This is a genomic window from Propionispora sp. 2/2-37 (genome assembly GCF_001298735.1).
Classification (GTDB): domain Bacteria; phylum Bacillota; class Negativicutes; order Propionisporales; family Propionisporaceae; genus Propionispora.
Genome location: NZ_CYSP01000015.1, coordinates 1 through 57,671 on the forward strand (window position 1 = coordinate 1; position 57,671 = coordinate 57,671).

At 46.2% G+C, this 57,671-nt stretch carries 53 protein-coding genes (1 of these 53 running past the window's edge); 49 read left to right on the forward strand and 4 right to left on the reverse strand.

Going from position 1 to position 57,671, the window contains the following annotated elements:
• Positions 1-77 precede the first annotated feature (77 nt).
• From P22_RS15425 to P22_RS15535, 24 genes are all read left to right on the forward strand, one after another.
• Positions 78-683, forward strand: coding sequence for a sigma-70 family RNA polymerase sigma factor (locus P22_RS15425; RefSeq protein ID WP_054261127.1), 606 nt, complete (start codon positions 78-80; stop codon positions 681-683).
• A gap of 172 nt (positions 684-855) precedes the next feature.
• A complete protein-coding gene (locus P22_RS20685; protein WP_156319004.1) occupies positions 856-993 on the forward strand; it encodes a hypothetical protein in 138 nt (45 codons plus the stop codon).
• A 29-nt stretch (positions 994-1,022) separates the two neighbouring features.
• Positions 1,023-1,841 carry an ATP-dependent sacrificial sulfur transferase LarE gene (larE, locus tag P22_RS15430; protein WP_054261128.1) on the forward strand — a complete coding sequence of 273 codons (819 nt, stop codon included), beginning with the start codon at positions 1,023-1,025 and terminating at the stop codon, positions 1,839-1,841.
• A gap of 219 nt (positions 1,842-2,060) precedes the next feature.
• A complete protein-coding gene (locus P22_RS15435; protein ID WP_054261129.1) occupies positions 2,061-2,510 on the forward strand; it encodes a PTS sugar transporter subunit IIA in 450 nt (149 codons plus the stop codon).
• Positions 2,511-2,537: 27 nt separating this feature from the next.
• A complete protein-coding gene (locus P22_RS15440; protein WP_054261130.1) occupies positions 2,538-2,837 on the forward strand; it encodes a PTS sugar transporter subunit IIB in 300 nt (99 codons plus the stop codon).
• A 30-nt stretch (positions 2,838-2,867) separates the two neighbouring features.
• Positions 2,868-4,289 carry a PTS galactitol transporter subunit IIC gene (locus P22_RS15445; RefSeq protein ID WP_054261131.1) on the forward strand — a complete coding sequence of 474 codons (1,422 nt, stop codon included), beginning with the start codon at positions 2,868-2,870 and terminating at the stop codon, positions 4,287-4,289.
• 20 nt (positions 4,290-4,309) lie between these two features.
• The gene (locus tag P22_RS15450; protein WP_054261132.1) at positions 4,310-5,437 is read left to right on the forward strand and encodes a RuBisCO large subunit C-terminal-like domain-containing protein; all 1,128 of its coding nucleotides are present in this window, start codon (positions 4,310-4,312) and stop codon (positions 5,435-5,437) included.
• A gap of 63 nt (positions 5,438-5,500) precedes the next feature.
• Complete coding sequence (locus P22_RS15455; protein WP_054261133.1) at positions 5,501-5,938, forward strand: cupin domain-containing protein; 438 nt, start codon at positions 5,501-5,503, stop codon at positions 5,936-5,938.
• 4 nt (positions 5,939-5,942) lie between these two features.
• Entirely contained in the window at positions 5,943-7,235 is a 1,293-nt protein-coding gene (locus tag P22_RS15460) for an O-acetylhomoserine aminocarboxypropyltransferase/cysteine synthase family protein (RefSeq protein ID WP_054261134.1), read from the forward strand.
• Positions 7,202-7,741, forward strand: a complete 540-nt coding sequence (locus tag P22_RS15465; RefSeq protein WP_235814682.1) for a CoA-binding protein — start codon at positions 7,202-7,204, stop codon at positions 7,739-7,741. The genes P22_RS15460 and P22_RS15465 overlap by 34 nt, the downstream gene beginning before the upstream one ends.
• Before the next feature lie 145 nt (positions 7,742-7,886).
• Positions 7,887-9,434: a nitrogenase component 1 gene (locus P22_RS15470; RefSeq protein ID WP_054261135.1), complete on the forward strand. Its 1,548-nt coding sequence runs from the start codon at positions 7,887-7,889 to the stop codon at positions 9,432-9,434.
• A complete protein-coding gene (locus P22_RS15475; protein WP_054261136.1) occupies positions 9,427-10,776 on the forward strand; it encodes a nitrogenase component 1 in 1,350 nt (449 codons plus the stop codon). Before P22_RS15470 ends, P22_RS15475 begins: the two co-directional genes overlap by 8 nt.
• Positions 10,777-11,017: 241 nt before the next feature.
• Positions 11,018-12,193: a trans-sulfuration enzyme family protein gene (locus P22_RS15480; protein ID WP_054261137.1), complete on the forward strand. Its 1,176-nt coding sequence runs from the start codon at positions 11,018-11,020 to the stop codon at positions 12,191-12,193.
• 234 nt (positions 12,194-12,427) lie between these two features.
• On the forward strand, positions 12,428-13,237 hold the full coding sequence (locus tag P22_RS15485; RefSeq protein WP_054261138.1) for an alpha/beta hydrolase: 810 nt from the start codon (positions 12,428-12,430) through the stop codon (positions 13,235-13,237).
• Between the two features lie 137 nt (positions 13,238-13,374).
• The gene (locus tag P22_RS15490) at positions 13,375-13,782 is read left to right on the forward strand and encodes a NifB/NifX family molybdenum-iron cluster-binding protein (protein WP_054261139.1); all 408 of its coding nucleotides are present in this window, start codon (positions 13,375-13,377) and stop codon (positions 13,780-13,782) included.
• 342 nt (positions 13,783-14,124) lie between these two features.
• Positions 14,125-14,334 carry a sulfur carrier protein ThiS gene (gene thiS / locus P22_RS15495; RefSeq protein ID WP_054261140.1) on the forward strand — a complete coding sequence of 70 codons (210 nt, stop codon included), beginning with the start codon at positions 14,125-14,127 and terminating at the stop codon, positions 14,332-14,334.
• A complete protein-coding gene (locus tag P22_RS15500) occupies positions 14,331-15,146 on the forward strand; it encodes a HesA/MoeB/ThiF family protein (protein ID WP_054261141.1) in 816 nt (271 codons plus the stop codon). Before thiS ends, P22_RS15500 begins: the two co-directional genes overlap by 4 nt.
• 29 nt (positions 15,147-15,175) lie before the next feature.
• The gene (locus P22_RS15505) at positions 15,176-15,598 is read left to right on the forward strand and encodes a M67 family metallopeptidase (RefSeq protein WP_054261142.1); all 423 of its coding nucleotides are present in this window, start codon (positions 15,176-15,178) and stop codon (positions 15,596-15,598) included.
• A gap of 2 nt (positions 15,599-15,600) precedes the next feature.
• The gene (locus P22_RS15510; protein ID WP_054261143.1) at positions 15,601-16,464 is read left to right on the forward strand and encodes a 4Fe-4S binding protein; all 864 of its coding nucleotides are present in this window, start codon (positions 15,601-15,603) and stop codon (positions 16,462-16,464) included.
• Positions 16,464-16,709, forward strand: coding sequence for a sulfurtransferase TusA family protein (locus P22_RS15515; RefSeq protein WP_235814683.1), 246 nt, complete (start codon positions 16,464-16,466; stop codon positions 16,707-16,709). Before P22_RS15510 ends, P22_RS15515 begins: the two co-directional genes overlap by 1 nt.
• Positions 16,710-17,186: 477 nt before the next feature.
• On the forward strand, positions 17,187-17,846 hold the full coding sequence (locus tag P22_RS15520) for an amino acid ABC transporter permease (RefSeq protein ID WP_235814685.1): 660 nt from the start codon (positions 17,187-17,189) through the stop codon (positions 17,844-17,846).
• On the forward strand, positions 17,827-18,504 hold the full coding sequence (locus P22_RS15525; RefSeq protein ID WP_054261145.1) for an amino acid ABC transporter permease: 678 nt from the start codon (positions 17,827-17,829) through the stop codon (positions 18,502-18,504). Before P22_RS15520 ends, P22_RS15525 begins: the two co-directional genes overlap by 20 nt.
• A gap of 36 nt (positions 18,505-18,540) precedes the next feature.
• Positions 18,541-19,272 (forward strand): amino acid ABC transporter ATP-binding protein, encoded by a 732-nt coding sequence (locus P22_RS15530; RefSeq protein WP_172675860.1) that lies wholly within the window; start codon positions 18,541-18,543, stop codon positions 19,270-19,272.
• Positions 19,273-19,290: 18 nt separating this feature from the next.
• Positions 19,291-20,157, forward strand: coding sequence for a cysteine ABC transporter substrate-binding protein (locus P22_RS15535; protein ID WP_304437577.1), 867 nt, complete (start codon positions 19,291-19,293; stop codon positions 20,155-20,157).
• A gap of 149 nt (positions 20,158-20,306) precedes the next feature.
• Here the strand turns inward: P22_RS15535 and P22_RS15540 are convergent, their stop codons facing one another.
• From P22_RS15540 to P22_RS15550, 3 genes are all read right to left on the reverse strand, one after another.
• A complete protein-coding gene (locus tag P22_RS15540; RefSeq protein ID WP_054261146.1) occupies positions 20,307-22,064 on the reverse strand; it encodes a B12-binding domain-containing radical SAM protein in 1,758 nt (585 codons plus the stop codon).
• Positions 22,065-22,080: 16 nt separating this feature from the next.
• Positions 22,081-23,202: an N-acyl amino acid synthase FeeM domain-containing protein gene (locus tag P22_RS15545; protein ID WP_054261147.1), complete on the reverse strand. Its 1,122-nt coding sequence runs from the start codon at positions 23,200-23,202 to the stop codon at positions 22,081-22,083.
• A gap of 191 nt (positions 23,203-23,393) precedes the next feature.
• Positions 23,394-25,052 carry an ATP-binding protein gene (locus P22_RS15550; protein ID WP_054261148.1) on the reverse strand — a complete coding sequence of 553 codons (1,659 nt, stop codon included), beginning with the start codon at positions 25,050-25,052 and terminating at the stop codon, positions 23,394-23,396.
• Between the two features lie 462 nt (positions 25,053-25,514).
• Here P22_RS15550 and P22_RS15555 point away from each other — a divergent pair, with 462 nt between their 5' ends.
• From P22_RS15555 to P22_RS15600, 10 genes are all read left to right on the forward strand, one after another.
• Positions 25,515-25,850 (forward strand): hypothetical protein, encoded by a 336-nt coding sequence (locus P22_RS15555; protein WP_054261149.1) that lies wholly within the window; start codon positions 25,515-25,517, stop codon positions 25,848-25,850.
• Between the two features lie 157 nt (positions 25,851-26,007).
• Entirely contained in the window at positions 26,008-26,955 is a 948-nt protein-coding gene (locus P22_RS15560) for an ABC transporter permease (RefSeq protein WP_054261150.1), read from the forward strand.
• A complete protein-coding gene (locus tag P22_RS15565) occupies positions 26,949-27,728 on the forward strand; it encodes an ABC transporter ATP-binding protein (protein WP_054261151.1) in 780 nt (259 codons plus the stop codon). Before P22_RS15560 ends, P22_RS15565 begins: the two co-directional genes overlap by 7 nt.
• A 12-nt stretch (positions 27,729-27,740) precedes the next feature.
• Complete coding sequence (locus tag P22_RS15570) at positions 27,741-28,751, forward strand: ABC transporter substrate-binding protein (protein WP_054261152.1); 1,011 nt, start codon at positions 27,741-27,743, stop codon at positions 28,749-28,751.
• A gap of 165 nt (positions 28,752-28,916) precedes the next feature.
• A complete protein-coding gene (locus P22_RS15575) occupies positions 28,917-29,591 on the forward strand; it encodes an AAA family ATPase (protein WP_054261208.1) in 675 nt (224 codons plus the stop codon).
• 151 nt (positions 29,592-29,742) lie between these two features.
• Positions 29,743-30,912, forward strand: a complete 1,170-nt coding sequence (locus P22_RS15580) for an iron-containing alcohol dehydrogenase (protein WP_054261153.1) — start codon at positions 29,743-29,745, stop codon at positions 30,910-30,912.
• 284 nt (positions 30,913-31,196) lie between these two features.
• Complete coding sequence (locus P22_RS15585; RefSeq protein WP_054261154.1) at positions 31,197-33,617, forward strand: beta-glucosidase; 2,421 nt, start codon at positions 31,197-31,199, stop codon at positions 33,615-33,617.
• Positions 33,618-34,025: 408 nt separating this feature from the next.
• Positions 34,026-35,147: an efflux RND transporter periplasmic adaptor subunit gene (locus P22_RS15590; protein WP_054261155.1), complete on the forward strand. Its 1,122-nt coding sequence runs from the start codon at positions 34,026-34,028 to the stop codon at positions 35,145-35,147.
• Positions 35,148-35,159: 12 nt separating this feature from the next.
• The gene (locus P22_RS15595) at positions 35,160-38,225 is read left to right on the forward strand and encodes an efflux RND transporter permease subunit (protein WP_054261156.1); all 3,066 of its coding nucleotides are present in this window, start codon (positions 35,160-35,162) and stop codon (positions 38,223-38,225) included.
• 66 nt (positions 38,226-38,291) lie between these two features.
• Positions 38,292-38,579 (forward strand): hypothetical protein, encoded by a 288-nt coding sequence (locus tag P22_RS15600; RefSeq protein WP_054261157.1) that lies wholly within the window; start codon positions 38,292-38,294, stop codon positions 38,577-38,579.
• A gap of 160 nt (positions 38,580-38,739) precedes the next feature.
• Here P22_RS15600 and P22_RS15605 read toward each other — a convergent pair whose 3' ends face one another.
• Positions 38,740-39,162: a hypothetical protein gene (locus tag P22_RS15605; RefSeq protein WP_054261158.1), complete on the reverse strand. Its 423-nt coding sequence runs from the start codon at positions 39,160-39,162 to the stop codon at positions 38,740-38,742.
• A 573-nt stretch (positions 39,163-39,735) separates the two neighbouring features.
• Between P22_RS15605 and P22_RS20690 the strand changes: the two genes are divergently transcribed.
• The 15 genes from P22_RS20690 to P22_RS15675 form a co-directional block, all read left to right on the forward strand.
• Positions 39,736-39,945, forward strand: coding sequence for a glycoside hydrolase family 78 protein (locus P22_RS20690; protein WP_156319006.1), 210 nt, complete (start codon positions 39,736-39,738; stop codon positions 39,943-39,945).
• Between the two features lie 212 nt (positions 39,946-40,157).
• A complete protein-coding gene (locus P22_RS15615) occupies positions 40,158-40,889 on the forward strand; it encodes a GDSL-type esterase/lipase family protein (RefSeq protein WP_054261160.1) in 732 nt (243 codons plus the stop codon).
• A gap of 260 nt (positions 40,890-41,149) precedes the next feature.
• Positions 41,150-42,556: a family 43 glycosylhydrolase gene (locus tag P22_RS15620; RefSeq protein WP_054261209.1), complete on the forward strand. Its 1,407-nt coding sequence runs from the start codon at positions 41,150-41,152 to the stop codon at positions 42,554-42,556.
• 68 nt (positions 42,557-42,624) lie between these two features.
• Complete coding sequence (locus P22_RS15625; RefSeq protein WP_054261161.1) at positions 42,625-44,811, forward strand: glycoside hydrolase family 3 protein; 2,187 nt, start codon at positions 42,625-42,627, stop codon at positions 44,809-44,811.
• A gap of 533 nt (positions 44,812-45,344) precedes the next feature.
• Positions 45,345-45,698 carry a hypothetical protein gene (locus P22_RS15630; RefSeq protein WP_054261162.1) on the forward strand — a complete coding sequence of 118 codons (354 nt, stop codon included), beginning with the start codon at positions 45,345-45,347 and terminating at the stop codon, positions 45,696-45,698.
• 279 nt (positions 45,699-45,977) lie between these two features.
• Entirely contained in the window at positions 45,978-46,175 is a 198-nt protein-coding gene (locus P22_RS15635) for a glycoside hydrolase family 78 protein (RefSeq protein ID WP_054261163.1), read from the forward strand.
• Positions 46,172-46,498, forward strand: coding sequence for an alpha-L-rhamnosidase N-terminal domain-containing protein (locus P22_RS15640; RefSeq protein WP_072169814.1), 327 nt, complete (start codon positions 46,172-46,174; stop codon positions 46,496-46,498). The genes P22_RS15635 and P22_RS15640 overlap by 4 nt, the downstream gene beginning before the upstream one ends.
• Positions 46,495-47,007, forward strand: a complete 513-nt coding sequence (locus P22_RS15645) for an alpha-L-rhamnosidase-related protein (RefSeq protein ID WP_216598092.1) — start codon at positions 46,495-46,497, stop codon at positions 47,005-47,007. The genes P22_RS15640 and P22_RS15645 overlap by 4 nt, the downstream gene beginning before the upstream one ends.
• Before the next feature lie 19 nt (positions 47,008-47,026).
• Complete coding sequence (locus tag P22_RS15650) at positions 47,027-48,001, forward strand: alpha/beta hydrolase (protein WP_069972843.1); 975 nt, start codon at positions 47,027-47,029, stop codon at positions 47,999-48,001.
• A gap of 195 nt (positions 48,002-48,196) precedes the next feature.
• Entirely contained in the window at positions 48,197-50,929 is a 2,733-nt protein-coding gene (locus P22_RS15655; RefSeq protein WP_054261166.1) for an alpha-L-rhamnosidase, read from the forward strand.
• A gap of 209 nt (positions 50,930-51,138) precedes the next feature.
• The gene (locus P22_RS15660; protein ID WP_054261167.1) at positions 51,139-52,626 is read left to right on the forward strand and encodes an NAD-dependent epimerase/dehydratase family protein; all 1,488 of its coding nucleotides are present in this window, start codon (positions 51,139-51,141) and stop codon (positions 52,624-52,626) included.
• 273 nt (positions 52,627-52,899) lie between these two features.
• Positions 52,900-55,164, forward strand: coding sequence for a glycoside hydrolase family 3 C-terminal domain-containing protein (locus P22_RS15665; RefSeq protein WP_054261168.1), 2,265 nt, complete (start codon positions 52,900-52,902; stop codon positions 55,162-55,164).
• A gap of 152 nt (positions 55,165-55,316) precedes the next feature.
• Positions 55,317-55,445, forward strand: coding sequence for a hypothetical protein (locus tag P22_RS21400; protein WP_255351805.1), 129 nt, complete (start codon positions 55,317-55,319; stop codon positions 55,443-55,445).
• A 301-nt stretch (positions 55,446-55,746) separates the two neighbouring features.
• Positions 55,747-57,192 carry an MFS transporter gene (locus P22_RS15670; protein ID WP_054261169.1) on the forward strand — a complete coding sequence of 482 codons (1,446 nt, stop codon included), beginning with the start codon at positions 55,747-55,749 and terminating at the stop codon, positions 57,190-57,192.
• A 46-nt stretch (positions 57,193-57,238) separates the two neighbouring features.
• Positions 57,239-57,671 carry the start of a methyl-accepting chemotaxis protein gene (locus P22_RS15675; RefSeq protein ID WP_054261170.1) on the forward strand. Its footprint extends 1,043 nt past the window's final position, so only the first 433 of its 1,476 coding nucleotides appear in the window; it begins with the start codon at positions 57,239-57,241; the stop codon falls past the right edge of the window.

Consider the following 57,671-nt stretch of genomic DNA (forward strand, 5'->3'; position numbering starts at 1 on the left):
ATATGGCTGATCGCGCCTATTTTAAGGTTCAGGATGTTTGTCGGATGGGATTCTATTAAAAAATGTAGAGGGACATTATGCTGAGTAGTTGCTTTGATAGTTCAGGAAAACTAATTGATGAAGAATTTAATCGCCTTGTAAAACGGTTCAGTCATTGTATTTATGCCTATGCTAACAAATATTATTTACCGGGGGGGGATGCGGATGATTTATACCAATGGGGACTGCTCGGTTTATATAAAGCGGTAAGGCGTTATGATGAAAACGGAAAATACAGTTTTGATATTATTGCCATCATTAATATTAAAAATATGATGAAATCGGCTATAAAGATGGCTAACCGTGAGAAGCATAAGATTGCTAATCGTGCGTATTCTCTACAGTATATTAGCGAGTATCAGGAGAAAAATGGGAATAAAAAGGAACTGATGGACAAACTGATTGTAGAGAGAACCGAGGACGACCCGCTCGCCAAACTGGCTGATAAAGAGACGGTCGAACGGATGATGAAAATTATTGATATGCGTCTGTCTCATAACGAACGGCAAATTATGAAGCTGTACATAATCGGGTATAAACAGCGGCATATTTCGGAGAAGTTAAATGTTGACCATAAAATGGTGGACAATGCCATACAGCGGGCGAAAAAGAAACTGGCCATATATTTCCCCAGAATGAGATAAAGATAAGTGACCGCTATAGAGGTTTTGATTGACATATAACGGTATACACGCTATGATAATATCAAGATATTGTAAAAAAACATTGTGATACGACCGACTGGAAAACCGGAGGCCGGAACCATTGATGTCCGTCAATGATTCCGGCCTCTGTTTATCCTTCAGCAGGTAGGAGGTGAATGTTAACCACACTACCGCTCAAAATATTAAACAAACAGCCAAAGCGCAAAAGGTGCCCATGGTTTTTGCCAAACGTTCCTGGGCTTCGGTGGGGCAGAAATTAATGGTCGCCGGTTTGGGACTGCACGAATAGACTAATATGAAATAAGGTAAGGTGATAAGATGAATGTGCAGGAAAAGGTCAACAAATTAATTGCTATGATTCAGGATATGGGCAGTGTGGTCGTGGCTTTTTCCGGAGGCGTGGACAGTACGTTTTTAGCAGCGGCTGCCAAGCAGGCCCTGTATGATGACAGGGCCATTGCCCTGACCGCCTGTTCGGAGACGCTTCCGGAAAGCGAACGCCGTGAAACGGAAAGGATTGCGGCAAAATTGGCAATCCGCCATGTTTTGGTAGATATCAGTGAACTGGACAATGCTGATTTTGTTCAAAATGACAAAAGACGCTGTTACTATTGCAAAAAAGAACGGTTTACGGCCATTGCCAAGTGGGCTAAAGAACGAGGGTTTCACTGGGTCCTGGAAGGCTCCAATGCGGATGATGTGGCTGACTATCGTCCGGGAATGCAGGCAGTAGCGGAAATGGCAACGGTACGCAGTCCTTTACTGGAGTGTGGTCTGACTAAAGAGGAGATCCGGCTCATTTCCCAAGAATGGGGTCTGCCTACCTGGCGAAAACCCAGTGCGGCCTGTCTGTCTTCCCGGATTGTCTATGGTTTGCCGGTTACGGCCGAACGCCTGAGACAAGTGGAGTTGGCCGAAGAATATGTAAAAACAATCTGCTCCGGACAGGTCCGGGTCAGACATCATGGCGATCTGGCCCGGATTGAGGTAGCGCCGGAGGACATTCCGCTGCTGGTTCGTCCGGACAAAGCGGCAGCAATCAGCCAGGAACTGAAAAAACTGGGCTTTACGTTCGTGACGGTTGATTTGGAGGGCTATCGTACCGGCAGTATGAATGCAGTGCTGGAGACAAAATAATTTTAAATAGGCCGGTATTGACGTCGAAGCAGTTCCTATGATACTATTAACCATAACATAATTTTCAGCTGACTAGAGAACCTAGAGGCTTTAGAAAAGATACGCACTTCTTTTCTAAAGCCTTTTTTGTTGTCTGCCGGGCAGATGGCTGGGGGTTATGTCTGCCGAGAAGGGCAAAGATACATTTTACTTAGTTTAGATATAAAGGAGGTGAAGGGAGTGAGCCTTATCGATGAAGAGTTGGTTCAATTAGGATTAGCAGCCGGTACTGCAGAAGAAGTACTGCGAAAATTAGCGAACCGGTTGTTTGCAAAAGGAAAAGTGAAAGCCTCCTATGAGGAAGCGGTTGTGCAAAGAGAGCGCAGCTGTCCTACCGGCCTTCCCGGTGCAGGGTTATGCATTGCTGTTCCGCATACCGACAGCAGTCATGTATCTGAGCCCGCCATTGCGGTAGGTATACTGGATAAACCGGTACCCTTTCACATGATGGGGACACTGGACACGGTACTGTCGGTGGAAGTTGTTATTATGCTGGCCGTAGATAAAGCGGAAAACCATCTTGCCGTATTGGCGCAATTAATGAATACCTTGCAGGATCAGGAATTGCTCAGACAATTAAAGGATGCAGCCTCCTCAAAAGAGGTTTGCCGGCTGCTGGCTGCCTTATAGAAAACATATAGTAAGGAGATGAATGGAATGAGACCAATAAAAATTTTAAGTGTTTGTGGTTCAGGTACGGTCAGTTCAGCCATGGTGTCGGGAAAACTGAAAGAAAGATTAGGTGAAGCCGGATATGAAATTGTGACCGTAGAGGTTAATCCGGGCGGAGTGGAAAGTGCGTTATTATCAGGTACATATGATTTTATCGCCCATACCAGCCCGATTTCCGGAGAATTTGATATCCCGGTGATCAATGCTGTCGGTTTCTTGACCGGCTTTGGCGAGGAAGAATTTTTGGAAGAGGCACTCAAAGTCATTAAAGCGATAGAAGCTTAATGTTAACTGGAAATAGGGGAGTGATAATCGATGTTTTTTGAAGTGCTGAAGCAGGTGTTCGATACCTTCGGGGCGGCTGTTTTCGTACCCATCGTACTGTATTTTGTGGCATTGTTTTTAAAAGTAAAACCCAAGCAGGCTTTTAATGCGGCCTTGCTGGCCGGAATCGGATTAACCGGGTTTAACATGTTGATTGGAGCTTATATTCCGGTTGTGGCCCCTGTGGTTAAGCGGATGGTGGAGATTACGGGAGTCAACTTGCCGGTTATGGACCTAGGCTGGCAGACGACGGCCATAGTCGGTTATTCCACCAAAGTCGGTATGGTTTTTATTGGTTTGGCCTTATTAATCCAAATTGCGCTGTTTTTCTTAAAATGGACCAATATTTTTATGCCGGGGGACCTTTGGAATAATTATTCTTTTATGGTTTGGGGTTCTTTAATTTATCTGTTGACGGACAATATGATTTTGGCCGTATTTTGCATGGTGGTTATGAACCTGTATATTTTGCTGTTTTCCGAAATTCTGGCCAAACGCTGGTCAACCTATTATGGTTATCCCAATTGCGCCATGACGGCGCCGCATCATCTGGAAGCGGTTCCTTACGCGGTTGCTATGAACTGGGTTTTAAATCAGTTTGGACTACATAAAATTAACGTCAATCCACAAGGGATTCAAAAGAAACTGGGCTTTTTAGGCGAACCGATGTTTCTAGGATTTTTACTGGGGATCTTCCTGGGGGTCATGGGTAATTTAACCCGGCTGGCAACCCTAGAGGCCTGGGGTGAAATCACGGCCCTGGCGATCGGTACGGCTGCCGTAATGAATATTTTCCCCAAAGTGGCCGGGGTGTTTGCTTCCGCTTTTATGCCTTTAACGGAAGCCAGCAAAAAGACGGCCAAAAGCGGCATAAAAAGCCGGGAATGGTATTTGGCGGTTAACGATGCTGCCGGTTATGGCGAACCGGCGACCTTGATTACTGGTATTATCCTGATTCCGGTTATGGTTATTCTGGCACTGGTTTTGCCGGGAAATACCACGCTGCCGATGGTTGACCTGATTGCCCTGCCGTTTATGATTGAGGTGGTCATCGCCGTATCCAACGGCAACATCGTCAAGGGCATTATTTCCGGCGCCATCTGGTTTGCCTTAGGGTTGTACATGTGCTCCTATACGGCGCCGCTCTTTACGGAGGTGGCCACCCAGGTAGGCGTGAAAATCCCGGCTGCCGGAGTCATGGTTACCAGCTTCGGTATTTTGGCTCATCCGTTCATGGGGCTGCTGTTCCTTGCCTTTTTAAGCCAAAACCTGGTGATCATTGGCGGGGTGTTGGTCCTGTATTTTATCCTTTATTTCTGGTTTAAGAAAAATAAAGAACAAATTCATACTTATCTGGAAAACGCGAATAACGATAAGGAAAAAGAAACGGTGGCTACCAGTGTAAATGTGTAAAGCACTAAGGAGGAGATTCCATGATTTCAGGAGAACGGTTTATAGTAACTTACTTTCTTACCGGCAGTGAGAAGGAAGCCTATGCCAAAGCCCGGGATATTTGTGTGGAACAAACGGTGGAATATCCGGCGGAACTCTTAGGACCCGGATTGATCAGGGACGAGATTCTGGGACGGATCGAATCCTTTGAAAAAACGGCTGACGGCTACCGGGTCGCTATCAGTTACGCTATTGAAATCACAGCTTATGAATTGACTCAGTTTTTAAACGTTGTTTTCGGCAATATCAGCATTAAGCCGGGTATACGGGTAGAAAAGCTGGATTTGCCTCCGGCGCTGCTGGCGCCGTTTAAAGGACCGCGCTACGGCCGTGAAGGACTTAGAAAACTGCTGCAGGTTGATAAACGCCCATTGCTGTTTGTTGCGTTGAAGCCGATGGGGCTGACTGCTGAACAACTGGGAGAACTGGCTTATCAATGCGCTTTGGGAGGCATTGATATCATTAAAGACGACCATGGCCTTTCCGATCAAGTATTTGCACCCTTTGAAGAACGCGTTTTGCGCTGTACGGCCGCAGTCGAAAAAGCCAACAAGGAAACCGGACGGCGTAGCATTTACGTTCCCAATGTCACCGCCGCTTTTCAGGAAATTAGCGGACGTTCCCGTTTTGCCAAGGAAGCCGGAGCCGGCGGCCTGTTGGTTTCCCCGGCGTTAACCGGTTTGGATACCATGCGTTATCTGGCCGAGGATGACACTCTGGCGCTGCCTGTTTTCAGTCATCCTGCCTTTCAGGGAAGTTATGTCACGGCAGTGAATCAGGGAATGGGGATAGCGCACTATGCGCTGTATGGACAGATCAGCCGGTTGGCCGGTGCTGATGCGGTCATTTATCCCAACTTTGGCGGACGGTTTTCTTTCAGCCGGGAAGAGTGCCGGAGTATTGCCGCCGGAACACAGGTTCCTATGGGGCATATCAAAACGATATTTCCCAGCCCCGGCGGCGGTATGACGATGGAAAAAGTACCGGAGATGCTGGAGGTATATGGCAAGGAGGTTGTCTTCTTGATGGGCGGCGGCCTGTTTAAGCAAGGGACGGACTTGGTGGCCAATTGCCGTCATTTTCGCCAATTAGTTGACAACCTGGAATGACAACATGGTAAAAGAAGAGGATAAAATAAAGTTTACAATGCTGAGGAAAAGGGGAAATGACGTATGATAACCCGGCATACGGGAGATTTTAAGTGGGAAGACGTATCGGTACTGGCCTATCAGGAAACGGGGACGAATTTTAAAAGCATCACCCGCCAGATTTTGTTTAACGGCCTGGGCGATTTGCCCTGTCAATTGCGTTATTTTGAAGTGCAGCCGGACGGCTATTCTTCATTGGAATACCATGAACATGTGCATTTGGTACTGATTTTACGCGGTAAGGGGGAAGTGTTCCTGGGCGATTCCATTCACGCCATTAATCAAAATGATGTGATTACCGTACCGCCGAATACCTGGCATCAGTTTAAAGCCAGCCGGGGAGATCATTTGGGATTCCTGTGTCTGGTCAATGTGGAACGGGATAAATCAAAACTGCCGACAGATGAGGATTTGCAGGAATTGCGGAAGAATCCTGAAGTGGCTGCATTCATAAGGAGCTGATACTATGTCATCGGAACGCAGGTTTGGCTTTGATACCCGCATGATTCATGCCGGGCATGTTCCGGATACGCAAACCGGAGCTCGTGCCGTTCCTATCTATCAGACTTCTTCTTTTGTTTTTTATGATGCCGACCATGCCGCCGAATTATTTGATCTAAAGCAGTACGGACATATTTATTCGCGCATCAGCAACCCTACCGTCTCGGTTTTTGAAGAACGGATGGCTTCGCTGGAAGGGGCAACCGGTGCGGTAGCTACCTCCAGCGGCATGGCTGCTCAACTGGCTGCGCTGATGACTTTGCTGGAGCCCGGCGATGAACTGGTTGCGTCATCGCATTTATATGGCGGAACGGTGACACAGTTGACCCATACCTTAAAAAAGATGGGCAACACCGTTCATTACGTCGATCCAACCGACCTGAATGCCTGGGAACGGGCCATTACGCCGAGAACAAAAGCGTTGTACAGCGAAATGATCGGCAATCCGCGCGGCAGTGTGCTGGACATTGAAACAGTGGCGGCACTGGCCGATAGCCATGGCATACCGCTGATCATTGATAATACGATGGCAACCCCGTATCTGTGCCGGCCAATGGAATTTGGCGCGACCATTACGGTGTATTCGGCCACAAAATTTATCGGCGGCCACGGCAGTTCCCTGGGGGGAGTGGTGCTGGAATCGGGTAAATTTGATTATTCTGACTTCCCGGCCATAGCCGAACCGTCTCCTAAGTATCATAACCTGAAATTTTACGATACCTTCGGACACTATGGCTATCTGATGAAAGTGCGAACCGAAACGGTGCGGGACACCGGCTGCTGCCTGTCGCCGATGAACGCTTTTTTGCTTATCCAGGGGATTGAGACATTATCCATTCGCATGGACAGGCATGTGGAGAATGCGCTGAAAGTGGCGCAGTTCTTAGAGGATCATGACAAGGTGGAATGGGTCTCCTATGCGGGGCTGCCCAGTCATCCCCAGTACGGTATTGCAAAAAAATATTTGCCTAAGGGGGCAGGAGCGGTGCTTTCCTTTGGCTTGAAGAAACAGCCGGGGGAAAACGTGCGGGAGACCGGCAAGAAATTTATTGCCCGGCTTAAATTGTTTAGTCACCTGGCCAATATCGGCGATGTGCGCAGTCTGGTCATTCATCCGGCATCGACCACTCACCAGCAGCTTACGGATGAGGAACTGGAAAGCTCCGGCGTAGGACCGGAACTCATCCGACTGTCGGTGGGAATAGAAACAGTGGAGGATTTGCTATGGGATCTGGAACAAGCATTTCACAGCCTGTAAATATGAATTCGGCTTTGACCCAAGAGCAGCAGGCCCTTTATCAAAATCCGGATGTAATTCAAAAAATCCTGGATCATACCCGGACCATTGCGATAGTCGGTTTATCGGCCGAGCGCCAGAAGGCCAGCCATTTCGTTGCCACCTACCTGCGTTCCGCCGGGTATAAGATTATCCCGGTGAACCCCAGAGCGAAGGAAATTCTCGGTGAAAAGTGCTATCCTTCTTTAACGAGCATTGACCAGCCGGTGGATTTGGTGGATATTTTCCGTCCGGCGGAAGCCTGTCTGCCGATTGTGGAAGAGGCCATTGCCTGCCAACTGCCTGCCGTGTGGATGCAGCTGAAAATTATTAATCTGGAGGCGGCGGAGAAGGCGCGTAACGCCGGTTTGGCAACCGTTATGGATCTTTGTGTCAAGATGGAGCACGGCAGATACAGCGGCGGGCTGCATGAAGCAGGCATGAACACCGAGTTGATTTCGGCTCAGCGCCGGCACCGCTTTATTTAAATACCGGACGGCCGGATATCGGTGACCATAACGGAATAAGTATCGTTTGTTTATGCTGATTAGTTATTAAGCTAAAGGCTGAAGAGATATTTCGACAAGAAGTATCTTTTCAGCCTTTTTATTTTATATAAGGGGGATAAGAACAATGAAAATCAATCTGGACACACCGGTGGTGGAAAGCCGCGAACAGCGTCTGGGGACAATCATTGCCTGGGACGGCAAAGCTTCCGAGTTGTCCCGGGAGTCTGCCTATGCCCGCGGTGAAAGCTGTGCAAAACAATGCGCCGGCAGGGATAAGGCGCGTACTCTTTGCGAATTGCAGGGACCGTTCACGCAAGGCTCGGTTTGCAGTGAGCAGATGGTGGAATGCCAGGCAGGCAACGTGCGGGACGCCGTACTGGTGCAGCATTCGCCGATCGGCTGCGGTGCGGGACAGGTCATTTATAACTCCATCTACCGCAACGGTCTGGCGCTGCGCAATCTGCCGGTGGAAAATTTACGCATGATTTGCACCAACCTGGAAGAAAAAGATATGGTGTTCGGCGGTATAGACAAACTGCGTCAGTCCATTCGGGATGCCTGGGAACGCAATCATCCCAAGGCCATCTTCATCTCCACTTCCTGTTCGACCGGCATTATCGGTGATGATGTGGACAGTGTGGCCAGCCAAATGGAGGAGGAACTGGCGATTCCGGTTATTCCCCTGCATTGCGAGGGGTTTAAGTCCAAACACTGGAGTACGGGCTTTGACGCGACGCAGCATGGGATCGTACGCCAGATTGTCCGCAAGAATCCCAGGAAACAAGAGGACTTGGTTAATGTCATCAATTTATGGGGCTCCGATGTGTTTACGCCGATGCTGGCTGAACTGGGCCTGCGGGTCAACTATGTGGTTGACCTGGCTACGGTGGGAGATCTCGAACAATTGTCCGAAGCGGCGGCGACGGTAGGATTTTGCTACACCTTGTCTTCGTATATGGCCGCCGCTCTGGAACAGCAGTTTGGCGTGCCGGAGGTGAAGGCGCCGCAGCCGTACGGGTTCGCCGGCACCGATGCCTGGCTGCGGGAACTAGCCAGGGTTACCCACCGGGAAGAACAGGCCGAAGCATACATTGCCAAAGAACATCAGCGCATTGCTCCGCGGCTGGCAGAGCTGCGTAAGGAACTCCGGGGTTTAAAAGGCTATGTGGCCACCGGTTCGGCTTATGCCCATGGGTTGATTGCCGTACTGCGGGAACTGGGCATTGCGGTTGACGGGTCATTAGTTTTCCATCACGATCCGGTTTATGACAGCCAGGACCCCCGGCAGGATTCACTGGCGCATCTGGTTGATCATTATGGCGACGTCCCCGTCTTCAGCGTCTGCAACCGCCAGCAATATCAGTTCTATGGCTTGCTGCAAAGGGTCAAGCCGGATTTCATCCTGATCCGGCATAACGGTCTGGCCCCGCTGGCTTCGCGTTTAGGAATCCCGGCGGCTCCGCTGGGAGATGAACATCACGCGTTAGGCTATCATGGAATCATTAACCTGGGAGAAACCATTCTGGAAATTATGGCCCATAAAAAATTTCACCAGGATCTGGCCGCTCATACTAAGCTTCCTTATAAACAATGGTGGCTGGAACAAAAGGACCCGTTCATTCTGGCGAAGGATGCAACCGTACTGAGAAAGGAGAAAGTCGCTAATGTCTAATCAAGAAAACATAAGAACAAACTCTATCCAGCAGATCCGTTATGTCTGCTCCATCGCCGCCATGCACAGTGCCGCCGCGATTCCCGGAGTGATTCCCATCGTGCATTGCGGGCCCGGCTGTGCCGACAAACAATTTATGAATGTCGGCTTTTATAACGGCTTTCAGGGCGGTGGGTATGGCGGTGGAGCGGTAGTCCCCAGTACCAATTCTTCGGAAAAGGATGTTGTCTTCGGCGGTGAAGAACGGCTGCGGCAACTGATTGCGTCTTCCCTTACCATCCTGGATGCCGATTTGTTCGTGGTATTGACCGGCTGTATTGCCGACCTGGTGGGCGATGACGTCGGTTCGGTGGTAGGAGAGTTCCAGGAACAGGGTGTTCCCATAGTCTATGCGGAAACGGGCGGTTTTAAGGGGAATAATTTTACGGGGCATGAGCTGGTTACCAGAGCCATTATCGATCAATATGTGGGTGCGTATGATGGTCCTAAACAGCAGGGACTGGTTAATGTGTGGTCCCTGCTTCCTTATCATAATACCTTCTGGCGGGGGGACCTGGCGGAAGTCAAACGGATTCTGGAAGGGATCGGTTTTACCGTAAATATTCTGTTTGGCACGGAATCACAAGGGGTTTCCGAGTGGAAGCGTATTCCGCAGGCCCAGTTCAATCTGGTGCTTTCTCCCTGGCTGGGGCTGCAGACCGTCCGCCATTTGGCAGAAAAGTACGGGCAGCCCTTTCTGCATGTGCCTGTTATCCCCATCGGTGCGCAGGAAACCAGCCGCTTTTTGCGTCAGGTGGCAGAGTTCGCCGGCTTAGATCCGGCTAAAACGGAGGCCTTCATTCAGGCTGAAGAAAAAATGTATTACCGTTATTTAGAGGATTTTGCCGATTTTTATGCCGAATACTGGTGGGGACTGCCGGCCAAATTTGCCGTGGTCGGCGACAGTGCCTATAACCTGGCCATTACCAAGTTTCTGGTCAATCAGCTGGGGGTCATTCCCGGGAAGCAGATTATTACGGAAAATCCGCCGGAAGAATATCGCGAGGCGATTAGAAAGCAGTATCATAGCATTGCGGAGGATGTTTCTACCGATGTTGAGTTTGAAGAAGACAGTTATCATATTCATCAAATTCTCCGCCGGACGAATTTTGGCCACAAACCGCCCATTATTTTCGGGACTACCTGGGAACGGGATTTAACCAAGGAAATGAAAGGCTCCATTGTGGAAATCGGCTTCCCGGCGTCCTATGAAGTGGTCCTGTCCAGATCGTATATCGGTTACCGGGGAGCGCTTTCCCTGATTGAAAAAATCTATACTACTACGGTGAGCGCCAGCGCGTAGCGGGTAATTTTTTGCACGGTAAGTTGAAGCGAATGCTATTTTATGGTATCATATAACCAGACTGATCAGGAAGCTGAAGGTCAAACGAGAGAGTTTCGTTTGACCTTCAGCTTTTTTGTCGTGACGGCAGGAATGTTCATTTCGGATTATCCGTACTAGCCGCCGGTAAACGGGAGGAGTATACTGGTGGTAGCAGAGTAGGATGTAAAAAAATGGAAAGAGAAAAGAGGTTACCGTAAAGATGGAGAAAACAAAGGTTAGTTTTCGGACAAAATGCATTCATGCCGGCAACGGCATTGATAAGGAAACCGGCGCCATCCGGCGGCCGCTGACGATGGCGAACAGCTACCGGCTGCCGGAGGATGCCTCCGCCATGAACTGGAGCGATCCCAATCAACTGGTTTATACCCGCAATACCTCCGCCAATCAGATTTACCTGCAGCAAAAGCTGGCTGCATTGGAGGACGGGGAAGATTGTGTGGTGCTGGGGACGGGAGTCTCCGCCCTGGCGGGGGTGTTTTTTACTTTTCTTGAGCAACATGCCCACGTTATCTGTTCCAATGTTTCCTACATCGCCGTGTACCGGTTGTTAAACGAATATTTTCCGGATAAATACGGTGTGGAAACCAGTCTGGTGGATACCGCCGACCTGGAAGAAATAAAAAAAGCAGTGCGCCCCAATACCCGGTTAATCCATATTGAAACCCCGGGCAATCCGACCACCAGGGTCAGTGATATCGCCGAAATTGCGAAAATCGCCAAAGCAGCCGGTGCGCTGCTCAGTGTGGACAGCACCTTTGCCTCGCCGTATTTACAGCAGCCGCTGGCGATGGGGGCCGATCTGGTAATTCACAGTTTAACCAAATACATCAATGGTCATGGTGACGCCATGGGTGGTGCCGTAATTGGCCGCAAGGAACTGATTGATCAGATCAAGCGGCAGGCGATGGTCAATCTGGGAGGCGTAATCAGTCCGTTCAATGCCTGGCTCATTATGCGGGGAGTCGTGACGCTTCCTTTGCGCATGAGGCAGCATAGCCGGACGGCGCAGCAAGTGGCTGAATTTCTGGAGGCCCATCCGGCCGTGGCGTTTGTTGCCTATCCCGGCCTTAAAAGCCATCCGCAGCATGAAATTGCCAAAAAGCAGATGTCGTTATTTTCCGGTGTCCTGGCTTTTGGACTAAAGGCGGATGCGGCTACCCATAATCAGTTTCTCAATTCCCTGGAACTCATCGTTCCGGCGGTTTCCATCGGTCATGATGAAAGCCTGATGGTGTATGTCGGTCCGGATGATGAACGGAATCATTTTTATCCGCCGGAATTTAAAGACGGTCATCTGCGGTTCAGCGTCGGGCTGGAGGAAGCGGAAGACATTATCGCCGACCTGCAGCAGGCTTTTACCAGGTGCGGGCTATAGCAGAGAAGAGCTGCTTTTTACCAAAGAAGTGAGGCCTAAGGTTGACAACTTTTGTTGTTGGTGATACAGTTATAACAACAGATTAAATAGGTGTCATAAATGTAAGTCCTGGCTCATCAGAAAACTGAAGGTCAAAGGGAATTGGCTGAAATGCCCGATTTCTTTTGACCTTTTCTTTTATGTATCATGAACAAAAAATGGGGTTGACACTTGGGTTCAAGGGGGATAGAAAAAATGAAAGAACATATATGGATACCAAGCCGGAATCAGCGTATATCTGCCATGCTGCATTTGCCGGACAATTTCCGGGCGGGAACGCCCTTGCTGGTGCTTTGCCATGGCTTTACGGGAAATAAAGTCGGCTATAACCACCTGACGCTCAATTTGGCTGTTTTTTTAGAACGGCGGGGTTACGGGGTGCTGCGGTTTGATTATGTCGGGTCAGGCGACAGTGACGGCGATTTTTCCGTGGATACCAGCGTAACCGGCTGGAGGGAAGACCTGAACAATGTACTGCACTGGGTTGGCGGGCAGAAACAGTTTGCCGCTTCGCCGGTTATTCTTTACGGGCACAGCCTGGGCGGCTTAGTGGTTCTGACGCATAAGGACACTGCGAAACGCGTGGCGGCCCGGATTGTTTTTGCCCCGGTCACCAAGCCGGTGGAGAACTTTCGCGACATCATCATCGGCAGGGAATTATGGCAAAAATCCCTGAAGGGCCATAGAATTGAGAACTTTTTTGACAAGGGATTTACTTTATACAGTCAGTTTGTTAAGGATCTTGTTAAACATGCATATGATCCGATTGGAACGGCAAGTACCCATACGACACCGCTGCTGATTATTCATGGCATGGCCGATACGGTGGTTCCCCTGGCCGGGTCACAGGAGCTGTATGAGCAGTACCGGGCGGAAAAAGAACTGGTGATTGCTGATTTCGATCACGGAGCGTTGGGGAAACAGGACGAGTTTCAGAACATTATCGGCCAGCGTCTGGCAGGACTGGTTGCTCATTCCCTGCCGGCGGCAGCGGCTGTGATTTAGATATAGGTGGAAAACAAAAGTCATGGCTATGGCAACTGACCGGCAAAAACACGGAGGCTGCGTTTCCAAGTGGAAATGCAGCCTCCGTGTTTTATATAGGTAAAAGGGATTACTTATAACGATAAAGGAGTGGGAATATGGCAAAGGTTGCGATTACCAGTACAGATGGGGTAAACATTAATGAACATTTTGGCAGAGCGGGAGACTTCTGGATCTATGAAGTGAATGATCAGGGGGAGTATCAGTTTTTGGAACGCCGGGGCGGGCTTGAAAGCGGATTAAGTTCCTCCCCGGAAGAGCTTCATAGTATAAAAGCCGAACTGGTAAAGGATGTAGAGGTAGTCTTAACCGCCCAGATAGGACCAAGGGCGGAGCGGGAATTGCAGCGTCAGGAAGTTCTTGCGCTTACGGTAACGGGCAGCATTGACAAAGCCTTGCAGGCTTACGGCAAGCGGGGAAAGTTTATCCGGAACAACAATTTGCTGCGTTCGGCTGCCGGCTGCTCCGCTTATTGCGGGAGCGGTTCCTGCGGTGGCTGTTCCTGAGCTGCCGGAAGCATAGCACCGGCAATCGCTGAAGGCTGTTAAAACCGGACATATTGACAAAATCCTGAAAAGGTATTATCATCAAAACATATTTCACTTTACTGCCATAATGATGGCAGAGAGTGGTTCCGGATTTGGCAGCTATGTTGCAGGTGAAACGACAAGTGAATAACTGTGCTGATCAGAAAAACTGAAGGCTGAAAAAACTGATTTCATATCGGTTTTTTCAACTTTCAGTTTTTCTGTTATGATGGGAATAACAGCGGCAAACCGGCCGTCAGCACAGCACGAAACGGCTCCAGGCCGGTAGATATTTTAGCTGGATTTGCGGGAGGGCTTTTGATGAAAATTGCAGTGAATGGTGAAGAGGTAATACTGAAGCAGGCGGTAAATGTGGAGCGATTGTTAGAGCTGCAAAAGGTGGAAATGGCAAATTATGTAACTGTCCAGATTAATGATGAAATTGTGGACCGGGAAGATTTTGAAAATACGCTGCTGAAAGAAGGCGACAGCGTCGAGTTTCTTTATTTTATGGGAGGCGGCGCAGCATGAGCTTTACCAATGAACAAATGGAGCGCTATTCGCGCCATATCATATTAAAGGAAGTCGGGGTAAAGGGACAGAAGAAATTACTGGGTGGAAAAGTACTCATCGTCGGTACCGGCGGCCTCGGTGCACCGGCGGCGGTGTTTTTAGCGGCGGCAGGTATTGGTACCATTGGTTTGGTTGATTTTGACGCAGTGGAATTGTCCAATTTGCAGCGTCAGATCATACACCAGACCAGGGATGTCGGCAAACCCAAAGTCATATCCGGTAAGGAAACCATCCAGGAAATGAATCCGGACGTTCAGGTCGTCACCTATCAGGAGTGGGTTAATTCCGGTAATATTCTGGACATCATCAAAGATCAGGATTATGATTTTATTATTGACGGTACGGATAATTTCCCGGCAAAATTCTTGATTAACGATGCCTGTGTCTTGACCGGAAAGCCTTTTTCGCATGCAGGAATCATCCGTTTTCAAGGGCAGACCATAACCTATGTCCCGGGGCAGGGACCGTGCTACCGCTGCATTTTTCATTCTCCGCCCCCGCCCGATGCCGTGCCTACCTGCAAGCAGGCCGGTGTGCTGGGAGTCATGGGCGGTATCATCGGTACGATCCAGGCGACGGAAGCTATTAAGTATATTCTGGGTGTTGGCGAGCTGCTTACCGGCCAACTGCTGACCTATGATGCTTTAACCATGAATTTTAGAAAAATTAAGCTGGCAGGTAATGCAAAATGTCAGGTATGCGGTGAACATCCCAGTATTACCGAACTGATCGACTACGAGCAGGCGGTATGTGAAGTGAGACGTCAATAAAATAATCCGGATGGATTGGGGGAGTGGCATTGATTATTTTACAAAAGGCGGCTTATGAAGATATTGTCCGGCAGGCACTGGCGGCTGTTCCGGAGGAAGCCTGCGGCTTGCTGGGCGGAACGGTTGATGAAGACGGTAATAAGGTCATACGGAAGGTGTATCCGTTGACCAATACGGATCATAGCCCGGAGCATTTTTCCATGGACCCCAAGGAACAGTTTGCAGCAGTTAAGGATATGCGCGGACAAGGCTGGAGCCTTTTGGGCAATTACCATAGTCACCCGGCATCGCCCTCGCGCCCTTCGGAGGAAGACAAACGGCTGGCCTATGACTCACGGGCAAGTTATTTGATTATTTCTTTGCTGGAAAAGGAACATCCGGTACTGAAAAGTTTCCGGATACAGCAAGGTGTGGTAAGTGAAGAGAAAATACAACTAGTTGGGGAGGAATAGTCATGGCGAAGGTCGATTACAAGGCGTTAAAAAAAGGCGGCTTCATGAGGCAGGTTCAAAAAGACAGATTTTCATTGCGGCTGCGGGTGGTTGGCGGACATGTCAAAGCCGATCAGCTAAAAAAAGTATATGAGATCGCGGAAAAATACGGACAGGGTTATATTCACATGACTTCACGGCAAAGCCTGGAAATTCCGTTTGTAAAGCTGGAGGATATTGACAGAGTAAAGGAAGAATTGCAGGAAGCCGGACTGCAGCCGGGGGCCTGCGGACCCAGGGTCCGGACCATTACGGCCTGCCAGGGGGCGGCTATTTGCCCCAGCGGCCTGATTGATACGGCGGCCTTGGCGCAGGAATTTGATAAGCGGTATTATGCACGGGAACTACCGCACAAATTTAAGCTGGGTATCACCGGCTGCCGCAACAACTGTCTAAAAGCGGAAGAAAATGATTTAGGGGTAAAAGGAGGCCTCTTGCCGGCCTGGCAGGAAAAACAATGTACCTTTTGCGGGCTGTGTGAAGCCGTTTGCCCGACGCAGGCGATAGCCGTAGACAAAAAAGAACGGAAGCTGGATTTTAATCAGGAAAAGTGTACTTACTGCGGCCGGTGTGTCAAATCCTGCCCGGTCGACGCCTGGAAAGGCAAGCGGGGCTTTATCGTTTCCTTCGGCGGTCTGTTTGGCAACCGCATTGCTATTGGCAAGCAGATTATACCGATTGTATTTGAAGAAGATAAGCTGCATGAAATCATTGAGGCGGCTTTGGCATTTTTTGCCGAACATGCCAAACCCAGCGAACGTTTTCGCAATACGCTTGACCGGGTAGGCTGGGAGCTGTTTGAGGCAAAGCTGAAGGAGGTATTATAGTGCCGAAAGAAGCAGATGCTTTTACGGATATTACCGATGTGGTCTGCCCCATGACCTTTGTTAAAGTGAAAGTGGCTCTGGAAGAGATTGACGACGGACAATTCCTGGCGATAACAATGAATGAGGGGGAACCCATTGCCAATGTTCCTCGCAGCCTGAAGGAAGAAGGCCACAAGGTATGCAGCGTAAATAACAATGGTGACGGAACGTTTACGATTTTGGTGGAAAAGGGCGGATTGGAATGAAATTCAATACCGCTTAACACTTATTTGACGGGAATTGGACTGGAAACCCTGGGTCTTAGAAAGCAGTGTAGTTGCGTATTTTTAAGCTGGCCACACACCGGAAGCTGCATTCCATTAAGCTGGGATGCAGCTTTTGTTCGCTTCTCCCGGCAATGGAAAAAGGGAGCCCGTATAGGGTTGCTTCTGATGGACAAAGAAGAAAAAGAAAGTGGCGACTGAAAAAATATAGTAATTATAAAAAATGTATTGACAATACATTGTCCTAGTGATAAATTCTATATAGCCGTTAAAAATAGTATTTGCAAAAGAAACAAAATACATATTTGTATCCTATGTGAAGAGTGAAAGGCTGATTAGACAACTAAAGGCCAAAAAGAGCGGGTAGTATATGCGCTTTTTTTGGTCTTTTTGTATGTGGAGAAACGGTACGGTGTAACCGTCCGGACGGAATGAAACTAGGTGGTGAATGACGTGACTATGAACTGGGAATTTATTGCGATGAGTTTGCCCCTGTATCAAAAAGCGGCCTGGATAACCCTGCAGCTGTCTTTCTGGGGGATTATGGCTTCATTGTTAATCGGGTTCCTTTGCAGCAATATTTTGTACTATAAGATCAGAGGCCTGCAAACCGTGGTCAAGGCATACATTGAACTTTCGCGGAATACGCCCCTGCTAATACAGTTGTTTTTTCTCTATTATGGTCTTACCAAACTGGGGTTCTCCTTAAGTGAAAAAACCTGTGCCATTGCCGGCCTGGCTTTTCTGGGCGGCAGTTATATGGCGGAAGCCTTCCGTGGCGGGATGGAGTCGGTAAGCAAGTCGCAGATTGAATCGGGGCTTAGCATTGGTCTGTCGCACTGGCAGCTTATCCGCTATGTCGTGTTCCCCCAGGCCTTTGCGGTAACCCTGCCGTCAATTGGCGCCAATTGCATTTTTTTATTAAAAGAAACGTCGATTGTCGGTGCCATTGCCATACCGGAGCTGATGCATACCACGCAGGATTTGATCGGCATGTATTATCACACGTTTGAGGCCTTGCTGCTGCTGGTGACAACCTATCTGATCATTTTACTGCCGCTGTCGCTGTTTTTAAGCTGGCTGGAGAGGAAGGTGCGCTATGCTGAATTCGGGAGTTAATGTGCTGACGGAAGGCATCAATCTGCAGCGCCTGCTGGGCGGGCTGCTGGTAACGGCGCAGATTGCGTTTATCTCTATTATCGCCGGTACGGCGTTAGGCATTTTACTTGGTTTAGTTTATACCGTAAAGTCGAAAGCCGTACGGCTTTTGTGCCGTTTCTACCTGGAAGTATTCCGGATCATTCCGATTCTGGTATGGCTGTTTATCGTATATTTCGGCGTAACCAACCTGCTGGACATTCATCTGGAGGGGGAACTGGTGGCTATTCTGGTCTTCAGCTTATGGGGAGCGGCAGAACTTGGCGATATTGTCCGGGGAGCCCTGGAATCCCTGCCCAAGCACCAGATTGAATCCGGCAAAGCCCTGGGACTGGAGTTCTGGCAATTGTACCGCTATGTGTTAATCCCGCAGGCCGTCCGGCGCATGTTGCCCGGTGCGATCAATTTATCGACCCGTATGGTAAAGACCACCTCCCTGGTTGTCATGATCGGCGTCATTGATGTGGTCAAGGTTGGGCAGCAGATTATTGAGCGGTCTATCTTGAAAGAACCTACGGCGTCCTTTTGGATTTACGGCTTTATCTTTATTCTGTATTTTATTATTTGTTACCCATTGTCCCTGTTGGCAAAACGGCTGGAAACCAAATGGGAAAGTTAGGGAGTGATTACGATTCGTTTAAACAATACGGAAGTACTGCTGCAAATAGAAAATGTACGTAAAGCGTATGATGATGTGCCGGTACTGAACGGGATTGACCTTACGGTCCACCGGGGCGAGGTCGTTGTGATTCTGGGACCGTCGGGCTGTGGGAAAAGTACCCTGCTCAGGTGTCTGAATGGATTGGAACCCATCCAGGGAGGGGATATCATGCTTGACGGCAAGAGCCTCACCGGCAGCGGAGTAGACTGGCAGCAAACCCGGCAGAAAATTGGCATGGTGTTTCAAAACTATGATTTGTTTCCACACATGACGGTAATCGAAAATATCCTGTTAGGCCCCACCAAAGTGCAAAAACGCGACAAGAAGGAAGCCCTGGAGCAGGCGGTCAAGCTGTTGGACCGGGTGGGGCTGCTGGAAAAAAAGGATGCCCTGCCGCGTCAGTTGTCCGGTGGGCAAAAACAGCGGATTGCCATTGTCCGGGCGTTGTGTATGAATCCTGAAATTATGCTGTTTGACGAAGTGACGGCCGCGCTCGACCCGGAAATGGTGCGGGAGGTTTTGGAGGTCATTCTTGGGCTGGCCAAACAGGGCATGACGATGCTGATTGTCACGCATGAAATGGGATTTGCCCAGGCCGTTGCCGACCGGATTGTTTTCCTGGATGCCGGGAATGTTTGTGAAATTGCTGAGCCGGGTGAGTTTTTCACCCATCCCAAAACGGAACGGGCTCAACAGTTTTTAAATATATTCCAATATAACAAATAAATGAGGGGGAGTACAGGTATGAGTATGAAAAAAGTAGTCAGTCTGGTATTTAGTGTATTGTTGCTGGCCGGGGTGCTGGCCGGCTGCGGTTCCAGTACCAACGAGACGAAAGCCGACCAGACGGCAAAAAGTTCTATTGAGGAAATTAAACAGCGCGGTACCATCCGCATTGGTGTGTTTAGTGACAAACCGCCGTTTGGTTTTGTCGACGCCAATGGGAAAAATCAGGGGTTTGACGTATTTCTGGCCAAACGGTTTGCCAAGGATTTGCTGGGTGATGAATCCAAGGTTGAGTTTGTGTTAGTGGAAGCGGCCAGCCGTGTGGAATTTTTACAGGCAAACAAAGTGGATATCATTATGGCTAATTTCACGGTGACGGATGAAAGAAAACAAAAAGTAGACTTTGCCAACCCGTATATGAAAGTAGCGCTGGGCGTGGTATCCCCATCCGGTGAACCCATTACTTCCGTTGAACAGCTAAAGGGCAAAAAGCTGATTGTCAATAAAGGCACTACGGCGGAGACGTATTTTACTAAAAACCATCCGGATATTGAGCTGTTGAAGTATGATCAAAATACGGAAGCCTTTGAGGCCTTGAAAGATAAACGCGGCGCTGCTTTAGCGCATGACAATACGCTTCTGTTCGCCTGGGCCAAGGAGAATGCCGGTTATACGGTTGGTATTTCAACTCTGGGCAGCCAGGATACCATTGCCCCGGCAGTCAAAAAAGGCAATAAAGAGTTGCTGGACTGGATTAATAACGAGTTAGAAACCCTGGGTAAGGAAAACTATGTTCACAAAGCCTATGAGGAAACCCTGAAACCGGCTTATGGCGAAACCATTAATCCGGAAGATATTGTCGTTGAAGGCGGCAAATTAAAATAGTTCATGCGTATAGACCAGACTGATAATGGCTATATAGCAGCGTGGCAAAGCACCCGTTCCCGGACTTTATGGTCCGGAAACGGGTGCTTTTATGCAGGCGGGGAATCGTTTATTTTCCGGCAGCTAAGCCGTCGGCAGGTACGCCCTGGTTATTTGTTTACTGCTGCGGCATCCGGTTCGGGATGGTTTGATTTTGCCAGGCCGGCGCTGCGGTCGTTCATTCTTTGCGTAATATCTCTGATATAGGGGGACGTCCCGCTCAGAATGTCAATAAAGGATTTTTGTTTGAAATCAAACAGATCCTTCGGGGAGTTATAACCGATAGCCTGACTCATCATTAAATAATCATCGGAAATATTGATCGGTATGCTCAGTGCGATGATTTCCCGGTTGAGCCTGCCCAATTCCTTCAGCATTGCCTTCATATTCATACCGTTTAACGTATAATCTACGGTACGCCAGAATTCAACCGGTTTAGAGACGGAATACTCGTAATTCATCCACTCGTAAACAAAGTTTTCTCCGAGTTTAAATCCGAATTCTTCTGTTTTCTCAAACCAGGTTGTTCCCGGGAATACTCCCGGCGGATTCACGATTACGGTATCCGGATTGGCTTCCCGGATTAAACTGACGTTGGCGGCAAACACTTCCTCCAGCGTTACGCCGGGAACGACTGGGCAGGGGTAAATCATGGACAGCACCACCTGGCAGGATTGCTTCTCGGCGGCAGCCGCCAGCTTGATGCAATGGATGGTGTCGATGATGTCCTTTCTTACCACTCCTTTGTTCATGATCTTGTCGTTGATGACATCGTGTCCGGTTTCTCCGCCTAAAAATACGGCTCTTAAACCGGAACGGATCATTAAGCGGTAGCTTTCATAGGTAGCCTCCGATACCTGCGCCGGCCGGGCAAACATGGAATAGTTGATTTTGATGGTGTTTGCCAGCAGCATTCCGGCGATTGACTTCCCATGGGCAAGCGGCGTTTCCGAACTGCTGAAGCGGAAGAACGCGATGCCGCGGCTGGTCATCGCCAGAATCTCGGCTTTAATTTCCTCCAGCGGCCGGGGAGTGTAATGAATGCTCTGCCGGGTATGGGAGCAAAAAGCGCATTTGTTCCAGGTGCAGCCGAGGCCGTCCACCAGCGTGTGAAACCACACCTTGTCGGCCATATCCACCGGCCGGTAGCGGGGGATGACGAAGGAACGGGCGTAAAAGTCGCCTGAGGCGCTGTAATGGCCGGTGCGAATCAACGGAGAAGGTCCGAACTGCTGCCGCACCCGGTCGAGAAACCCGGCTTTGTTTGCCGCCGTTTTTCTTATTTTCAGCAGCTCTTCCAGAATTTCTTCGCCAGGCCCCATAATAGCCAAGTCAAATTCTCCCTTAGCCAATACGTTTTCACCGTATACCTTGACATGGGGACCGCCGGCAATGACCGTAGTTTCCGGCAGCCTGGCCCGCAATTTCTGAGACAGCCGTTTGCTCCAGGCAAAAGGAGCCCCGCCCCATACCTTAATGCCGACAATAGGAACCTGGTCGGCAGCAGCAAGCTCGATAATGTTGTCAATGATTTTGTCCATATGCTTCTGCCGGAATGCTAAGCTGACGGTTTGCAGCGGCCAGGCCAGCAGCATCGACAGCAGCAATATCGGTCTAAATCGGTTTATTAGCGGTTTTGCCTGCCAATTGACCAGTGCGCGCAAAGTGGCAGCCAGCCAGTCAGGAACGCCGTCTTCAACGGCGGAAACCCGTTGCCCATCGGCAACATATATGGTGAACTGCCGGTCTTCCAGGTAGGTGCGGATCACGGCCAGTCCATTTTCCAGCGCGGCGTCGGAGGCAATCCGGTGCCGGGGGGCAAAACTGTTGACTAATATCAAATCGATAGCTTTAGACGGTGTGTTCATAGTAATATCTCCTTTATTAATAATTATAGGGACGGTTAGTGTTTTCGGTCGTAGTTGCCGCAATTTCCCGGGGAGCAAGCGAAAGCTGTTCCAGAGACTGTTGCGGGATGACCAGCAATTCCGATTCTTCCAGGGTAACGGCAGTAACGGCATCCGGCTGGAACCCGCTGCTGCCAATCCGCTCTCCGGCCCGTAATATCCGGGTTATACCGGCAGACCGGACGGCTATGCTGCCGGAAAGCAGCAGATATAAATCGTGGCAGTGCATATTTTCTTCCAGCAGCCAATCACCCGGCGTGCAGGAAAATACGGCGCCGGAAGCCAGCAGAGACATAAGCTCACCGGCAGGGACCTTCCGGAAACCCGGAAGGTCCGCTAGCGATTTTCCCAGCTTGCCGGCGATAAAATCCCACAGGTCCTGCGGGGAAGTTAAGCGGCTGTTAATAATTCTTGATACCGCCGGGAATAGCTCGGCAAATTTTTGGGCTGTTGCCGGATTGCCTGTCCGCTTGCGGGCTTGCCGGTACAACGGCGACCGGACGGTATGGAGATACTCGGTATCGTTCACGATAATGACGATGGGAACCAGCAAACCATAGCCTTCATCGCGGAAGTTAGGAGCAAAGCGCCTGAACCCTAATCGTTCGTATAAAGGAATCAGGCAGGGGTTGCAGCCGCCAAACCAAAACTGGATGTTTTGATCAGCTAAAATTTTATAAATTTCAGATAGGATCAGGTAAAGTGCTGTTGTGTTACGGAAATTTTTTCTGACAGCAAGCTTAGTGCAGAGAGAATATAAAAGAGTAGCATCATTGAAAGCGTTTTGAATAATACGCAATTTGAAAATATCTGCCATTTCCACAGGATAATTACCGGCTGTTGCAATTGTTAAACGGGCAGTGGCAATGATTGTTTTGTCGTTAGCCACATACAACAATATACTGCGGTCATCCAATTCGTCATAGAGCTGATTTTCTGCTGAGTGATTAATTATCGGCTTGGCCATTTCTTCTACATACACTTGATACCGCAGTTTATAGATTTCTTCCTTTTCCCAAGTATGGGTGGCGATGTGTACTTTAAATGTGTCACTGTCCCTTTCATTCCAGTCATTTTTTTGTGGAGCTTTCATAAGCATGTGTAAACACTCTCCTTCTTTAACTTTTTATTAGGTTGATTATTGACGTTTTTTAGAAGACATGGCCATCACCCGCCTTTCATAGAATGGTGTATGGTGAACCCTGAACGTATGTTTCAGGAGAAAACCCGGATAAACAAAAAGAAGCCCTGTATAGGGCTCCTTTATCATGCGAGTCAGAGTGATGAAAGCTATGAAGCTTTAAATATAATCCGGAAAGTGGTTCCTGTCGGTCCTGTTTCTATCTGGATGCTTGCCTGATGGTCATCGGCAATCCGGTATACTACAGCAAGTCCGATGCCGGTTCCATTTTCCTTGGTGGTCAAAAACGGTTTTCCGATGTTTTCCAGAACGTGGGGAGGAATGCCTTTGCCCTGATCCTGTATAACGAGCACCACTTCACCCTGGTCGTTGACCAAGGTGCGGAGAGTGACCGTCCCGCCCGGGTCCATGGCTTCCAGGGCATTGCGGACTAAATTTAAAATTAACTGGCGCATCTCTTTTTCGTCCAGCCGGATGTCCGGCAGCAGGGCAAGACAATAGCGGATCTCCTTGCCGGAGGCGTTGGCATTGGCGGTAATTAGAGGATGCAAATCTTCGATAATCTGATTTAATTGGCAGGGCTTTAATTCCCGTGCTTTGTTCTGGCAGAGGGATAAATATTCTTTGATAATCAGGTTGGAACGTTCCAGTTCACTGATCAATAAATTCAATTGATCTTTATACTGCGTAAAAGCGGGCCTTTTCAAAAAAAGCTGCAGATAACCCTGTACCGTTGTCAGGGGATTTCTGATTTCATGCGCCACATTGGCGGCCATTTGCCCGACGGTATTCAGCCTGTCCAGGCGGGAAACATCCTGTTCTAATTTCTTGCGGGTGGTAATATCGCGGATAATTCCCTCAAAACGGATACAGGCACCTTTTTTGTCATAAATCGGCACCGTACTCTGTTCTATCCAGATGAGCGCTTGATCCCGCCGGATAAAACGGAGGGTCAGCGGATGGTCCGCGTAAGCAGCCGGATTATGCAGCAGGGATTGCAGTAAAAAGGCATCGCCAGGATGAACCAGGGAAAAAAACATATCGGGATTTTGATAATAGTGCTCAGCGGGATAACCGCTCAGCTTTTCGATTGACGGACTGATATATTCGAAGGAATGCTCCGGTACCAGCCGGTACAGGTAAATGACATCGGCGGCGTTTTCCGCCAGCAGGCGATAGTGTTGTTCCTTAACGCTTAAATCGTGGAAGCTTTTTTCCAGGTACAGAATGAGAGTGCCCAACGAGATGATAAAGCGCAGCAGTCCGCTGATGAGAAAGCCCCAGGGGGCAAACCAGGTGACGGTAAGCAAGAAAGGCATGTCCAGCGTATGGATACCCAGACCGGCAAAAGCAAAACCAACGATATTTTTGCCCCAACTTTTAATTGGTAGGTTACGGATAAACCGAAAGCCATTCCAAAAATCAACACAAGCGACGAATATACACGAGGGAAGCAGTTGAAGAATAAACGGAGCTTTTAAATAAAAAGCAGTATCGGTAAATATAGTGACTGCCAAAGCCCAGTAAAACCAATATCTGCTCATTTTTCTTCCGAGAAATCTGCTGGTGGCATATGTGAGCAACAGATAGTTGAACATCACGATAAACAGTACAGTGGCAAACATCGGTGTAGACATCTGGTGAAAAGGAGTACTATATAGAAGGTTTATAATAAAATGAACCAGCCAGAAAATAGCCCACAATCCCATATAGTTCTGTCGATACAATGTATACAGGAAAAAATACACGCACGTTACGGCCAAGGTAGCCGAAACAGTGGCAATGATGGAAAGCTCGTAAAAAGTCATCGCGATACCCCGTTTATGTTATAAACGAATTTTATTTGCAGATGAATACCATATATTTAATTATACATGGATAATTGAATATTGGATATATTTTGTAATAAAACCTCATACTAAATAAATTGGTGTAGAGTTTTGCAGGCTTTGAGAACAGAAAGGAACCGAACTACTGTTTTACCTGAAAAAAAGGTAAAACAATTTAAAGGAGAGATAACTGTGGTTTGAAAATAGGCCGTTGGAAGCTTTAGAAAATAGACCTGGAAGGATAGGTTAAGTCGAAAAAGTCTTGACATTGAATTCAAAATATGGTAATATATCTTTAATTCAATTGAGGCTGATCAGACGAACTGAAGGCTAAAGATTTTCGTTAACGAAAATTCTTTAGCCTTTTTATTTTGGCTTTTTAGGATAAAACTGTTTTGGCAGTTTCCCTATTAAGTAAATGAATATATGGGAGGGATTCATATGAGTCAGATTGTGGTAAAAAATCAGCCGCCGGTTCTTAATGCCTGGCTCAAGAAAGAAGATTCCTGGGCAATGATTATCGCTTTAGGCTTGATTTTTCTTACGACAATTGCTTTTTTTGCAGGAGGAAGCGGATTTTTTAAAATTATGGCCGTCACTGTTCCAGGGTGGTCAGCTGCCGGTAAGCTGACTGCAGGGTTAGGAGAAAATCTAGCAGATCTTATCTATCTTTATTTATTTTTTGCAGTTGTACTCAGTATTGGCGCTCAGGTTATGGGTTATAGGGGCAAACGGCTTGCCGTCGGATTTGCTGCGGCGGGGTTTCCGGGCAGATGAGTTTCGGTTGTTTTTCGAATATACACGTCAATGGGGTGTATTATAACAGAAGAGTTGGCTGATCAGTCTACAGACCGAAGGCTAAGCAGATTCGTTCATGAATGTTGCTTAGCCTTTTTATTTTGAGGAGATGACAGAGAAAGAAGGTCAGACGAAAGTGAAGAAACTAATACCATGGCTGTCGGTATTGTCCGTTATACTGGCAATGGCCGTAGATGCCGGCATGGAGAATGCCGGCGGGCATATGCCGGCCCAACATCCGTATTTTATCTATTTACTGGGGCTCTTTGTGATAGCGCTTACCACGGTTACCATTGCCTCTTATGTTAACAGCAGGGCAAGAGCATGGCTTGAAGAAAAAAACCTGTTTATTGCTGTTACGGTTTTGTTCTTGAATGTACTGAATATCGTAACGAAAAAATTTGGGCTGCTGCCTGTGATATACTTTCCGTCGCTGGACAAGATACTGGGCGTCATTGTGGAGGACCGGGAATTTCTCGCTCTTTGCCTCGCTTCTTCCGGTGAACTTTTGTTCACGGGCTATGTTTTCGGAGCACTGGCCGGCTTTGCCACCGGCATTGCCGTGGGGTTCAGCAAGCCGGCAGCTTACTGGGTCAATCCGCTGATCCGGGTTCTGGGTCCTATTCCGCCTACAGCCTGGATTCCTCTGGTTTTAATCAGTTTTCCCACGACTTTTTCCGCCAGCGCATTCTTGATAGCGCTTGCCGTCTGGTTCCCCACCGCGGTTATGACCAGCAGCGGTATCCTGAATGTACAGAATGCCTACTTTGAAGTTTCCAGTACGCTGGGAGCCGGAAAGTACTGGCAAATCTTCAAGGTAGGCGTGCCTGCCGCTATGCCGCATATGTTTCTCGGTCTTTTTAACGGTACCTGCGCTTCTTTTATCACCCTGATGACGGCGGAAATGCTGGGCGTCAAGAACGGGATTGGCTGGTACATCAACTGGCAGAAGGAAATGATGGCTTATGCGAATGTATATGCCGGACTGATCCTGATTGCCATTACGTTTTACATATTGATTACGCTGCTGTTTAAGGTGCGGGACCAGGTACTGGTATGGCAGAAGGGGGTCATAAAATGGTAGGGGAGATCAGGATCGAGGGAGTTGTCAAACGGTTTCCCCGGCAAGGCGCCGACGATATTATTGCGCTCAGCGGTATCGACCTTACTATCGGGGCAGGGGAGTTTATTTCGCTCATTGGCCCGTCGGGCTGCGGCAAATCGACGCTGCTCCGGCTGATTGCCGGACTGAACGGTGCGGATGCAGGCAGGCTGCTTATTGACGGAGAGGAGATCAGAAAGCCCCATTATGAACGCGGCCTGGTATTTCAAAATCCGATGTTGTTCCCCTGGCTGAATCTTTACGACAATGTGGCTTTCGGACTGCGGGCCCGCCGCCTGTATAAACAGAACCGGGCGGAAGTAAATAAGTTCCTTGACCTGGTAGGCCTGTCCGCTTTCCATAAGTCGTATCCGCACCAGCTTTCCGGCGGGATGGCCCAGCGGGCGTCCCTGGCCCGGGCCCTGGTCAATCATCCCAAGGTGCTGCTGCTGGATGAGCCGCTGGGCGCGCTGGATGCTTTTACGCGGATGAATATGCAGGACGAATTGATCCGGATCTGGCAGGAGCAGAAAAACACGATGATTATGGTGACTCATGATGTGGATGAAGCCATCTACCTGTCGGACCGGATTATTGTTATGACGCCGCGTCCGGCCAAGATTGAAAGCTGCATTCCGGTCAGACTTTCCCGGCCGAGGGCCCGCGGCAATCCGGAGTTTCTTCAGCTGCGTTCCAAAATACTGGGGATATTGAATTTTGCCGGCAGTGTCAAAGAACCAAACTATTATTTATAAAGAGGTGAGCGTATGAAAGTAAGAAAGAAAATGGCCCTGATTGCGGTAACGGTGATAGCATCGCTGCTGCTGACTTCCTGCGGGCAGAAACCAGTTGCCAAAACGGAAGATTTTGTACTTAAGATCGGCTACAGCGGCAGTTTATGCGAAGCGCCCGTGCATATGGCCGTGGAAAAGGGGTATTTTGCCGAGGAGGGGTTAAAGGTTGATCTGATCAAACTGGCGCCGGGAACTTCATTTGAGGCGATTACCGCCGGCAAAATAGATGCCAGCTTTGGTTTGCTGGCCAGCCTGATGCAGCCGCTTTCCAACGGGCTGCCCATCAAAGTAACAACCGGTTTGCATACCGGCTGCGACAAGCTGCTTGTTCCCAAAGACTCCGGGATTAAAACCCTGGCGGATTTAAAAGGCAAACGTATCGGTGTTCCCAGTATGACCAGCAGCCCGATTATTTTTGCCAAACGGGCGCTGGCCGATGCCGGAGTTGGCGTAAGTGAAAAAAATATGCAGGTTGAATTTGCCGTGTTTAGTCAGAGTGATCTTCCCATTGCCCTGAAAAACGGTTCGGTGGATGCCATTGCGATCAACGATCCGACCGCTGCCGTGGCCCAGAAGGAGTATAATCTCAATACGCTGGTCGATTCGGCGGTGACCGAGCCGTACCGGCAGCAATATTGCTGCTCGGCCTTTGTCCGGGATGATATAGCCAAGAATCATCCGGAAATTGCGGCGAAATATACCCGCGCCATGCAGAAGGCCAGTGCCTGGATACAGCAAAACCAGGATGAAGCGGCAAAAATTCAGGTTGATAAGAAATGGGTTGCCGGCGATGCCGCATTTAATGCCAAGGTACTGAAAACCTACAACTATATCCCGTCGGTGAAAGGCGCTTACGATGCTTTCGGCATAACCGCCAAGCAGCTGCAGCAGGTTGGCATGCTGAATGATAGCGTGGATGTGGAAGCATTGCGTAAAAACAGCTTTGTATTTTTCGATGATGTTCCGGATACCGTTTCCCGGTAAAACGGTATCCGGTCAAGGCCCCAGGGTACATGCTGAGAGGATACAGCATTGCTATTCGGCGATGATTGTGTATAATTTAGGTAATCGGCCTAAAGGGGGAAGGTTATCGTGAATTTGTCTGTGCCGGAATCGTATTTACGCGCAGTTGCCTTATTACGTGAAGAAATGGGGAGTCATTGTGCAGGTTATCCGTTTTCCCTGCCGATTTTTGCCGAATTTGAGGAATTAGAATTTGATCCCTGTGTTACCATTCTTGTTGGCGAAAATGGAGCAGGAAAGTCAACCTTATTAGAAGCAATCGCTGTGGCATGGGGATTTAATCCGGAAGGCGGAACCCGGAACATGAGATTTTCGACACAAGATACGCATTCGGTCCTGTATGAATACCTCCGTCTGATAAAGGGGGTTAAAAAGCCGAAGGACGAATTTTTTCTACGGGCGGAAAGTTTTTATAACGTAGCAACTCAGGCCGATCATTATGATGTCAGCGGCTATTATGGCGGATCGTTGCATTCAAGATCTCACGGAGAGGCTTTTTTCGCAACGTTTATGAACAAATTTAAAGGCAAAGGATTGTATCTTTTAGATGAACCGGAAGCAGCCTTATCGCCAATGCGTCAAATGGCAATCCTGGCAAGAATTCATGAATTAGTTAAAAAGGAATCGCAATTTATTATAGCTACCCATTCGCCAATTATTATGGCCTATCCCGGAGCAAAAATATTACAGCTATCCGATCATGGCATAGAAGCTATTGCCTATGAAGCTACAGAGCATTATAGAGTTACGAAGCAATTTATGAATAATCGTGAAAGTATGTTAAGTATATTGCTGGAGTAGACAAGGCTCCTGCCCGGTTTGGTTACTTTTAGACCGGAGCGGATACAACTGTTTGTGCATACTAATTTTATTGACAGTAAATATATCCCAATTTATAATTAATTTAGCAGCAGTTAATGTGAAATAAATCACGTACAGGGGGTATATGGTAATGAAGAGATTTACAATTCCACGTGATATTTACTTTGGAAGGGGCTGCATGGAAGAAGTGGTAGGCAGCCTGACCGGAAATCGGGCAATGATCGTAACCGGCGGCAGTTCCATGCAAAAATTCGGGTTTCTCCGGCGGGTGGAAGCCAGTCTGAAACAAGCTAACATGGAAGTTAAGATTTTTGAAGGGGTAGAACCTGATCCTTCGGTGGAAACGGTTATGAGGGGTGCACAGGTTATGCGCGAATTTAAGCCGGACTGGATTGTTTCCATCGGCGGCGGCTCACCGATTGATGCGGCGAAAGCCATGTGGGTCTTCTATGAGCATCCGGAGTTATCTTTTGAGGATATCAAAGATCCTTTCTCCATTCCGACATTGCGGAAAAAGGCCCGGTTTATTGCTATTCCTTCCACCAGCGGTACAGCGACTGAAGTGACCGCATTCTCGGTAATCACAGATTACAATACTAAAATAAAATATCCGTTGGCTGATTATCATATTACTCCCGATATTGCCATTGTGGACCCGGAACTGGCTGATACGATGCCGCCGCAGCTTGTTGCCCATACCGGAATGGATGCTTTTACCCATGCGCTGGAAGCCTACGTGGCCACAGCACGGTCGCCGTTCACCAATCCACTGGCATTAGAAGCGTTAATCATGATAAAAAAATACTTAATCAAATCCTACCACGGTGACCAGGCTGCCCGTGAGCAGATCCATATCGCCCAGTGTCTGGCCGGTATGGCATTTAGCAATGCACTGCTTGGTATCACCCACAGCATGGCACACAAAATCGGCGCCCTGTTTCACATTCCGCACGGCTGCGCCAATGCTATTTTAATGCCCTATGTTATTGCCTTCAATAAAAAGAAAGCCCTGGAGTTATATGCGCAGGTTGCGGCTGCACTGGACCTGCCCGGTAATTCGGAAAACGAGAAAGTTGACAGCTTGATTGGCTATATTCGAAAGTTGAGTCAAGAACAGAACATACCTCTTTCTTTAAAAGAGGCGGGAGTAACGGCAGAACTGTTCGAACAATCCCTGGACAGCATTGCCGCAAATGCAGTTGCCGACCCCTGTACTTCTGCCAATCCCCGACCGGTTGACGCAGCGGCCATGAAAAAATTATTTACCTGTGCCTTTCAGGGGACAAATGTAGATTTTTAAGGTTAAACATAACAGTATCTTCAAAATTTCGTAAGCCTAAAATCCCGGTGCCGGTTTCCTCAAACGTAGGGTGAAGAGTTCCTGGACTAGATTGAATAATGAGGAAAAGGAAAAATAATAAAACGTCTTGAGTGTAAATATGCTCAAGACGTTTTATTATTTGCCTAGCAAGGGCAAATTTTATTCGATAAAACCACCAAATTATCAAAAATTTACCACAATTATATAGCGAAAACTAATAAACTGTAGCTGGTACTTGCATTAAAATGCTGGAGAGTGAATGAATGAAAAATTCAGAGATAATTAAGCAAATGACTTTGGAAGAAAAGGCCGGACTCTGCTCAGGTGCCGATTTTTGGCATACTAAAGCAATTAAACGGTTAGGAGTGCCGGCAATTATGCTGACGGATGGGCCGCATGGACTGCGTAAACAAGAAGGGACAGGGGATCACCTCGGCCTTGGTAAAAGTGTACCGGCAACTTGTTTTCCTACAGGGGTAGCCGTGGCAAGCAGCTGGGATACGAAACTTATCGAACAAATGGGCAGGGCGATTGGTGAAGAAGCAGCCTTTGAAAACGTCGGCGTGGTGCTAGGTCCCAGCATAAATATAAAGCGCAGCCCGCTTTGTGGGCGCAACTTTGAGTATTTGTCGGAAGACCCATACTTAACCGGGAAATTGGCAGCTGCATATATCAAGGGTCTGCAGGCAAACGGCGTTGGAGCCTCTGTTAAGCATTTTGCTGCAAACAATCAAGAGATGCGCCGTATGACTATCAATACCATTGTTGATGAACGTGCTATGCGGGAAATCTATCTGACTGCTTTTGAAATAGCAGTCAAAGAAGCCCGGCCTTGGACAGTCATGAGTGCCTACAACAAACTAAATGGCACATATTGCAATGAAAACACCTGGCTTATGAAGATTTTAAGAAACGAGTGGGGGCATCAGGGCCTTGTGGTGACCGACTGGGGGGCAGAGAATGAGCGTATAGACGGTTTGCTCGCCGGAAATGAACTGGAAATGCCTTCTTGCCAGGGGCAAAGTGATGCTAAAATAGTAGCGGCAGTCAAAGCCGGAATTCTGGATGAACAGGTATTGGATAAGTGCGTAGATAGACTGTTAACACTCGTCTTTAAAGTAAAGGCGAATCGAAAAACTGATAAAACCTACAGTAAAGAAGCACATCATGCTTTGGCCTGCCAAATAGCCGAACAATCGATGGTTTTATTGAAAAATGAGGATGAGTTTTTGCCATTGACCTCAAATTTGAAGATCGCCGTGATTGGAGATATGGCAAAACACCCTCGCTATCAAGGGGCGGGCAGCTCAGTCATTAATCCGACTCAGTTAAAAAACGCTTATGATGCTATAAAGGCACTAAGTGCAGAAATAAGCTGGGCACAAGGCTATCACCGGAAAACGGAAATTGTGGATGAGTGGCTTGTCCAGGAAGCCTGTGATATTGCCAGAGCAGCCGATGTGGTTTTAGTGTTTGTGGGTTTGACAGAAATATTTGAATCGGAAGGATTTGATAGAACGAGTCTTTGTTTGCCGCAAAACCAGAATGTTTTAGTTAGCGAAATCAGTAAAGTAAACAAGAATATTGTGGTGGTTTTATCCGGCGGAGCGCCTGTTGAGATGCCTTGGTTACATGAGGTTAAGGGGTTGCTGAATGCGTACCTTGGCGGACAGGGCGGCGGGACGGCAGTTGCAAATCTATTATTTGGCAAGGTCAATCCCAGCGGCAAGTTAGCGGAAACTTACCCATTATGCCTTGAGGATACCCCTTGTTACAACAACTACCCCGGTTCAGAACAGTGTGTCGAATACCGTGAAAGTATCTACGTCGGCTACCGCTATTACGATACGGCTAAAAAATCGGTTTTGTTTCCGTTCGGATACGGCCTTAGTTATACCCGATTTTCTTATTCAGATTTGACTATTGAAAAGCGAAAGATTGTTGATACTGAAACAGTAAAAGTATGTTTTAAAGTCAAAAATGCAGGGGCGTATGATGGTGCTGAGATAGCGCAACTTTATGTGTCCGCTGTGAAGAGCAGTATCTTCAAAGCCCAGAAAGAGCTTAAGGGCTTTAAAAAGGTATTTTTAAAAGTCGGTGAAGAAAAGAAAATTACCATAACGTTAGATAAACGCTCTTTTGCTTATTATGATATACGTTGTAAAGATTGGCAGGTAGAAAGTGGCGATTATAAAATTTTGGTCGGCGCGTCCAGCAGGGATATTAGGCTGGATAGTATGATTACTGTAACTTCAAGCACAGACTGGGTCCCTCCTGCCGAGGATAGAGAAGCAGCTGTCAGTTATACCAATGCAGATATTGTAAACGTATCTGACAAGGAATTTTCCGTTTTGCTTGGTTGTGAGACAGCGGCGGCAATGGATGAGGGTAAGGTTTTTACTGCCAATAGTACCATTGAGCAAGCAAGAGATACCTTTGTCGGTAAGATTATTTATAATTATGTGCAAAACAATATAATCAAAAAAGGGATTCAGGAAGCCGATACAAACAAAGTGATGAATGCCCAGGTTACACTGCAAATGCCACTGAGAGCATTCGGCCGGATGAGTGGCGGTATAATGAATGAACAGATGGTAGACGGCTTTGTAATGATATTGAATGGAAAACTGTGTAAGGGTATCTGGAGGCTGCTGAAGGGTGCTATACATAGGAAACATGTATGATACCGACTATGTTGGTTAGTAGAACAGATGATGTAGTCTGTCCTGTTGGGGGCAGGCTATTTTTCTTGGAGTGACGTGATCTGGGTTTTCCGGTTTGTCTAATTGTAGCCGTATTTGAAGAATATTACCAATTTCTAAAAAAAATACAATCAATAAATTTGTTGCGTGACTAGAATTAGGGTAAGCAGTTTTATGATACACTGTATTTTCCTCAAAAGGGTGGCGACAACCAGCTTGGAAAACAGGTATTTCTTTATGCCGCAGGTATTTGCCGCTAGTAATGGGAGGCTGACGATTGATTGTATAAGGTTACATTTGCAGAAAGGCATAAATATTTTATGAAAATGGCTATGGGGTTGTTAGGGCGGCTTTTAACAGCTTTACTGTGTGGAAGGAGGATTGTGTCAGATGAAAAAAAATAAGTTAAAGTATTGGCTTGCTCCGGCGGGTCTGGTATTGCTGTTATTGGCATTTACTGTACACAGCGGATTGCTGGCGGCCAATCAGTCAAAAGAAATGACCGTTACGGCAAAATCGGTTAGTGTCACTGTCAGTTCGGCCAGTATAGAAAAGAAAATCCCTAAGCTAACGCTGACCGGATCAATAGAAGCCGAGACCTCGGTAATCGTTAGCGCCAAAACAGTCGGTCGTGTGGAAAAGGTTCTGGTTGAGAACGGGCAGCAAGTACAGGCCGGACAGGAACTGGTTAGGCTGGAAAGCGTAGAATTGGCAAATAATGTGCGTAAAGCCCAGCAATCGATAGAATCTATGCAGGCCGCCTATGATAATGCCGAGGCTGATTATAATCGTACTTTGCAGGTGTATCAGCAGGGTGGTATATCGAAACAAAGTTTGGACAGCGCACAAAAGAGCCTGCGTCAGGCACAAAGTGAATTGTCCAGCGCTTATGCAAATTTAGATACGGCCAACAGCTTATATACCGACGCTGTTGTTGTTTCTCCAGTGTCCGGACGGGTGGCAGGCAAGTCGGTATCTGTTGGCCAGGTGATAGGGAGTACGGGAACTATGGGGAATTCGGCACAACTGATGACCGTTGAAAATATTCAGCAAGTATACGCTGTCGTTAACGTTGAGCAAAAGGATATGGGGGCAATTCAAGCAGGCATGGAGGCGGAAGTGACGGTTGATGCCTATCCGGGAGAAGTGTTTAAAGGAAGAGTAGAAGTGATTAACCCGGTTGCCGAAACTTCCAACCGCATGTTTAAAACCAAAATCAAACTGGACAACGCGGCCGGTAAATTAAAGCCCGGAATGTTTGTTAAAGTCAACATTGTCATTGGTGCTGAAACGCAAGTACTGGCCGTTCCGCAGTCTGCCATTTATCAGAAACAGGGACTGTACTATGTATTTGCTGCCGAAGGAGGAAAGGCCATTCGCAAGCTAGTGGAAATCGGTGAGTTATTAGGAGAAAAAATTGAAATTAAATCAGGCATACCGGAAAATACCAGAGTTGTTACCAGTAATATCAATAATTTAAAAGACGGCGATAGTTTGCTGATAGACGAATAAAGGAGCTCACAGATGATACTGACAAATATCAGTTTAAAACGGCCTGTATTTGCTTCGGTAACCATTTTGGCGCTGGTTCTCCTGGGGCTGGTTAGTTATACATCCTTGAATCTGGAAGAATATCCGGATGTAACTTTTCCGGTAGTAACAGTCACGGTGGAATATCCAGGTGCTAATCCTGAACAGGTCGACAGCAAGATTGTACAAAAGATAGAAGATGCGGTAAGCTCGGCTCAAGGGGTAAAGCATATTACATCAAATGCCTATGAGGGCATGGCCTATACCATTGTCGAGTTTACTCTGGAAACATCGCCTACTGTAGCGGCACAAGACGTGCGTGATAAAATTTCCAAGATCCGCGGCGATTTGCCGGATGATGCCGAAGAACCGGTTATCAGCCGGTATGATCCTACCCAACTGCCGGTTATTACGGTTGCCTTGACCGGTGACTTGACAATACGCGAAATGACCACGTTAGTGGATGACATCATTAAAAAAAGATTTGAAGCCATCAATGGTGTTGGGGAAGTTACTGTAAAGGGCGCTCTTACTAGAGAAATTGATATTAATCTTGATAAAGACAAGGTAGCTTCGTATGGATTAGCTGTTTCCGATATTCTTGCCAGTGTTCAGAGTGAAAACATGGAAGTGCCGGGAGGAAAACTGACGAAGGGCAACCGGGAAGTCAATATGAGGACAATAGGCAATATCACCGATGTTCGCGATTTTCTCAAAATACCGCTTGTCAAAAAAGATGGAGTGCAGCTTTATCTGGGGAATGTGGCCGATGTTAAGGATGGTACCGAGGAGATGGAAACGGTTGCCAAGTTTAATGGTAAACAGGCAGTCATGCTGGAACTGACCAAACAGTCGGGTGCTAATACCGTGGAAGTGGCTAAAGCCTCCCAAAAAGTATTGGAGGACCTACGCAAGGAAATTCCGCCAGGAACGGAACTGACTTTGGTTAAAGATAATTCAGAAAAAGTTCTGGAGTCGGTGGATGATGTATTATTCAATCTGGTAATCGGCGGGCTGCTGGCCGTTATTATCGTATTTATGTTCTTAGGCAATTGGCGCAGTACCATGATTAGCGGCATTACCATTCCGGCATCCATTATCTCTACCTTCTTTGCCATGAAGATTTTTGATTTTACCCTTAATGTAATGTCTTTGCTGGCGCTGTCCCTGGTAGTAGGAATTTTAATTGATGACGCAATTGTTGTTATTGAAAACATAGTAAGGCATATGGAAATGGGTAAACCGCGACTGCGGGCGGCTGCGGAAGCCACAGAAGAAATTGGCCTGGCGGTAACGGCTACTACCCTGACACTGGTAGCGGTCTTTACGCCAGTAGGCATGATGACGGGTATTGTGGGCCGGTATTTTAAACAGTTTGGTATTACGGTAGCCTTTTCGGTGTTGGTTTCTCTCTTTATTGCGTTTACCCTGACGCCCATGCTGTCGGCAAAGTATTTGGATATTGCCCACGGGGAAAATAAAAACTGGCTGGGGCGAATGCTTCATTCCTGGAATGCCGCTTTTGACCGGCTAACAGAAAAATACGGTATATTGTTACGAAGAGCTATGCAGCATCGATTGATTATCTTAGGTATTGTGCTGGTTTTATTTGTGGGAAGTCTGGGGTTAGCCAGCTTTTTGGGATCAGACTTTATTGCTAAATCCGATCAGGGTGAATTTACGGCTACGATCGATTTGGATGCCGGTACCAGTGTTGCAGGGGCAGCGGCTATTGCTGATAAAGTAACTGAGTATATGAAGGAAATACCGGAAATCGTGATTGTGCAAAGTACAGCCAGTGTAGATAACGTAAAGATATATGTGAAATTAACTCCAAAACAGCAGCGTCAACGCTCGATTACTGCAATTATCAGCGAGTTGCGGGAAAAAACCAGTCTCATGCCGGGAATAAAGGCAGCCTATTTGGAAGCCAGTTCCGGGGGAGAAGAGTACCCTGTCCAGATTGTTATCCAGGGAGAATCGGTTGACAAATTAGGTGAGATTGCTGATCAAGCGAAAACGATCATGGAACAGACCCCAGGTGCTGTCGATGTCGTGTCTTCGTATAAACCCGGTAAACCGGATGCGCAGATTGTGGTAAAACAAGAGCAGGCTGCAGATTTGGGTGTCTCAACATCCAGCATTGCTAGTACGTTGCGTACCATGTTTAACGGCACTACGGTCGGACAATATAAGGACGGTGACGACAGTTATGATATCGTTGTAAAGTTAAAAGAAGAAAATCGCACAGGCATTCAGGATGTCAGTGGAATTTATTTGGCAAGCTTGCATACCGACAGCAGCAATAAAGTCAACTTAATTCCCCTCTCACAGGTTACAAATACGGTATATTCTACGAGCCCAAGTCAAATTGACCGCTATGACCGTCACAAACAAGTGAAACTGACGGCGAATTTGCAGGGAGTTTCACTGGGAGAATTTAATACGAGAATTATGAATGACTTAAAGCAGATCGAAATGCCTCCAGGGTATCAGTTTGTGGCAATTGGCGAGGCAGAGCGTATGGGAGATACTTTCAGCGCCATGGTGGTAGCCTTGGTGTTGGCCGTCAGCTTTATCTTTTTTGTCCTGGCGGCTCAGTTTGAAAGTTATATTGATCCGTTTTCCATTATGTTGTCCTTACCCTTGGCCATTATCGGAGCTATTTTAGGACTGCTCGTCATGCACGGCACACTCAGCATTATGTCTATGATTGGAATCATCATGCTGATGGGGCTGGTGACGAAAAACGCTATTTTGCTGATTGATTTTGCCAAGCAGCGTATGGCGGAGGGAATTGAACGCAATGAGGCTTTGATTGAAGCCGCTCATATTCGTATGCGGCCCATTATGATGACTACCGCGGCCATGGTATTCGGTATGTTGCCGTTAGCCTTTGGCTTTGGTCCCGGAGCTGAAGCACGGGCACCGATGGCCCATGTTATTATTGGCGGTCTGATCACTTCTACTATTCTGACATTAGTAGTTATTCCGGTTATATATACTTTGCTGGATGATGCAAAGAGCCTGTATGTGAAACGTAGGGAGAGCATTTCATAACATACAGGAGTACCGGAGTTCAGACTGATTTAAATAGCAGCATAATGGCTTTGGGGGATTCAATAAATGATTATAAGGGGTGCTTTGATTGTGAAAATTACCAGTATTACCGATGTGAACGCTTTTATGAAGGCGGTTGATACCTGTCAAGGCAAAGTGGAACTTGTAACAGCAGAGGGCGACAGACTGAATTTGAAATCGAAATTATGTCAATACATTTCTATGGTCAAATTGGCTCATTTTGTGGCTGCATCGAATACTATTGATCAGACGAACGTTTTGAATGATATTGAAATTGTTATTACCAATCCAGATGATATACCCCTGTTAACTCCCTATCTCACTGTAAAATAATTTATTTACATCTTAATGGAATTACTCAAATATACTTTTTGTAGAAAATGAAGGCAAAATAAATCGTTACTAAATGAAGATATTTCATTTAGTAACGATTTGTCTTCCCAGGGAGGTTACTTTAACAGTAACCCTATTGAAATTCCGGACTCATGTCCTATTATTGAGCTTGCGCTACGATGTCTTGCCAAGCAGTTTGCAGGGCATTATAGGCATCATCTGAATCGGGCAGTTTAGAAACCTTAGTGGCGTCGGATGTTTTCAGCAACTGGTCGGAATAGGTGTTAGCGTCGTCAAGCAATTTTTTAAAAGACGTTTTTTGGGCATCCGGTACATAAGCTAATGAATCATAAGTAAGCTCAACTTTAACCATCTGATTATAGTATGGAGTAAGTTTAGCGCTTGTTACTTCCCCGTTTTCCAGGGTTACAGTCAGTTTATAAGAGATTTTCCAATCATTAACAGGTGTAGTAGCAATATAAGTACCATCAATTAACCCCTCCGCACTTACCAGCCCGGTAAAATACGTCATAAGTAAAATAAATGTCATGGCCAACACTGTAATCCTTCCAAATTTTTTCATGAGAACTCCTCCTCTTATTATTAGCAAATCAGTAGGGCAGCCAGGATTTTGTCAAGCGGATTATTTTATTGTCAAAGTACCTGGGAAGTCATTTCAAGTTAATTGTATTAATTTTCGAAAAATACTGTTAGGATTATTTTTATGATTTGGTAATTTCTGAGTATGTTAGGTTGAAATTTTAAGATACAGCGGATAGTATGTGGCGGTTGTGCTTTTATGAAAGGGTGATTAGATGGAGGAGTATCAGAAACTATGCCGTTTTTTCTTTGAAGCGACCCGTCTGCCCTTGGCTGTATGTGACGGAGAGGGCCAGGTACAATTTTATTTTCCGGAAATCTCCTTACAATTGATTCCTGCTGGCACTAAAATCTATATTGATGAATATAGGGAAAGAAATTTGCATATGTACCAGCCGCTCATTAAAAATATCAAATCCCGGTACTTTTTTACGTCATAGTAATGGGAAATAATGAGTAGGAGGCAAAAAATGAAGCCAATTGCTTTGAAATGTGAATATCTAATCAATCTGCTTGGAATTGACATAAAAAAACGAGATTGTATTGGCAATTCACGGTGGAAGAAGGCTATTTTGGTTTTAAGCAGAAAGCCTATCAAATTATAGCTGCTGAAGGTCTTGCCGAATTGGAGAATGGACAGCTTAAATGGGACTCGGGTAAAGTAGCAAGTGATGAATGTATTCATATCCCCTATGGTGGTCAGGAGTTGAAAAGTCGCCAAAGAATTTACTGGAAAGTTAGGATATGGAACGAAAAGCAAAAATAGAACATTCTTCTCTGTTTTATAAATCCCAAATGACTGAAATTCCGATACCATGTCTGTGAAAAGACAAGAATATTTATATAAGGATCTCTACAAAAATCTAAAAATAATACAATTAATTTCCTTAGACAAATATTAATATAAAACAGAAAAGAAAGGTGAGAAATAAGCTGGGAATATATTATAAACAATGAAAGGTAGGAAAGGTGAGAAGGATGAAAAGGGGAAAGACTATAACAACAGTAGTTGTAATTCTTGCGATAATAACAGTTGGCGAGTTTATGTATTTTGGCTATGAGGCTTTCTGGGGACCGTTTAAAGGCCTTACAACATTGAAAATAACCCATCAATATGATACGAAAAGGCAGAACGAAATTGTATTTTATGGAGCATCTAATTTCGCCCGTTGGGACACAATGGAGAAAGACTTGGCTGGTTACAAGGTTCAAAATCACGGGTTCGGTGGCAGTACAGATAAGGACTTGTTGAAATATGCGGACACACTGCTATTTTCGTATAATCCAAGGATTGTTTTTTTTCAGACTGGCTCAAATGATTATGTAGATATGACAGGAACTGATGCAGAAAAGGTTAGCAAAGTTATAGAATACAAACGTGACATGTTTGCAAAGTTCCACGAGCGGCTTCCTAACGCAACCTTTGTGGTTATGAGCGGTTTGCTTTTGCCTGGAAGAAGCGAATATACACCAATGACACAGGAGATTAACCGTCAATTACAGGACATCTGTAATAAACACCACGACTACATGTATTTTGTAGATGCTTCGAAGATGACGTATGATGGCATGAAATACGATGAAACCTTGTTTGTGGAGGATCGTATTCATTTAAATCAAAAAGGTCATGATATATGGACAAAAGACTATATTGTTCCGGCTATCGAGAGGATTATAAAGGAGAAGGCTTTAGAGAGCGTAAGAAAGTAATGATTTGTGTTTCTATTTTCTTACATCTAGCAAAAACTAAGACAAGATAGATTTCAAGGAACAGATATCTTATACTTTTTCTTTCTATCAAAAAGGCACCTTCTATTTTGCGTAAAGGTGCCTTTTTGTCTACAGTCTGAGCGTTGTTTCGTATTTTGGGATTTACCATGGAGTTTGTAAGAAAAAATGTAAAGATTCTGCATATTGGTATAAAAAAGTAATTGAGACTAATGGAGAAATAGTGAAAGGTGGAGGAACTGTTGAAACAGCAAGTATATAATCCCTATTTGCCAAGTTATGAATATATACCGGACGGAGAACCCCATGTTTTTGGAGATAGATTATATATTTTCGGGAGTCATGACCGCTTTAATGGAACCGAGTACTGTCAGAATGATTATGTATGTTGGTCGACTCCTGTGGATGATTTATCTGCCTGGCGGTATGAGGGTGTTATTTTCCGCAAAGATCAGCATCCGTACCAATCAGATAAAGGGTTGCTTTTTGCACCGGATGTTGCGCAAGGCCCCGACGGCAGGTATTATCTTTACTTTTCTGCTGCAGGTTCTTGCATTATATCGGTTGCTGTGAGCGATAATCCTGCCGGTCCGTATGGATATTATGGCGATATTAGAGACGATTCCGGACATGTTCTGGGTTCAAGTAAAGGTGACTATTACCAATTTGATCCGGCAATTCTTATGGACGATGACGGCCGTATTTTTTTGTATTCCGGTTTTAACCCTTTGTTCAGGGAAGAACTGTTAGGCCGTAAGATTGTAGGGGCCTTTGTAATGGAATTGCATCTTGACATGCTTACGGTAAAAGCGGGACCGAAAATAATCATGCCAAGGAAAAATAAGCAGGCCGGGAGGTATAATTTTTTTGAAGCAAATTCTATTCGTAAGATTAACGGGATTTACTATTTTGTATATTCTCCGTATCTTATGGGGTTGTGTTATGCTACTAGCAAATATCCGGACAGAGATTTTGTCTATCGGGGGGTTATCCATTCTAACTCTGATTTGGGGATAAACGGTCACAATTTGAAAAATCCTGCGTATCCTTTAGGTAACAACCATGGCAGTATTGTCTGTATAAACGGACAGTATTATATTTTCAATCATCGAATGACGAATAACAATCAATTTTCGCGTCAAGCTATAGCCGAACCAATTGCTATTGAACCGGATGGAAGTATTAAGCAAGTAGAGATGACCAGTTGTGGACTAAATGGCGGACCATTACATGGTCAAGGGGAATATCCCGCATACATCGCCTGCTGTTTGATGAGGAAACGCTTTTTTGGGGGAATTCAAAATCCATTTAGCAAACCGCCGTATATGACACAGGAAGGTGAAGATCGGGAGGACAATTCCAATCAATATATTGCCTCCATAACGGATGGATGTACTGCCGGGTACAAATATTTTAATTTTGATAAAGCTAGCCGTATTTCAGTGAAAGTGCGCGGGGATGCATCAGGTGAGCTGCGAGTTCAGTTATGCGAAAAAGGAGCGGCGGTTTCCATAATAAAACTTAATATTTCGGGAAAGGATTGGACAGAGTTTTCCGGTGACTTTCAGGTACTGCCTGGTGTTCATCCACTTTTCTTCGTTTATAAGGGAAAAGGGAGCTTTGATTTAATGTCTTTTAGCATCCAGTAAGACTAAGAATTTATGCTTTTTTAACAGTAGAATTCTAAAACGCAGAAGGAGTAGAAGGGGAGAAGAACATGAACAAACTATTTAACAAGTTTATGCGCAGGGTTATAAGCTTTTTTGCGAATAATGACCTTGCCCAGGAACTTACTGGTGGTGTATCAGGTGAAATGATGATAACGCCGGGCATGCCTGAACTTATCCGTGCTGCAGGTGCGGAGGGATGTATATTACTTGCAAATAACGGAGTGCTCCCGTTGGATGCAACAACTACCGTATCCGTTTTTGGCAGAGTGCAGAGAGATTATTTTTATGTAGGCTATGGTAGTGGCGGTGACGTACGTACCCCTTATCAGGTTAATCTAATCGAAGGCCTTCGAAACAACGGTAAAATTAAACTAAACGAAGACCTGGCAGCCATATACGAGGTCTGGTGCTCTAAAAACGAAGCAGACCAGGGATTTTGGGGTCATTGGCCTAGATACTATCCGGAGATGCCATTAAAAGAAGAGGTAGTAAAGGCCGCCGCAGATCGCAGTGATGTGGCAATTATTGTGATAGGCCGTGCGGCAGGCGAGGATCGAGAAAATGTTTTAAAAAAGGGAAGCTATTATCTTACGGATAACGAAATAAAAATGCTCGATCTAGTAACAGCAAATTTTAATAAAGTCATTGTCATTATAAATAGTGGAAATATAATTGATATGGCCTGGACCGAAAAATATGGAGACAAATTAAGCTCGATTCTATTCGCATGGCAAGGCGGGATGGAAAGCGGTAACGCCATAGCTGATGTACTTGCAGGAACAGTCAATCCGTGCGGCAAACTTACCGATACCATTGCCCGCAGATATGAAGATTATCCATCAGGAGCCTTCTTTGGAAACAAGGAGGGGAATAATTACGTAGAAGACATCTTCGTAGGTTATCGGTATTTTGAAACATTTGCTCCTAATAAGGTGCTTTACCCCTTTGGCTTTGGCCTTTCCTACACAACCTTTAAGATAGCCTGTAGCGATGTTAGCCGCGAAAAAGACGAAGTAATCCTAAAGGTACATGTTGCGAACACCGGCAACTTACCGGGTAAAGAAATAGTGCAGGTTTATTGCTCTACACCGCAGGGAAAACTGGGTAAACCCGCAAAAGTACTCGTAGCATTTGATAAAACGGAGCTTCTGAGCCCGGGTAAATCTGCTGAGGTGATGATAAAGTTTAATATAAAACAACTTGCCTCTTACGATGATAGTGGCGTGACAGGCAAGAAATCAGCGTATATACTTGAGCCGGGCAATTATGAAATCCTTCTTGGCAATAGTGTGCGCGAGACCATTAAAGTATGGGAACTTACCATTGCCCTCGACGAGCTGGAGGTAATCAGCCGTGGCGAAGGTGTCATGAATAGTTCCCTTGGAGTAAGAGGTAATGCGGGTGCGCTTGGCGGAGTGACGGAGTCTCTTCGTGCTAAGGGCATTCCTGCCGTTATCACTACAGACGGTCCAGCCGGCATACGTGTCAAAAAGACATGTTCGCTTTTACCTTGTGGTACACTACTTGCTTGTACTTGGAATACAAAGCTGATACAGGATATCTTTCATAAAGTAGGGGAAGAAATGCTGGATAAGGGCAGCGACATGATTCTTTCTCCAGGGATGAATATTCACCGCAACCCGCTATGTGGCCGAAACTTTGAGTATTATTCCGAAGATCCGCTTATTTCCGGTAAGATAGCAGCGGCAGCGATTATTGGTATTCAGCATGATGGTCTTTCGGCATGTCCTAAGCATTTTGCCTGTAACAATCAGGAAACAAATCGGAATTATAATGACTCGCGTGTCAGTGAGAGAGCACTCAGAGAAATATATCTTAAAGGTTTTGAAATTGTAGTAAAGGAAGCTAATCCCCAAAATATTATGACTTCCTACAATAAGATTAATGGGGTATGGAGTCATTATAGCTATGAGCTGGTTACCAGTGTGCTTCGCGGGGAGTGGGGATATCAAGGAAATGTAATCACCGATTGGTGGATGCGTTATGCATCATCGCCTGAGTTTCCTCAAATCGAAGGTAATGCCTATCGTGTGCGAGCGCAAGTGGACGTACTTATGCCCGGCGGAAGAACCGCCTTGAGTAAAAATGGGAAAAATGATGGTACGCTTCTTAAAACTTATGGTAAAAAAGATGGTATTACACTTGGTGAGATGCAGAGAGTAGCAGCCAATATTCTAAAGTATGTTATGAATTCTTCGGCTATGGATAGATGATGGCTGTATACGGTGTTTGCGATGTTTTGCCGTTATCAAATTAAAATATAATGTGGTCAAGGTACTAGAGTGAAAGAGTTGTACAGGCGGATAGGAGAAATACAAATATTATCAAGCGCTGTTCAGAAAACAGCGCATTTATAAATTGAACCATTTTTGATAGATTGGCCCTGATGAAAATTGATACTATTACATCAAGATGCAATTCAAGGAGGGGAAACCATGTACAAACATCATGAGGAGTCAATTCATAAGCTGGTGGAAAATGTACAGTGATAATGCGGATGTTCTAGCCATAATTTTGGGGCTAAAGGCAGGGAAAGAGAAGATTCGGATATCGATGCGATGGTTATTTTGAGCGACCCTGCCTACCAGCAGTATGCGGACGGCCACAAACTAGGCGAAGGTATTTTTGAGGGGTGCACTTATGAAGGCGGCTAAAGTATTTCAACAAAGATTATCTTGTTCAAGCAGCGCAAAGAGGCAGCGAACCCACTAGAAATGCTTTTATCGGCACGAAATGCATTTATCTCGTGGATAAGGAAATTGAAGAACTTATTCAGCGAATTCCTGTTTATCAACTGCATGAAAAGAAGGAAAAGGTGTGGTCTTTTTACAGTGCCTTATTTGTTAATCATGTTTTCTTTTGGGGCGAAGCGGCTAAAAGAAATGATTTGTATTTGAAAACCCGGGTGGCATCCGAGATTGTATTATTTGGGCTGAGACTGATCCTGGCTTATAATAACCGTTTATTTCCCTGTCATAAGTGGCTAATGTCCGCCGTCAATGAAGTGCCCAATAAGCCGGAAGGCATCATAGAAAAAGCCAATACCTTCTTGCAATGCCGACAGATGAAAATAAAGATATTTTTGTTAACAGTATTTTGATGATGGATGATGAGAGTCTGAATGGCCTCAAATTTGAAACTGTCTTTCCCATATACATGGTGGACAATGAATGGTGGTGGTGGAAAAATCGCCCCAATATTGCGGAATGGTAATGCAAAAATTCTACCAAATTCTAAAAATACTACAATTAATATATTGCCAAGGAATTTAAAATGAATAGTAAATAGAGGATGATATGACCATTAGGCAGACTTCTCTGAAGATATAAAATACACGGTTGGTGGATATTTGAATTTCAGTAGAAAAGGAGAATACGTTATGTTAAAGATTATTGAGACACAGTGTGAATATTTTAAGAATCCTATTGGCATTGACAATAAGACCCCGAGGTTTAGTTGGAAATTACTATCGGAAGCAACCAGTACCTATCAGAAGGCATATCAAGTGATTGTAAAGGACGAGAATAGGGTTGTTTGGGATAGCGGCCGAGTGGAAAGCGGCGATACAGCGGGGTGACGATTGCCGATGGCTGGTACAAGGGGAAAGTTTCCATGGGCCGCGGCAATGACTATGGTGATAACCTGGCCCTGCTGTTGCAATTAGAGGTGGAATACGAAGATGGAAAACGGGACGTGATAACTTCTGACGGAAATTTTGTGTATACCTATGAAGGGCCCTATCGTTATGGGGATCTTTTTACTGGCGAAAAGTATGACGCCAGAATGGAGCTTCCCGGCTGGAGTGAAGTGGCTTTTGACGATAGCCGGTGGCAGGCCGTTCACAGGGGAGACTATCCGTATGACGCTAACCGGCACGCGGGGAACGGAAATTACGTTTGAACACAGCGAAATGCTGGATGAGAACGGAAACTACACCTACCCGTTTATGGGAACGAGCCGAGAGCAAAAAAGACGTTTATATCGATGTGGCATACCGGCTTCTGTACCAAACCCTATGTCCGTCATGGCTTTATGAAGTGGAACATGGGGCAACAACGATCTGGGAGTTCTGGGATGCTATTAAGGCCGACGGAAAAGTCGGAACCTGCTCGTTTAACCACTATGCTTTCGGCTGCGTGGGAGATTGGATGTACCGGAATATTCTCGGCATTAACAATGGGGACATTGCTTATCGGAAAATTACCATTCAACCTGATTTTTCGTGCGGATTGACCTATGCGAGCGGATCGTACGAAACAGTGAACGGCAAAGTAGGTGTAGACTGGAAGATAGAAAATGGCAAGAAATATGTTCAGGTTGACATTCCGGTCAATACGACAGCTACGCTGAAACTGGCAGGCAAGGATGATTGTGAAGTGGGCAGCGGTCATTATGAATTTATAATTTAAGATGGGAGGAAGAATCATTATGAAAACTATGGAGTTCAAGTTAACCAATATCAATGTGAAGTTGGAGGCTTATCTCTTGAACAATACCGGAGATTTAGCAAGCATTAAGTCAAGGCCTGCTGTGTTGATATGTCCGGGCGGTGCCTACCGGGTTTGCTCGGAAAGAGAGGCCGAGCCAATCGCCATAGCTTTTTTGGCCGAAGGCTACCAAGCCTTTGTTTTAACGTATTCGCTTAATGAAAACGCAGCATTTCCCAATCCGCTGTATGATGCAGAAGAGGCTCTGACGCTGATCCGCAATCATAGTGAAGAATGGCGGATTAATCCTGACAAGATTGCTGCGATTGGTTTTTCGGCGGGTGGACACGTGGCTGCGGCTTTAGGGACAAGGGGAAAGATACGTCCCAATGCGTTAATCCTCGGGTATCCCTGTGTGCTTTCCTCGATCAGCGAGATTTTGCCTGCACCTGTGCCAAGTTTGGTTGAAGTTGTCGATGAACAAACCCCCCCGACCTTTATCTTTCATACCTTTACCGATGAGACTGTGCCTGTGGCCAATGCCATCCAGTTGGCTAATGCTTTAAATCAAGTAAAGGTACCTTTCGAACTGCATATTTTTCAGAAGGGTTGCCATGGCCTTTCACTGGCAAAAGATGTGACTTCTGCAGGTCATAATCAATTTATTAATCCGCATGTTGCCAAATGGTTTGATCTTTGTGTAAGCTGGCTGACCAACTTGTTCGGCGGACTGGATTATGCCGGCAAAGCAATCAGCGAATATAGCGTGGATGCCGCCCTGGAACTGGTTTGGCCAAATCCGTTGTGCCGGCAAATCATCCTGGAATATATACCGGGGTTTGATCAGGCGCCTCAGTTTGAAGCGGCATTATCGGTATCGCTTAGACAAATCAGCGAGTTTGCCCCAGGGGTGTTCACAAAAGAGCAACTGAACGAGCTGGATAAGCGGCTTAAGGCAGTGCCTTTGGAAATGTAAGATTGAAAATCATACATAAAGGGAGAATTTATTTGAATGACGCAGATAGAAAGCTCACGCGGAAAGAAAAACTGGTTCTTTCCGCCAGCGCTATGACCGGCTCTTTTTTGTTCCAAATGGTGCCAATGTATTTACTGTATTTTTATTCCGACATATTTTTCATTGCGAGAACATCCAGCAGAGGGGGAAACGTTTATGTTCGCATGTAAAAAACTTTTAACCGAATATCAAAGCAATCCGATAGGATTGGATGTTTCCAAGCCAAGATTTTCCTGGCAGTTAGATTCCGAAGAGTACGATACCGTGCAAACGGCTTACCAGATAATCGTGAAGGCCGGGGAAAAGTTAGTGTGGGATAGCACGAAAGTGGCAAGCGACCAGTCCATTCATGTGGAATACGCAGGCGCACCATTGGAAAAAGCCACAGAATATTCCGTTGCAGTAAGGGTTTGGGATAATCATGGCAATGAAGCGGCAGTGCAGGGCCGCTTTGAGACAGGACTGCTTTCCTATGAGAATTTCACGGCCAACTGGATTACCCATACGTTGGCTAATAACGAAGAGGCTTGCCCGATCTTAAGGCGACACTTTACGGTCAAGCAGGCAATCCGGTCGGCCCGCATTTACGCTACGGCATTAGGGCTGTATGAACTGAATTTAAATGACCGGCGTGTAGGTGATGCCTACTTTACGCCGGGGTGGACCAGCTACCATAATCGTCTGCAGTACCAGACCTATGATGTAACAGATCATTTGCGGGATAATAACCAACTGGAAATTATTCTGGCCAATGGCTGGTATAAAGGTGAATTTGGTTTTACAGATCAAAAAAACAATTATGGGGATCGCCTTGCCGCTCTGTTGGAACTTCACATTGTATATGAAGACGGTAGCGAGGAGATCCTTGTTACTGATGAAAGCTGGCAGTGTGCTACAGGCAGTATCCGCTACAGTGAAATTTACCATGGGGAAACGATTGATTCTACCTTTACGACAGCACAGTGGCTGCCTGTAAATCTATATGATTGTCGTAAGGAAGTGCTGATCGCTCAGGAATGTGAATTGGTTAAAATTGTTAAACGGTTACCTGCTATTGCGTTGATACATACTCCGGCTGGCGATACCGTTTTAGATTTTGGGCAAAATTTGACCGGTTTCGTTGAATTCAACGTCAATTGCGCAAAAGGTACTGAGATTGTAATCCGTCACGCTGAAGTGCTTGATAAAGACGGTAATTTTTATACCGAGAACTTACGCACCGCCCAATGCACCGACCGTTTTATCTGCAAGGGAGGCCCCGAAACCTTCCGGCCGCATTTTACCTTCCATGGTTTTCGCTATATTGCGGTAGAGGGGATGGGAGCAGAACTGGCGTTAAGCGATTTCACTGCTTGCGTGTTGCATACCGATATGGAACTGACTGGTAGCTTTACCTGCTCGAACCAACTGGTAAACCAATTGCAGCATAATATTGAGTGGGGACAACGAGGCAATTTCCTCGATGTGCCGACAGACTGTCCCCAGAGAAATGAAAGATTGGGCTGGACAGGTGATGCCCAGGTATTTGCGCGCACGGCGGCCTATAACATGAATGTTGCTCTCTTTTTTACCAAATGGCTGCGGGACTTGGCCGTCGAGCAAACGGAAGAATTTGGCGTTCCTCAGGTTGTACCCAACATCATGGGCGATCAAAAGGGAGTAGCGGCTTGGAGCGACGCTGCAACCATCATTCCCTGGACCATGTATGTCTGCTACGGGGATACTCGCTTACTTTCGCAGCAATATGCCAGCATGAAAGGATGGGTTGAGTATATGCACCGGGAGGCCGGAGATAGCTATCTATGGCAAGCCGGTTTCCAATATGGGGATTGGCTGGCATTGGATAAGGAAGAATTCAGTGATCGAACCGGCGCTACCGACCGGTATTATGTAGCTACAGCCTTTTATGCCTACTCAACCGATCTGGTACGCAAGGCAGCTAAAGTGCTGGGCTATGATCAGGATTATCAAGAATACACAAAACTGTACGAAAATATTATCAAAGCTTTCCGGGAAGAGTATGTAACGAAAACGGGCCGGCTGGTCAGTGAAACACAAACAGCCTGTGTCCTGGCGTTGATGTTTGACTTGGTAGAGGACAAAGACCGCCCCCGCGTGATTGAAACGCTGAAAAACAATCTTAAGAGCCATAGAGACCATTTGGTTACCGGTTTTGTCGGCACGCCGTATATCTGCCATGCGTTATCGGAGAACGGTCTGCATGAAATAGCCGGAAAACTGTTGTTGCGAACCGACTATCCGTCCTGGCTGTATGCCGTTACCAAAGGGGCGACGACCATCTGGGAGCGCTGGAACGGCATATTGCCGGATGGCAGCTTTGAAACAGCCGGGATGAATTCCTTTAACCACTATGCCTATGGTTCCATTGGCGACTGGCTGTATCGCAAGGTTGCCGGTATTGATGCGTTGGAAGCCGGGCATAAGACCATCCGCATTGCCCCGATGTTCGTGAAAGGTTTGACAAGCGCCAAAGGCGAGCTGGAAACCATGTATGGTAAGATTATAAGCTCCTGGAAGTGCAAAGACGGTCGGATTACGATTGATATTGCCATCCCGGCTAACTGTACTGCCAAGGTATCCTTGCCGGAAAAGAGCGGGGAGTTTACCCTGGGGTCAGGGCGGTACCATTATGAATATCCTACCGAAAATAACCTGGAGCTTCAAAAATACACGATGGAGTCCACCCTGCGGCAAATCATGGCCAATCCGCTGGCGGTGGAACTATTGGAGAGAATTTCCCCGGGCTTTGGGGACAATCCCATGCTGGAATTTGCTTTGGACATGACGGTAAATGAGATTTCCGCCGTGGCGCCCGGAACGGACGCGATGTTTGAGCCTATTCTGGTAGAACTTAATAAGGCAGAGTAGCTAGCTTTTCTCATACAATTATTATGCCCATTTTGTCAAAGTATTTGGATTCAAATATTTTCAATATCCTCGTCGAAAAAGGCGAGGTTATTTTTTGTCAATGTTACAAAAAACTAAAAATAATACAATTAATTTTTTTACTGTATGGATTACTATAGAACAAAATCAGTTTGATAGATAAATCTAACAACAAGACAGGAGCGAAATATATGAAGAAGAAAACGGTTTTTTTAACAGGCGCGTCAGGGCATATGGGACATGAAGGTTTTAAACAGCTACTTACTGAGAGAGACCGGCTTAACATTATAGCACTTGTTTTACCGACAAGGAAAGATAAGCAAATTATGTCTAAGTATGAAGACGAGCCGGGTGTAAGAATTGTATGGGGCGATTTAACAAATTATGCAGACGTATTACAGTGTGTGGAGCAGGCCGACTATGTTTTGCATGTAGGGGGAATGGTATCGCCGGCAGCCGATTACCTTCCTTCTCTAACGACAAAAGTGAATGTGGGCGCTGTAAAAAATATTATAAAGGCTATCAAAGCCCAGCCTAATCCCGACAAGATTAAACTGGTATACATCGGAACGGTGGCCGAGACAGGTGACCGGAATCCGCCCATTCATTGGGGAAGAACGGGTGATCCCATAAAAATCAGCATATACGATAATTATGCGATTACCAAGACCATCGCGGAACGGGAAGTCATTGAATCAGGGCTGAAATACTGGGTGTCTTTGCGACAAACAGGAGTGCTGTATCCGGAGCTTTTAAACAATCTTGACCCCATCATGTTTCATGAACCTGTTAACGGCGTATTTGAATGGGTTACAGCCCGGGATTCAGGTCGAATGCTGGTGAATGTTTGTGATGAAAACGTACCTGAAGAATTCTGGCGGCGAGTGTATAATATCGGCGGCGGTGAAAAATATCGCACCACCAATTATGAGTTTATGCAAAAGACGTTGAAGGCAATCGGTATCGAGGACTTTACCAAAGTTTTCGACTTGAACTGGTTTGCTACGAGAAACTTCCATGGGCAGTGGTATGAAGATTCGGATGTGCTGGAAAATTATCTGCATTTCCGCAGTGGGTCAGTCGATGATTTCATTGAGGAATTAAAAACGAAATTACCGTTCAAAATGAAATTAACAAAATATGTGCCGTCAGGTTTTATCAAGAAATTTATCATGGAGCCTGTGGCTAACCAAGAACTGGGTACGATGTACTGGATCAAAAATAATATTAAGGATAGAATTACCGCGTTTTTCGGTTCCATCGAAAAATGGCGGGAGATACCGGGCTGGGCTGAGTATAAAATTGCCAAGCCTTCCCCAACTCCTGTACGGCTGGATCACGGATATGATGAAACCAAACCGAAAACGGAGCTTGACCTGGCCGATATGCAACAAGCGGCTGAATTTAGGGGCGGTCAGTGTCTGGCGGCAGCAATGACAAGAGGTGATTTATATGCCAAACTGCAATGGCGCTGTGCTTTTGGGCATGAATTTGCGGCAAGTCCGGCCCTGGTTCTTTTAGGCGGGCATTGGTGTCCGGAATGTTTGCCTGCTCCCTGGAATTATGATGAGGAAGCGAAACGGAATCCGTTTTTTGCACAAGTCTGGTATCCGCTGCATGATAAAACGGAAGCAAATTATTATGATTCGGATATTATTACGGATATAAAGAAATTATAGCCGGACGGTTTCCCCGTTGCAAAGGCTGCAGATATTCTTTCAACTTTTTTATCTGGGCTTTAGAATAGCTTTCTTAAACGAAGTTTGGAATTAAATCATAGAAAGAATACAAAAATCTAAAAATAATACAATTTCAAAATATTTAAAACGTCTAAAATGATAGAGAGAAAGGGAGAAAACAAAGTCTGTAACAGGAAGGTGTTTTTTCATGGTACAGACCGTAAACAACACAAAGCAGTGCACTATATGATAGTTAAAGAAAGGAGAAAGTGGATGAATCGAGATATAAAGAAGATCGTTGCTCAAATGACTCTGGAGGAAAAAGCAGGGCTTTGTTCCGGTTTGGATTTTTGGCATACCAGGGGGATTGAACGATTGGGTATTCCCTCAATCATGATGACAGACGGACCGCATGGTTTAAGAAAACAGGAGGGGCAAGCCGACCACCTGGGCATTAATAAAAGTGTGCCGGCCACTTGTTTTCCTACAGCCTCCTGCTTAGCTTGCTCCTGGGATGAGGAACTGGCTGAAAAAGTTGGAGTGGCGTTAGGTGAAGAATGCCAGGCTGAAGGGGTTGCGGTTTTACTTGGCCCGGGTGTCAACATCAAACGTTCGCCGTTGTGCGGACGAAACTTTGAATATTTTTCCGAGGACCCGTATTTGTCGGCGAAAATGGCGGCAGCTCATATCAAAGGTGTGCAGAGCCAGGGAGTTGGCACATCGTTGAAGCATTTTGCGGTTAACAACCAGGAACATCGTCGTATGACAGTCAATGCAGATCTTGATGAACGTGCTTTACGGGAAATTTACCTGGCTGGTTTTGAAATGGCGGTAAGGGAAGCACAACCATGGACGGTAATGAGTGCTTACAATAAAGTAAATGGCGAGTATTGTTCCGAGAATAAACGCCTGTTGACGGATATTCTGCGGGAAGAATGGGGGTTTGGCGGTTTGGTGGTATCCGATTGGGGCGCGGTAAATGATATCGTTGCGGGTATCCAGGCTGGGCTCAATCTTGAAATGCCGTCAAGCAATGGGTTGGCAGAAAAACGTATTGTAGAGGCTGTTCAAGGCGGGACTCTTAAGGAAAGTAAGCTTGATGAATCGGTAGAAGCACTGCTTGGTATTATTTTTAAGGCAGTGGATAATCAACGGAAAAACACCGGTTATCATCTCAGGGAACACCACGAGTTAGCCAGCTGTGTGGCCCGTGAAAGCATGGTGCTGCTCAAAAACCAGGATCATATTCTACCCCTAGCCAAACAAGCCAGGATTGCCGTACTGGGAGCATTTGCAAAAGAGGCAAGATATCAGGGCAGCGGCAGCTCTCGCATTGAGCCGACAAAACTGGAATGCATTTATGATGAAATCAGGCAAGCCGCCGGTCTCCATGCAAACATTTCTTATGCGGCAGGTTATCGCCTGGACAGTGATGCCGTTGATAAGGCCTTGTTGCAAAAAGCGCGGGATACAGCCCAAAAGGCAGATATTGCTGTAGTGTTTGTGGGACTTACCGGTAAACTGGAGGCTGAGGGTTTTGACCGTACGCACTTGCGTATAGCAGAAAATCATCAAGCATTAATTGAAGAAGTTGCCAGGGTCAACCCCAATGTGGTCGTCGTGTTAAGCAACGGCGCGCCGATAGAAATGCCGTGGCTGGATCGGGCAAAAGGCGTTCTTGAGTGCTATCTTGGCGGGCAGGCATTGGGTGGGGCTATTGCAGATATCCTTTTTGGAGCAGTGAGTCCGTGCGGCAAACTGGCCGAAACGTTTCCGCGAAAATTAGAACATAACCCGTCTTACCTGAATTTTCCGGGTGAGGGCGATTTAGTGGAGTATAGGGAAGGCATCTTCGTTGGGTACCGATACTACGACAGCAAGAAGATTGAACCTTTATTCCCGTTTGGTTATGGCCTCAGTTATACGGAATTTGAATATAGAGACATCACTCTCGATAAAGACTGCATACTGGATACAGAGACTGTAACGGTCTGTGTTAAAGTTAAAAATACCGGGCAGGTAGCCGGTAAGGAAATTGTACAGCTATATGTCAAGGATGTGGCTGCCAGTGTAGTTCGCCCGGAAAAAGAACTAAAAGGGTTCCAGAAGATTTTCCTTTTACCGGGTGAAGAGAAAACCGTCACTTTTACTTTGGATAAACGTGCCTTCGCTTATTATAATCCGGTTCTGAAAGATTGGCATGTTGAAACCGGAGAATTTATCATCATGGTGGGAAAATCATCGCGTGACATTCTTTTGAATACATTGCTGACTGTGGAGTCCACTGTTACTGTTCCCAAAAAGCTTACCCGATTTTCCACTTTAGGAGAACTGCTGCACAATTCCGCAGGGGCAGAGGTGGCCAATACGATGCTGGCGGCGAGTGCCCAGCCGGGAACTGCCGAGGACCAAGCACATTTTGTGCGTGAAATGATGAAGGGTATGCCGCTGTATAAATTTGTGCAGTTAAGCCGGGGCGTTTTCACCTTTGAAATGCTGGATGCCATTCTGGCAAGCGTAAACGATAGATCGGAATAAAGTCAAGAAAAACAATAGTAACAATGGATTTCTGGAATTGTCGCAAGCTTTTGGGTAGATTGTCCTAGGCGAAATCGCAGCGGCGCGTACACTTGCATACTAGGTCTTCGCAACCGCTTCTCAATAAGCTTATTATTATAAGGAGGTTTATCATGAGTGTTTCTGAAGATACCAAAATTAAAGAGTTGTTAAAAAGTGAGGTGGCAAAGGCCGTACTGGAAAAGCATTTTCCCGGGTTTACAACTAATCCGCAACTCGGTATGTTAAAATGTTTTCCCTGAAAGCGCTTGCCAGGTTTCCACAGGCCAAAATATCGCCGGAGCAACTAAAAGCCGCCGCTGATGATTTGGCAAACATTACGGAATAACCGAATAACTGATAATTTATTGCGGATAAAACCACAACAGCTTACAGAAAAGTTGTTGTGGTTTTATCAAATGAATCGGAAAGTGTCCGACAAAGTTAAATTATAACCGGTAATAATCTTGCCATTTCACCAAATTATAGGAATATTACCATTAATAAATTGCAAAAATTACTACAATTAAATAAAATCATTAAATTATGTAAGGAGACGAAAGTATGAAATTATCAGAGCAAGTGCATGACGAAGACAGAAAACTTACGTTTATTGAAAAGCTTATTCTTCCGTCGGGTAGTTTTACAGGCACTTTTCAGTTTCAAATGATCCAAATGTTTTTACTGTATTATTATACCGATATTTTTAAAATCAGCGCGGGTTACGTGGCCGTTCTATTTTTGGTGGCGCGCGTAATTGACGCCTTTTTGGCTCCAGCGTTTGGCATGTATGTGGATAAGGTTAACTTACCGTGGGGTAAATACAGACCTTGGTTTTTGATTATAGGAATTCCCACTGGAGTATTTGGTTTTTTAACCTTTACGGCTTTTGATTTAAGCGCGGAAGGCAAGCTGGTTTATGCGACGATTACCTACTTTTTCTATAGTGTTTTTATAGCAATCGCTCAGGGACCGGGTGCTGCCATGATTCCAGCCATGACCAAGCGGCTGGATGACAGAATGGCGGTTGGAATTTATAGTTATGTTTATGTTATGCTTGGGGCCATGATCCCTACTATTGGCGGATTAGCCCTGATCAAGGTCTTGGGACAGGGAGATGATGCCAGAGGATTCAGTATGTTTATGGCCATACTTGCGGTGGTTGTTATCGTACAGTCTATTGTCTCGTTTATTGTACTAAAAGAAAAATATGTGATCCCGAAGAAACCGGAAGAACAGCAATATGGCTTTAAAGAAATGCTGATGAAGGCAGTGATGAAAAATAGGACCGCGATTATTGCCCTTACTTTTATTTTTTCTCTAAATTTAGCTAATGGTGTTCGTTCAGCGGTTATGATTCACTATCTTAAGTATTTCTTTCATAATGAAGGGTTAATAATGCTAGTGGGCGCTGTCACTCTATTGCCTACTTTGCTTGGTGCTGTTTTATCACCTATGGTAACCCGGAGAACTGGTCTTAGACAGAATTTGATTATATCCACAGTTGTCAATATTTTGACCTCAGCCCTCGTTATATTTATACCGGCGACCGAGCTGGGCTTTCAGGTTTATTTGGGATTAGGTATATTGGGAGCCCTGTTTAACGGAATTTCCATGCCGGCACAGGGAACGCTTATGCCGGCCGCAATGGACTATGCGGAGTGGAAAACAGGTATTAATGCCAATGCCTTTATGGGATCGCTGCAGGGTTTTATGCAGACCTTTGCCACGGCGGTATCAGGCGCTCTTGCGGCGGGCGCGTTGGCGCTGGTTGGTTATCAGGGCGGTGCGGCGGAACAAACAAGTGGGGCGATTTTGGGGATTCAGATTATCATGACTCTTTTTCCCGCTATCATTACCGTACTTTCCCTGTGTGTAATCTGGTTTGATTTGACGGAAGACAAACAAAAACAAATTGCCCATGACCTGGCGGAACGCAGAAAGCAGGCGGAAATAGCAGCGTCGAATGGTGATGCAGCCGCTTCAGCCAACAACGCTCTTTATAATTAACTGACGGAGTGCTTTACTATATCAGGCACCAACGAGGTGATTGTCAATGGCAGCGAAAGGCGCACAAGCCTTAACCAGGAAAGTAAATAAAGTGTTATTAAGCATTTTTTCTTTGCTGATAATCCCTGTGCTGATGTTAAATATTACGGGAGCGCTGGCTAATTATGGCGGATTGGTATTTCAGATCGTTATGTTAGCGACTGCGGTAGTCCTGTATAGAAAAAAGCTGGACACTCAGCTTGCCTACTTGCTTTGTTATTATGCATTGTGTGGCATCATTAGTTCGACATTTTTTGATGGGACCCAGGATAATTTCATAGCGTTCTTTTATTTGATGATACCGCTTTGCTACGCAGCCTGTTATTTGGATAAAAGATTCTCACTGACATACAACATTATCAGTAATTGTGCAATACTGGCATCACAATTTCTAACTCAGGCCTTCACGGATATGGGATTGTTTTTACCGCTGTGGGGGG

Excerpts from the sequence above, each read along its gene's own strand:
- P22_RS15425 (WP_054261127.1), top strand. The coding sequence starts at position 78 with ATGCTGAGTAGTTGCTTTGATAGTTCAGGAAAACTAATTGATGAAGAA.
- larE (WP_054261128.1), top strand. The coding sequence starts at position 1,023 with ATGAATGTGCAGGAAAAGGTCAACAAATTAATTGCTATGATTCAGGAT.
- P22_RS15440 (WP_054261130.1), top strand. The coding sequence starts at position 2,538 with ATGAGACCAATAAAAATTTTAAGTGTTTGTGGTTCAGGTACGGTCAGT.
- P22_RS15445 (WP_054261131.1), top strand. The coding sequence starts at position 2,868 with ATGTTTTTTGAAGTGCTGAAGCAGGTGTTCGATACCTTCGGGGCGGCT.
- P22_RS15450 (WP_054261132.1), top strand. The coding sequence starts at position 4,310 with ATGATTTCAGGAGAACGGTTTATAGTAACTTACTTTCTTACCGGCAGT.
- P22_RS15455 (WP_054261133.1), top strand. The coding sequence starts at position 5,501 with ATGATAACCCGGCATACGGGAGATTTTAAGTGGGAAGACGTATCGGTA.
- P22_RS15460 (WP_054261134.1), top strand. The coding sequence starts at position 5,943 with ATGTCATCGGAACGCAGGTTTGGCTTTGATACCCGCATGATTCATGCC.
- P22_RS15465 (WP_235814682.1), top strand. The coding sequence starts at position 7,202 with ATGGGATCTGGAACAAGCATTTCACAGCCTGTAAATATGAATTCGGCT.
- P22_RS15470 (WP_054261135.1), top strand. The coding sequence starts at position 7,887 with ATGAAAATCAATCTGGACACACCGGTGGTGGAAAGCCGCGAACAGCGT.
- P22_RS15475 (WP_054261136.1), top strand. The coding sequence starts at position 9,427 with ATGTCTAATCAAGAAAACATAAGAACAAACTCTATCCAGCAGATCCGT.
- P22_RS15480 (WP_054261137.1), top strand. The coding sequence starts at position 11,018 with ATGGAGAAAACAAAGGTTAGTTTTCGGACAAAATGCATTCATGCCGGC.
- P22_RS15485 (WP_054261138.1), top strand. The coding sequence starts at position 12,428 with ATGAAAGAACATATATGGATACCAAGCCGGAATCAGCGTATATCTGCC.
- P22_RS15490 (WP_054261139.1), top strand. The coding sequence starts at position 13,375 with ATGGCAAAGGTTGCGATTACCAGTACAGATGGGGTAAACATTAATGAA.
- thiS (WP_054261140.1), top strand. The coding sequence starts at position 14,125 with ATGAAAATTGCAGTGAATGGTGAAGAGGTAATACTGAAGCAGGCGGTA.
- P22_RS15500 (WP_054261141.1), top strand. The coding sequence starts at position 14,331 with ATGAGCTTTACCAATGAACAAATGGAGCGCTATTCGCGCCATATCATA.
- P22_RS15510 (WP_054261143.1), top strand. The coding sequence starts at position 15,601 with ATGGCGAAGGTCGATTACAAGGCGTTAAAAAAAGGCGGCTTCATGAGG.
- P22_RS15520 (WP_235814685.1), top strand. The coding sequence starts at position 17,187 with ATGAACTGGGAATTTATTGCGATGAGTTTGCCCCTGTATCAAAAAGCG.
- P22_RS15525 (WP_054261145.1), top strand. The coding sequence starts at position 17,827 with ATGCTGAATTCGGGAGTTAATGTGCTGACGGAAGGCATCAATCTGCAG.
- P22_RS15535 (WP_304437577.1), top strand. The coding sequence starts at position 19,291 with ATGAGTATGAAAAAAGTAGTCAGTCTGGTATTTAGTGTATTGTTGCTG.
- P22_RS15540 (WP_054261146.1), bottom strand. The coding sequence starts at position 22,064 with ATGAACACACCGTCTAAAGCTATCGATTTGATATTAGTCAACAGTTTT.
- P22_RS15545 (WP_054261147.1), bottom strand. The coding sequence starts at position 23,202 with ATGCTTATGAAAGCTCCACAAAAAAATGACTGGAATGAAAGGGACAGT.
- P22_RS15550 (WP_054261148.1), bottom strand. The coding sequence starts at position 25,052 with ATGACTTTTTACGAGCTTTCCATCATTGCCACTGTTTCGGCTACCTTG.
- P22_RS15555 (WP_054261149.1), top strand. The coding sequence starts at position 25,515 with ATGAGTCAGATTGTGGTAAAAAATCAGCCGCCGGTTCTTAATGCCTGG.
- P22_RS15565 (WP_054261151.1), top strand. The coding sequence starts at position 26,949 with ATGGTAGGGGAGATCAGGATCGAGGGAGTTGTCAAACGGTTTCCCCGG.
- P22_RS15570 (WP_054261152.1), top strand. The coding sequence starts at position 27,741 with ATGAAAGTAAGAAAGAAAATGGCCCTGATTGCGGTAACGGTGATAGCA.
- P22_RS15575 (WP_054261208.1), top strand. The coding sequence starts at position 28,917 with ATGGGGAGTCATTGTGCAGGTTATCCGTTTTCCCTGCCGATTTTTGCC.
- P22_RS15580 (WP_054261153.1), top strand. The coding sequence starts at position 29,743 with ATGAAGAGATTTACAATTCCACGTGATATTTACTTTGGAAGGGGCTGC.
- P22_RS15585 (WP_054261154.1), top strand. The coding sequence starts at position 31,197 with ATGAAAAATTCAGAGATAATTAAGCAAATGACTTTGGAAGAAAAGGCC.
- P22_RS15590 (WP_054261155.1), top strand. The coding sequence starts at position 34,026 with ATGAAAAAAAATAAGTTAAAGTATTGGCTTGCTCCGGCGGGTCTGGTA.
- P22_RS15595 (WP_054261156.1), top strand. The coding sequence starts at position 35,160 with ATGATACTGACAAATATCAGTTTAAAACGGCCTGTATTTGCTTCGGTA.
- P22_RS15600 (WP_054261157.1), top strand. The coding sequence starts at position 38,292 with ATGATTATAAGGGGTGCTTTGATTGTGAAAATTACCAGTATTACCGAT.
- P22_RS15605 (WP_054261158.1), bottom strand. The coding sequence starts at position 39,162 with ATGAAAAAATTTGGAAGGATTACAGTGTTGGCCATGACATTTATTTTA.
- P22_RS15615 (WP_054261160.1), top strand. The coding sequence starts at position 40,158 with ATGAAAAGGGGAAAGACTATAACAACAGTAGTTGTAATTCTTGCGATA.
- P22_RS15625 (WP_054261161.1), top strand. The coding sequence starts at position 42,625 with ATGAACAAACTATTTAACAAGTTTATGCGCAGGGTTATAAGCTTTTTT.
- P22_RS15635 (WP_054261163.1), top strand. The coding sequence starts at position 45,978 with ATGTTAAAGATTATTGAGACACAGTGTGAATATTTTAAGAATCCTATT.
- P22_RS15650 (WP_069972843.1), top strand. The coding sequence starts at position 47,027 with ATGAAAACTATGGAGTTCAAGTTAACCAATATCAATGTGAAGTTGGAG.
- P22_RS15655 (WP_054261166.1), top strand. The coding sequence starts at position 48,197 with ATGTTCGCATGTAAAAAACTTTTAACCGAATATCAAAGCAATCCGATA.
- P22_RS15660 (WP_054261167.1), top strand. The coding sequence starts at position 51,139 with ATGAAGAAGAAAACGGTTTTTTTAACAGGCGCGTCAGGGCATATGGGA.
- P22_RS15665 (WP_054261168.1), top strand. The coding sequence starts at position 52,900 with ATGAATCGAGATATAAAGAAGATCGTTGCTCAAATGACTCTGGAGGAA.
- P22_RS21400 (WP_255351805.1), top strand. The coding sequence starts at position 55,317 with ATGAGTGTTTCTGAAGATACCAAAATTAAAGAGTTGTTAAAAAGTGAG.
- P22_RS15670 (WP_054261169.1), top strand. The coding sequence starts at position 55,747 with ATGAAATTATCAGAGCAAGTGCATGACGAAGACAGAAAACTTACGTTT.